The organism is Noviherbaspirillum cavernae, from assembly GCF_003590875.1.
Lineage (GTDB): Bacteria > Pseudomonadota > Gammaproteobacteria > Burkholderiales > Burkholderiaceae_D > Noviherbaspirillum > Noviherbaspirillum cavernae.
Window position 1 is genome coordinate 2,636,057 of the sequence record NZ_QYUN01000002.1, and the last position, 56,418, is coordinate 2,692,474.

A 56,418-nucleotide genomic window follows, 5' to 3' on the forward strand; every position below is an offset into this window, starting at 1 on the left:
AATATGCGAACATAGTGCCGCAGTGCAACCTTCGCCAACCCAGGACACTCCCATGATCGACATCCGCACGGCCACGCTCGCCGACTCCCGCCCCATCGCCGGTCTGATGAACGCACTCGGCTACCCCGACGCCGCCTCCTACATCGAACGGCGCATCGTGCAATTGACCGCACACCCCGACGAAGAACTGCTCGTCGCCACAAGGAACGGCGAAGTGGTCGGCGTGATCTCGATCCATTTCATCCCGCAACTTGCCCTTGCCGGAGATTACTGCCGCATCAGCTACTTCTGCGTCTCCGAAAATGCCCGCAGTGAAGGTGTCGGCGCCGCACTCGAAGCGCGCACCGTCGAACTGGCCCGCGAACGCGGCTGCGACAGCATCGAGGTGCACAGCAATTCACGGCGCGAAGATGCCCATCGCTTCTATTACCGGCAGGGATATGTCGAGTCGCCGAAGTATCTGATTAAGAAGCCGGGCTGAGGCCTTCTCTGCACCTGTTTCTCAAACTGACGAATAGCCGAATAAACACAGCCCCGACCTGCACCGCTCTGCCACCACCGGAAACGCCACATCGCAAGAAAAACGCAATGTGCCAATGTCGCTGATCCTGATCACTGGCATCCTTGCAATCGTCATGGGCATGGCACTCGCCCGTGACGACCTTGCCTTCGTCATATTCTCCACGGTGCTGCATCCGCAATTCAACTCCGCTGTGGCGCTGTCGATCGATCCGCTTACCGCGACAATATGCAGAACAGCAGTTTTGATTCAGGTTCACAATATTACGGCTGCCTTGCAATGCGGAAGGAACACTTTGATCACGCTCGCCAGCACAGGCATCACTTCCGCTTCAATGTGTTGTTGATCCACTGATGAAAGGCCGTGAAACATGAAAGCTGCCGAGCGTTTCCGTGCCAGGGGCACGCAGAAAATCAGGGACAAGGACGCGTCCGATGCACCGCTTGCGACGGGCGACAAGGAGCGGGATGAAAGGCAGGTGATGGAGCTCGCGAAGAAAATCGGCGAGTACCAGGACATTTTCTATGCCGAGCATCGGCGCAAGATTCTGATCGTGCTGCAAGGCATGGATACCAGCGGCAAGGACGGCACGATTCGCAAGGTGTTCGGCGAACTGGATCCGCTCGGCGTGCGCTGCGTTTCATTCAAGGTGCCGACGACGGTCGAGCGCGAGCATGATTTTCTGTGGCGGATTCACAAGGAAGTCCCGGGCCAGGGAGAAATGGCCATCTTCAATCGCAGTCATTATGAAGACGTGCTGGTACCGGCGGTGCATGGCTTGATCGGCGACAAGGAGCGCAAGCGCCGCTATGCGCAGATTCGCGATTTCGAACACATGCTCGCCGAGAATGGCACGGTGCTGCTCAAGTTTTTCCTGCACATCTCCAAGGCCGAACAGAAGAAACGGCTCGAAGCGCGCCTCGCCAATCCTGACAAGCACTGGAAAGTCGATCCGAACGATCTCGCGGAGCGCCAATACTGGAATGACTACCAGCAGATGTATGACAAAGCCATCCATGAAACCGATGCCGATCACGCCCCGTGGTACGTGATCCCTGCCGACAGCAAGGACCATCGCAATCTTGCAATCGGGTCAATTGTCGTTGAGACGATGAAAGAGATGAAGCTGGCATATCCGCCACCGAACGAGGCGTACTTCAAGGTGAAGGTGCCGGACTAAGCAGGTCCGCAAAAGTTTTTGACATGTCGTAGGGTGCGTTCCACGCACCGTCTCACCTGGCACGGGCCAATGTCGTCCAGTTGCGAGAGGCGAACGGTGCGTGGGACGCACCCTACGAATTGGCCAGCTAGCGGGGATGAATTCGATGTCAAAAAACTTTTGCATACCTGCTTAGGTGCTTCGGCGATGCACGCCGTGCGCAGCAATCGTCGGTCTCTCCTGGCCCGGCAGGTTGACGAAGTTCCCCAAATCGCTATACTCGACCGACGTCATCAACCTTGCGCGCCCCGAAAAAGTGATCAGGCCATTCTCTTCCCGGAATCGCTTCTGTTCTGCCTTGAACAGGGATCTGTTGCGCCTGTCGGTTTCGCATGACGGCGCGGCCATCAAGCGCGCTTCATCGCACCTTTTTCCTGCGCCGGATGTTCGCCGCGCGCAGACATCCACCAAAGACCTCGCCTGCCTCTCTTGAGCTCGGCGAGTGCCTGAAGGAGCGGCCGGCGGCCAGCCCTGACACCCACTCTCCGAGCTCTCCCGCTTCACATACCAACTGATTCGCCGATGCCTTGCCGCGTCTGGCGAATGCCATTCCATTGACAGTTCTGCCTCCACGCGCGAGGCAGCGGAGACCTATTGCCATGAAATTCAAACGTTACCTGACGCAGGACGATGCCACCGTATTGAGTAGACTTGCGGAGCAGCTGATGCGGGTGCGGGATGTGAGATTCAACAGCGGTGAAACGCTGATCGACATCATTTCGACGTCCATCCTCCTGCCCGAGAACACGCGGAAGAAAAACTTCGTCTCGCTCTATGCCGAAGTCGCTTATACAGGCATCGAACACGACGGTGAGCATGCGATGACGATCGTCTGCCCGCAGGATGCGAATCAGGCGCTGGCGCACGTTTCCATCCTTGCGCCGCTGGCACTGGCCTTGATCGGACGCGAGGTGGATAGCATGGTGGAAGTGGAACTGCCCTTCAGCCAGGTGCACGTTGTCAAGATACTGGGAGTCAGAAACGCGTCAGCGACATCCATTGCACCGGCGCTGCGCCACGGCTGACCTTGAGGAGTCGATGAACGCTTCATGCTTCTTGCAGGACGCAATCATGCACCGCACATGCGTCCTGCAAGCCGGCCGACCAATGCGGCGGCCTATCTGTTCTTGCCGCCGTTCCCGGGCTTGGCCGGAGGCTTGGAGCCGCCACCATGTTCCTGCTGAAACTGCTCGTGGTATTCCGCCGCGAGTTTGCGCAGCGAGCGGCCGATGCTGGCGTATTCGTATTCGTTGAGGTTCGCCAGCGATGCGCGGGCGGCGGGACGCAGCGTGCCAAAACCCCGGCCGGGCAAAAGCACCACGCCTGTTTCGTCGGCGACGCGGAACAGAATCTCGGTGGGATTCTTCGTCTTCATGACCCATTCGGAGAATTCGCGCCCGTACAGCTTCTCCGTGATGTCACCGAGATCGAGCAAGGTGTAGTAATCGACGAAGTTTTCGTCGCGCACGGACTCCACGCCGAGTTCGCGATACAGCGCGGTATCACGGTGGCGGATGATTTTCTTCAGCGCCGACTTGTACGCGCCTTGCTGATCCATCAGCGAAAACAGCGAGAACATCACCATCTGCACCTGTTGCGGAGTCGATAGACCGGCGGTATGGTTGAGCGCCACCGTGCGGCTGTCCGCGACCAGACGGTCGATGAATTTGAGGGCGCGGACATCGGGCGTCAGCGACGCGTAGCGTTCGTCAAGCTCCTTCTTCTCGCTTTCCGACAAGGCCGCGATCGTGCGGTCCATCACATTATCCGCGTGCGTCGCAACCACGCCGAGCCGCCAGCCGGTCGCGCCGAAATACTTGGAGAAGGAATACACCAGCATCGTGTTGTGCGGCAGCATGGCGAACAGTGACTGGAATCCGTCCGCGAATGTGCCGTAGACATCGTCCGTCAGCACCATCAGATCGGGACGCTTGGTCCGCACTATGTCGGCGATGCGCTGGAGGCCTTTGTCATCGATTTTCACCGAGGGCGGATTGCTGGGGTTGATCACGAAGAATGCCTTGATCTTCGGATCAAGCAGCTTGTCCAGTTCGGCATCGGGGTATTGCCAATTTGCGTTCGGATCGGCATTGATCAGCACCTCTTCCAGGCGATAGTCGTTCAGCTCCGGAATCTCGATATACGGCGTGAATGCCGGCATGCCGATGGCGATCCTGTCGCCCGGCGCGATCAGCTTGTTTTCGCGCATGGTGTTGAAGATGTAGGTCATTGCCGCCGTGCCGCCTTCGACGGCGAACAAATCCACATCGCTCATCGGGAGATTGCCGCCGACCATTTCCGTGACGATGTAGTGCCGCACGATTTGCTCGCTGCATTTCAGCATCCGTGGCGGTACCGGGTAATTGCATCCGAGAACGCCGGCAACCATTTCCAGAATGAATTCGTCTTCCGGCATGCCAAGCTGATCGCGCACGTATGACACGGCGCGCTCAAGGAACACCACGCCCGGCTTGTCGCGGTTGTGCGCGACAAAAATGTGGAAGCGCATGCCGATATCCCTGGCCTTCGGCAGGCCGCCGATCCCCTCCGGCATGTAGGAATAGGAGTATTCGGCCTCCGAAACGGCAAACAGTCCAAGCTGGAAGAAGGCCCGTCGCGCGAGCGTGGCCAGAAAATTCGGATTGCCGCGCCCGGCATTGAGCATGGCCATGTCGGGATGACCGGACGCGAGCTTGATGAGTTCATCCTTCAGCTCGAAAGGGCTCAGGTTGGCGTACTTGCTGTAATCGATATGTGGCACGGTCATTCTCCTGTATGAAAAGAGTGAATGGGAGGCGCGTGGCAGTGTTCAGGCGAAGGCAACGACCAGCGGCCCCAGCAGCGTGAGGAACACGTTCGCCAGCGCATAGGTGATCGCAAAGGGAACGGTCGGGATGGCGTTCTCGGCCTTGTCCAGCACTTCGCCGAAGGCCGGATTGGCACTGCGCGAGCCGGAGAGCGCGCCGGCAAACACGGCGACGTTGTCGTAGCGAAGTATGTAGCGGCCAATCAGCATGGTGATGATCAGCGGCACCACCGTCACGACCACACCCCAAAGGAAGATCGACAAGCCGCTGGTCTTGATCGTCTCGATCGCCTGCAGGCCGGACGACAAGCCGACAGCGGCCACGAATCCGGCCAGACCAAAATCGCGCAGCAACTGCGAAGCACCGGACGGCATATTCCCGATGGTCATGTGCCGCCCTCTGTACCAGCCGAACAGCAAGCCTGACAGCAGCGCACCGCCGCCGGCACCGAGCGTCAAGGGAATCGCTCCGATGCGCACCACCAGCAAGCCAATCAGCAAGCCCACCGCAAGGCCGAATCCGTGATACACGAAATCGGTCTTGTCACTGCTGATGACGACGTCGCCGATCTCCTTGGCGACGCGCTTGACGTCCTGTTCGGCCCCATACAAGGTCACGAGATCGCCAGACTGAACGACAGTGTGGGGCGTCATCGGGATGGGAGCGCCATCGCGCTTGATGGCCGGCACATAGATGCCGTGGCGAATACTGGCGGCGGTTGCAGTCCGGATATCACCGATGGTGCGATTGGTGTACGCCGGGTTCTTCAGCGCCACGTCGCGTGTCTGCATGATGAGATCCATCCCGCTGGATGACTGCAACTCCGTGCCCAGCCGCTCCGCAACGCGGACCACGCCGGCACGCCGCCCGACCAGCAACACGATATCGTCCGCCTGCAGCTGCAAGGTCGGCGCGACGTCCACCAGCGCATTGCCGCGTTTGATGCGTTCGATTGTGACGCCTGCATCAACGCTCGTCTGCTCCACCTCGGCCACCGTTTTTCCGGCGCTGCCGCCGACACGAAACAGCCGGCCGACGATTTCGGGTGCGGCGAGTTGCTGGCCCGGCCCGAGAACCGGCGCGCCCTTGAGCAATTCCGCTTCGGCCTTGATGGCATCGTCGCGAATGCTGCGGCCCATGAATCGCGGCAGCAAGTTCGCGCAGATGAGAATCGCACCGAAGGAACCGAAGACGTAGGTCACGGCATAGCCGATGGCGACATTGGCTTGCAAGCGCTGCACCTCATCGGCCGGCAATCCCATTTTCGCGATTGCGTCGCCGGCAGTTCCGATGATGGCGGATTGGGTCAGTCCCCCTGCGGCAAGACCGGCGGCGAGCCCCTTGTCCAGATGCCCCCATTTCGCCACGAGAATCACGGTCAGGAGGCCGGTGACGGCAAGCACTGCCGCGAGGATGATTTCCTTGATCGATTGCCGACCGAGCGAGCGGAAGAATCGCGGACCGCTATCGAAACCGACCGCATAGATGAACAAGGCGAAGAGTATCGATTTGACGCCGGGATCGATTGACACGCCGATCTGGCTGATGAGCACCGCGACGAGCAGGGAACCGGCAACACCGCCCAGCTGGAATTTTCCGAACTGGAATTTGCCGACCCAGTAACCCATGGCAAGCGAGAGGAACAACGCTGTTTCCGGAGACTGCTTTGCTATTCCATGAAGCCATTCCATGTGCTCACTCCGATGGGATGCAGCGGTCAGCGGTCATCTTCATGCATCGAACCGCTCGATGAGGTGTACGAGATGTGCACTGCGATATGCGATGTTCCCCTGGTGCTTGATTACGCCCGGCATGACGGACTGTGCATGCGTGCGCTTGCAATGCCGTGATGTTCGTGATGTTCGATACGGGATGTTCGGACTCTAGGACATGGCTCTCGTCGATTCATTGAGATAGTACAAAGGAAGACCCGTAAAGTTATTTACGCTGGTGCCGGACGACATGCGGCGAAGGTGCTGCGCGATGAACGGATCGAGGCAATGTGAACGACATTTGACTCGACATGCAATTGTTTCGCACCGGGATTTTCCTCCTGCTGTTTTGCGAAGGACATTGAACAAAATGCATAGATGCCCTTGCAAAAATTACAGGCGGTTTATACAAACACGCGACGCTTTCGCTGAATCATGAACTTTTCATGCGTCTTTCAGGATAGCGCCCGCATTGGCGAATATGCATGTGCAGCATTACCGCATGCAAGGTGGCACATCCTTTGCTGTTCTTGATCGATATGCATGTTCATAAACTGCAGAAACAGTTCTTCGGGCAATGCAAGGCGGGAGGCATGGTGTCCTGCATTTCGGCGCGATGAAGAATTCCCTTCACTTTCTTTCTTGTTTGGAAAATTTTTCAAAGGAGCTTCTCATGGAATCAACACTGCACTCTTCCACCCCAGGCAACGGTTCGGATGCCGCGAATGCCATCAAGGGCGCTTATCGCGAGGCAAAAGGCGCTGCGCGTCGGAGCGCCGCTGAAATGCGCAGCGATCTGTCGAACATCAAGCACGACCTCGACGCATTGATCGATCGCGCACCGAGCATGAGCGACGACGAGCTGACCAAGGCGCATGCGCAGATGATGCAGCAATTCAGTTCGGTCCGTTCCACGGCGAAGGGCCTTGCCAATGAAGCGTCGCGCCAGTTCAATCGCGGCATGGAAACAACCACCGAATACGTGAAAGGTCGTCCGATGCAATCGGTTGCGGTAGCGGTCGGCACCGGATTGTTGCTGGGCTTTCTGTTGCACCGTCATTGATCGTTGCCGGCAGGCGTATCGCCTGATTGTCCAACCGACTTCCTTTTATCTTTCATGAAAAAACGCACGATGTTTTGGGCCCTGAGAAAGTCCAGATTGCTCTCCGCGCTCGCGATGGATCGCATGACCGACTATATGGATCTGCTGCGGGTCGAAGTGAAGATTCGCGAACACGACATCGGCGTGAAGGTGGTCGGCTTCGCAGTCGCCGGACTGTTCGCGCTGCTCGCGACGATCTTCCTCGGACTGGCGGTCATCGTCACGTTCTGGGATTCGCCATACCGGGCGGCAGCGGCGTGGTCCGTCGTTCTGCTTTACGGCGTGATCGCGGCGATCTGCGTGGGGATCTGCATGAAGCATTTTCAGTCGCAATCAATCGCAACATCCTTGCGCGGCGAGCTGCAACGCGATATCGACATCATCAAGGAGAACATATGAGCCGTGCGCAATTTCTTGAAAGCGAAAGGGAGTCGATCCTGTCACGGATGCAGGCCAGCCGCGACGAGTATCGACGCATCATGACGGACGAACCCGGTGGTGCCTATGTCCCTGAACGCACCGTGAGCCGTGATCCGCGATTGCATGCTGCCGAGCTCACCGATTCCTCTTCCTCTTCCGGTTCGCGTCATGTGCAGCGCTTCTCCGCTTCACTCGCGGATCCGTCGCAGCGCGCCCATCCGTACAAGACCGCCGCCAACAATGCCGCGATGGCAGCAGTCGGTTGGGTGAAGGAGCATCCGCTTCTGTGTGCGGCAGCGGTGGCGGCGGTGGTCGTGATCGGTCCGCGCCGCGTCGCGCGCTCGACCGTCGCCGGAACCAGCGCGCTGCTTGCCTTGACGCTGCGCAATCCGCAGAACATTGACACCGTTACCCGACTCATATCCACTGCGGCGGCGTACGTGCAACGTGGCCGCAGCCGCTGAACGGCGTGCGCGGCGCGTGGCGCAATCACAATCATGTTGTCGATGCGCTTTGGCATGATCATTGCATTTGGTACAAGGCTACACGTCACTCCTCGACCAGAAAGGAAAAACCATGAAAAAACTGATCTCCATACTCGGCATCGTGATCGTCTCGGCAGGGCTCTCCGCATGCAACACCATGAAGGGAGTCGGCAAGGACGTGGAACGCGGCGGCGAAAAAATCCAGAGCGGCGCAAGCAGCACACAGAAGGGCAGCAGCACAAGCGGCTCATCGACCGGAACGACAACGACGACCACTCCGCCCGCCTCGACTTCACCCTCAACCGCGCCGAAATAATCCGGAAGCGCGCATCCTCATCCGCGTGCAGGAGGGGAAGTGCCGGGGCGAATGTCGTCACCCGGCACGCGCAGTCAGCGGCCCGACTGGAATGCGCCCGGTCCGTCCGCGACTTGCTGCGGCCACGTCAACACGGCTGCCGCGAGCTTGCGTCCGTCCTGCGGATTTTCCGCTACGTTGACCATGTGCCTGACCGTGTAACCGGCGGCGTCGGCGCGCACCTGGTAATTGCCTGCCTTGGGCAGATCAACCAATAGAATCGGCCCGTCGCAGGCGATCTGCAGTATCGGCGTGCCGCCCGCATCGTCGATTTCCACATTGACGTCCGCCAGATAGGAGCCATCGCGCGCCGCGAAGGTCAGCATCAAATCGTAATCGCGCGCCGCTCTCTTCATGTAGCCCACTTCCTCCACGCCGATGCCACCGCAGAGATAGGTGATGCCATCGGCTGATTTTGCCTGCAGCCTTGACGCCGGCGCAGGCGCGCTCGTTGCGGAACCCGAGGCCGGGCGCGGCATCGGCTGCACGTCTGCCGGTGGATGGGACAGGGTACCGGAGTCACCGGAGTCACCGGAGGTGGCCGGCGACGGCATGCCGGGCATCGATGGAGTGGCAAGCTCCGGCTTCAATGGATAGGCGGGCGGACCGGCATTATTCGGCGGCAATGTCGATGGAGCCGGATCGGGAAGCTGGGCAAGCCCCGGCGCAGTCAGCAGCGCGACCGCACTCGACAGGATCAAGCTTGACGTTTTCATGTGGATGCCTCCAATCGTTGAAAGCCGCAACGCCGTTCGCAACCGGGAGTACTGCAGTGCAACGCAAGGACGATTCCTCGCATGCGACTTCTGCCCTTCATTGTTCTGCCATGAGGTGCATCATTCATGCCGGAATGCGCAATACGCTTGCCTGCATGAATGCTTGCCGCTGTACCGGATATGAAACTTTTACATAGCCACGCAGTCTTCAGAACACATTTCGCCCAAGGCATCGTGACCGCCGGCTGGCATCGGAAATGCTTTGTTTGTGTATGCAAAGAAAGAGCGAAAACTGCTTCTTCTTCGCCCTGCTTCATCAAGGAAAGTGCGACGCACCACATCGCCGTGATCACCAACAGACTGCAATTGCCCGTCAGTATCCTGCCGCAGCCGGACGAGATCACCTGCGGGCCGACGTGCCTGCAAGCCGTCTACCGCTACTGGAAAAATGGCGATGCGCTCACCGACGTCATTGCGCGCACGGGGCGGCTCGAGCATGGCGGCACCTTCGCCGTATTCCTCGCGTGCGATGCATTGCGCCTTGGCTTTCAAACGACCATCTACACCTACAATCTGAACGTGTTCGATCCGAGCTGGTTCACGCGGCCCGGGATCGACATCGCGGAACGCCTGCGCCTGCAGCGCGAAATCAAGATGGATTACCGGCTGCAACACGCGACCACCGGCTACCTGGAGTTTCTCTCGCTGGGCGGCCGCCTGCGGCTGCTGGACTTGTCGCGCGGACTGGTGCATGGCTATCTGCGGCGCGGCGTGCCGATCATCACCGGATTGAGTTCCACCTTTCTGTACCGCGTGCCGCGCGAGTACGGTGCGGACGATACGCCAGACGACATACGCGGGCTGCCATCCGGACATTTCGTGATCATCGCGGGCTACGACCGCGAGCGGCGCAAGCTGCTGGTGGTCGATCCCTACCACAAGAATCCCTACGCCAGCACCCATGAATACTGGTTGAGCGGCGAGCGGGTAATCGGCGCCGTGCTGCTGGGTGTCGTCACGCACGACGCCAATCTGCTGATCATCCATCCATCCCGCCACCGGCGACAGGACGCGCCATGAACATCCTCTTTGTCGTGAGCCATGCGCAAGACTGGGCTTTCGACATTCCAGGCGTCACCGTCGTCCCCGCCAAAACCTATCTGATGGACCCCGCTTACGGCGAATGCAGGTCAACCAAGGTCTTCAATCTGTGCAGAAGCTACCGTCATCAAAACCTCGGCTACTACGTGTCCCTGCTGGCCGAAGCGCGCGGCCACGCGCCGTTGCCGGATGTAGAGGCAATCAAGAACCTGCAGGCGGACGAGCTGGTGCAGGACACCGGCGACAGGCTCGCGCAACTGATCGATTGTTCCTTCGCACAGCAGGATGCCGATGCAGCCAAACTCACGATCTGCTTCGGCCGCGATATCGCGCAGCAGCACGATCCGTTGTGCGAGCAGCTTTTCCGACTGCTGCGCGTACCGATCCTGCACGCACACTTCGAACGCGCCGGCGACCGCTGGCATCTTTGCAGCATGTATGCGGGTAATGTCGGCGACGTTCCGCCGCAGCACCATGCCTTTGTCGCGCGAGCGGCGATCGATTACCTGAAGGAAGAAAAGATTCGCACCGACAAGCCGGCAGCGGAAAGGCCCGCGCTGGCCATCCTGCTCGATCCGCAGCGTCCGGAGTCGCCATCCAATCCGGAGGCGATCAGGAAGTTTTGCGAAGCCGCCGGCGTGCTGGGCATGTCGGCACACATGATCGCGCCGGATGACGCGCGCCGCCTGCCCGAGTTCGACGCGCTGTTCATCCGCGACACCACCGACATCAATCACTACACCTACCGTCTGGCGCGCCAGGCAGCGGATGCCGGCATGGTGGTGATCGACGATCCGGATTCCATCCTGCGCTGCACGAACAAGATTTATCTGACGGAACTCCTGATGCGTCACCATATCCCCATTCCGAAAACCATGATCGTGCACAGGGACAACGTGGATCAGATCGTGCTCGCGCTCGGCTTGCCGTGCATCCTCAAGCAGCCCGACGGCGCGTTCTCGCTCGGTGTGGCAAAGGTCGAATCGGAGCAGGAGCTGTTGGTCAAGGTAGCCGACTTGCTGCAGGAGTCCGAACTGGTGCTGGCGCAGGAGTATCTGCCGACGGAATACGACTGGCGCGTTGCCGTGCTCGACCATCGCCCTCTTTTCGTCTGCAAATACTATATGGTCCCGGGTCACTGGCAGATCATCAAGCACGAACATCACCGCATGTCGGAAGGAAAAACCGAGGCGCTCTCGGTGGGCGAAGCGCCGGACGAGGTCGTGAAGCTCGCAGTCCAGGCCGCCAATCTGATCGGCGACGGATTCTACGGCGTGGATCTGAAGCAGGTGGGCAGCCAGTGCTGCGTGATCGAAATCAACGACAACCCGAACGTGGATGCCGGCAACGAAGACGGCGTGCTGGGCGATGCGCTGTACCGCGAAGTGATGGGTGTTTTCCGCAAGCGGATCGACGCACGCAAGGGGAGTACAGCGTCGTGAGCGACGACCCTGCAGCCTTGCATGCCTTCGGCGGCTACGGCATCGAACTGGAATACATGATCGTGGACAGCGCCAGTCTGTCCGTCGCGCCGATCGCGGACCGGCTGCTGCGCCAGGCGACCGGTGCCGACAGCAACGACGTCGATCGCGGCATGCTCGGGTGGTCGAATGAAATGGTGCTGCACCTCATCGAAATCAAGAACCTGCGCCCCGTCGCATCGCTGTCGATGCTGCCGGATGCTTTCGGGAACGAGATTCGCGCGATCAACCGGATACTGGAGGGATGGGGCGCGCGCCTGATGCCGGGCGCGATGCATCCGTGGATGGACCCGCGCACCGAAACGCGGCTCTGGCCGCATGACAATCACGCGATCTATCGGGCATATGACCGCATCTTCGACAGCAACCGTCATGGCTGGGCCAATCTGCAGAGCATGCACGTCAATCTGCCGTTTGCCGGCGATGCCGAGTTCGCGCGCCTGCATGCGGCGGTACGGCTGGCGCTGCCGATCCTGCCCGCGCTGGCGGCCAGTTCGCCGATCGCGGAGCAACGCGACGCGCGGTGCGCCGATTACAGGATGCATGTGTACTGCGGCAATTCGGACAGGATCCCTTCCATCTCCGGCATGGTGATCCCCGAAAACTCCGCCAGCCGCGCGGAATATGAAGCGTCGGTCCTCGCCCCGATGTACCGCGACGTCGCGCCGCACGATACGGACCATGTGCTGCGATACGAATGGCTGAATTCGCACGGCGCGATCGCACGCTTCGACCGCAATGCCATCGAGATCCGCGTCATCGACACGCAGGAATGTCCGCGCGCCGACATGGCGATCGCCGCCGCCGCCGGCTTTGTCGTGCGCACGCTGTACCACTCGGACGCCTTGCCGCTGGCGGCGCTGCAGGCAATCTCGACGCCGGCATTGGCTGCCATCCTGCACGCCTGCATACGCGACGCCGAGCAGGCCGTGGTCGACAATGCCGCCTATCTGGAATTGCTTGACTATCCGGCAACGAGCTGCACGGCGGGGGAATTGTGGCACCGCCTGGTGGAACGGATGCTGGACGAAGCGCCTGAGCATGCCGCGGCATGGGAAGCGTCGCTGCAAGTGATGCTGCAACAGGGGTCTCTTTCTCGGCGGATATTGCGGGCCGTGGATTCCGACTATTCAATGAATCATTTACAGCGGGTTTACCGCGAGCTGTGCGATTGCCTGCAGGAAGACCGGATGTTTGGCGTTTCATGCTGATGCAGGTGCAGACGCGGCATTGCGGCATGTACGGTGAAGCACTTTTTGCGGATTGCGGCAAATGACGTGATCGACGTGGCAAGCAATTTCCTCATCACCTGCGAACACGGCGGCAATCGGATTCCCTCCCCTTACCGGAAATTCTTTCGCGGCCATCAAGCGCTGCTGCGCACGCATCGCGGCCGCGACTTCGGCGCATTGCGCCTCGCGCGCGAGCTGTCGGATGCACTGGACGCGCCGCTGCTGTTGTCCACCGTCAGCCGCCTGCTGATCGACCTGAACCGCTCGCCGGGACATCGCGGGCTGCATGCGGAGGCAATGCGCGATGCGCCGCGCGCGATTCGGGAGGAAGTCTATCGGCAGTATTACCTGCCCTATCGCACCGAGGTGCAAAACCGGATCACGCAGACCATCGGCAGCGGTGCGCGCATCGTCCACCTCTCCTGCCACAGCTTCACGCCCGAGCTGGACGGCAAGCTGCGCAATGCCGATATCGGCCTGCTGTACGACCCGGCCAGAACTGCCGAAGCGCATCTGTGCCGCCGCTGGCAGGCGACGCTGAAAACGCACGCGCCGGAACTGAAGACGCGCATGAATTACCCCTACAAGGGCACGTCTGACGGCTTGACTGCATACCTGCGCAAATGCTTTGCACCGCAGGATTATCTCGGCATCGAACTGGAGATCAACCAGAAGCATGTCCTTGCACGCGGGCCGCACTGGAGCGAGGTGCGCAGCGCGGTGATCGCGGCGTTGCTGGAGCTTGTGCGGCCGGAACGATAAGCGGGCCGCATGGCAGGCCCGCTGGCGGCGCTGCGTCCTGACGGCATCCGCCCGGCATCATCGGAATTTTCATTCAGAATTTTCTACGACGACAGGCATGCAGCGCCAAAGCTTGCCGTCAAGCGAGTGCGGGATGCAGGTACCTGAGGAACCACCTTCGCGCAAGCCGCGCCACCACTTCCAGACTGCCGGGCTCGTCGAATGCGTGCGTTGCACCGGGAATGATTTCGAAACGTTTCTTGCAGCGCAGCGTGGCATAGGCGGCACGGTTCATCTCGACGATGCCTTCGTCCAGTCCGCCGACAATCAGCAGCGTCGGTGCGCTGACCTTGCCGAGGATGCCTTGCGCCGCAAGATCGGCACGTCCGCCGCGCGAGACGATCGCGCAGATGCCGCGCCGCATGCCGCCCAGTTGCAGGACGGCGGCCGCGCCCCTGCTGGCGCCATACAAGCCGAGCGGGAGATCGCGGGTCGCGGGGTATTGCCGCAGCCACTCGCATGCGGCGTCGAGCCTGGCGGCCAGCACGCCGGTATCTAGTTCACCCTTGAGCTCACCCTTGCGGCTTGCGGCTTCCTCTGCCGTCAACAGGTCCAGCCACATGGTCCCCAGTCTGGCGCTGCGCAGCACACTCGCCACATAGTCATTGGGCGGGCGGATGCGGTTGCCTGTACCGCCATTGGCAAACACGATGATTCCGAAGCGGTCCTCCGGCAGCCACAACATGCCTTCCATCTCGATCTGGCCGGCTGGAATTCTGACGCGTTCACCCTGCATTGCCAATGCCATTACTGTATCTCCGATGGATTGAGATCATGCCCGTTTCCAAGCCGCCGTCCATGAAGGATCGACATCACGAATGCCGCTATTGGAGGTCGGGAAGAAGTATCCGATGAGTGTCGCAAAGTCCATGCCATCGCGTGTTTCCAGCCGCCAATCACGGGCCATTGCGTCCGGCAAGCACTACGTCCGTCCCTCATCCGATGTTGCACGCGCATTGCACTGCACCGCCAACGTCTCTGACGCGGCAATGGCTTGGGCAACACTCAAGGTGACGGGCTTTGGTGGCGTACTGGGAGGACGCGGAAAGTCGCTGTACTTGTTGCAAGCGGCGAGCAAGGCAATCGATCCAAACAAGCTTGCCGCTATTGTTGCCGCTATTACCGATCGTGTGCAGCGAGTCGCAATTTTTTCAAACCACCCTTGATGGTCGCTCATGATCACATCCTTCACCGTGGTCGAATGGATCTTGCATTCAATGGTGGACATGCAAATTGCGTTCCCGCATGTTCCCGGTCGCATGCGTCTGCCGCGCTGCGGCGAGGTCCGCATGCGCGGCACCGCTGCGCAATTGACGGAAGTAATCGATGGTCCTGGTCAAGCCTTCATCGAGTGCCACCATGGGTTCCCAGTGCAGCGCGTTCCTGGCAAGCGTGATATCCGGCCGTCGCCGCGCGGGATCATCGCCGGGCAACGGCCTCAGGACGATGCTCGAATGTGACATGGAGAGCGCGATGATGTGTTCTGCCAGTTCCAGCATCGTGTGTTCGAGCGGGTTGCCGAGGTTGAGCGGGCCGGTGAAGCCGGGCGGTGTTTGCATCAGCAGCGTCAGCGCCTCGATCAGGTCATCGACGTAGCAGAAGGCGCGCGTCTGCGAGCCGTCGCCGTAGATCGTCAGCGGCTCATCGGCGAGCGCCTGCATGATGAAGTTCGATACCACGCGGCCATCGTCGGGATGCATGCGCGGGCCGTAGGTGTTGAAGATGCGTGCAATTTTCACCTGCAAGCCATGCTGGCGCCGATAGTCCATGAACAGAGTTTCGGCGCAGCGCTTGCCCTCGTCGTAGCAGGAGCGCAATCCGATCGGATTGACGTTGCCCCAGTAGTCTTCCGTCTGCGGATGGACGCCCGGATCGCCGTACACTTCGCTGGTGGACGCCTGCAGTATCTTCGCCTTCAACCTCTTCGCGAGACCCAGCATGTTGATCGCGCCATGCACGCTGGTCTTGGTGGTCTGCACCGGATCGTTCTGGTAATGCACCGGGGAAGCCGGGCAGGCGAGATTGTAGATTTCATCGACTTCGACGTAGAGCGGAAACGTCACATCGTGGCGCAGCAATTCGAAGCGCGGATGTGCGCGCAGATGCGCGATGTTGCGCTTGCTGCCGGTATAGAAGTTATCGACGCACAATACATCGTGGCCCTGCTCCAGCAGGTATTCGCACAGATGCGAACCGAGGAAGCCCGCGCCGCCGGTGACGAGGATGCGCTTGCAATCGCTTTCTTTCATGAACAGACTCCTGCTGCATGCGCCGAAGGAAGGCCGGATTGCGATGCATCCAGCAGCCGCACGGTGGCGGCATGCACCGATTCCACGCTGACATGGTGCGCGCACGGATGTCCGATCGGACACACCTGGTGCATGCACGGCCGGCAATCCGCCGCCGCGCCGACGAGCGTGTGCCGCTCATGGTCGAGCGGCGCCCAGCGGCGCGGGTCCGAGCCGCAGCACACGACGACGCTGGGCGTTGCGAGCGCCGCCGCGATGTGGGAGATGCCTGTGTCGTTGCACACCACCAATCGCGCCTGCGCGAGCAGCGCCGCCACAGCGCCGAGGCTGGTCTTGCCGCACAAGTCGATCGCGGGGGCGCGCATCGCACCGCGCACCGCTTGCACGATTTCATGCTCGTCCCCGGAACCGGTCAGCACGACCTGCAGGCCGGATTCCGCCAGGCGATCGGCGACGGCGGCAAAGCGCTGCGGCAGCCAGCGGCGCGACGGCAGGCGCGCACCGGGATGCACGCACACATAGGAGCCGGGAGCCGGCACCACAGTGCCGCAGCGGCACAGCGCCGCCTCATCCGTCGCCGACAGCGGAAACTCGAGCGACTCGCCCTGCGGCGGCACGCCGAGAAACGCCATCAGGCGCACGAAGCGCCGCACTTCATGCTCGCCGTCCAGCCATGGGATGAAGCTTTCGAAATCGGGGCAATACTGATCCATGCGGTAAAACCCGGCAACGCGTTTCGCGCCGAACAGCATGGCCAGCGGGTTGCTGAGATTGCCGCTGCCGTGCATCTGGATCACGAGGTCGAATTCGCGGCGCTGCGCTTCCTGCAGGAATGACGGCATGAGCGCGGGCTGCGCCTGTTGTTCGGGAAAGGCGGGAAATCCGGGAAATGCCAGCAAGTCGTCGAGATAGATGCCGAAGCGCTGCACAAAGGCGGCGGCCCACGGCATGCCGATCAGCGTGATATGCGAATGCGGCGCGGCAGCGCGCAATGCACGCAAGGCCGGCACGGCGCACAGCATGTCGCCCAGCTGCAGCGCGCGGAAGACTGCAATTTTCTGCGGTGGCGGCACACCGAATTTTCGTACCGGACGCTGGAGGATGCGCGCCGTGCTCACGGCTGCTTTTCCATCAGGAAGGGGCCGATTGCCAGCGCATCGAGCGGCGTGCTGCAGAAGGATTCGACCGCATCGCGCGGATTGCAGACGATCGGCTCGCCGCGCGTGTTGAACGAGGTATTGATCAGCACCGGCACGCCGGTGCGGTCGGCGAATGCGCGCAACAGATCATGGTAGACCGCGTTCTGTCTGCGGTTAATGGTCTGGATGCGCGCCGTGCCATCGACGTGACGCACCGCCGGAATGCGGTCAGCCTTGCCCGCCTGCACCTCGTACACGAACACCATGAACGGCGACACGCCGCCATTCACGAACCAGTGCGCGGCCTCTTCCTCCAGCACAACCGGCGCAACGGGACGGAAATCTTCGCGATCCTTGATCGCGTTGAGCCGCGCCTGCATCGTGGCATCGATCGGCGACGCAAGGATGGAGCGCGCGCCCAGCGCACGCGGACCGAATTCCATCCGCCCCTGGAACCAGCCGATCACCTTGTTCTGCGTCAGCAGATCGGCCACTTCCCCGGCCAGATCGCCAGCGCGCCGGTACGGCAGCTTCGTCTGTTTGAGAAAGACTTCGATTTCTCCATCGTCATAGGCGGGCCCGAGAAAGGCATGATCCATCCGCCAATGCGGCCTGGATGCGCCGCTGCGCTCGGCATCGATCCACAGCGCCGCCCCCAGCGACGTGCCGGAATCGCCCGACGCCGGCTGCACCCACACGCGTGAAAACGCGCTGCAATCGCGTATTCGCGCATTGAGCACGCAGTTCAGCGCAACGCCGCCCGCCATGCACAGGTTATAAGCGCGCGTCTGCTGGTGCAGCCAATCGACCATTTGCAGTACGGTCTCCTCCAGCACTTGCTGCAAGGAGGCGGCGATGTTCATGTGCGTTTGCGTGAATTCGCTGCCGCGCCTGCGCACCGGACCGAACAGCCGGCCCCAGTCGGCGGGGTTCACCTCATAACCGCCATCGCCGCGATAGCGCAGCACTTCGCGCAGCAGCGGCGCATAGACCGGCTTGCCGAACGACGCGAGCGCCATGACCTTGTATTCATCGGAGGAATGCAGGAAACCGAGATGCGCGGTGAGTGCTTCGTACAGCAGGCCGAGAGAATGCGGCAGATTGACCTGGCGGATGCGGCGGTAGCGGCGGTCTTGATAGATGCCGTAACTGGTGGTGGCACGCTCTCCTCGCCCGTCCATTGTCAGCACCGCACAGTCGTCGAAAGGCGATGCAAGGCATGCGCTCGCCTCATGCGCCAGATGATGCTCGACGAAATGCCATTGGAACGGCCCGTCGTGGCGCACGCCGCGAAAACGGTCCTTCAGATGATGCGGCGCGCCGCTGGCGAGCTGGCGCGGCGCGTTCACGATGGACGCAAGAAACAGCGGGTCCCACGGCGACAGCCACTCCGACGCGTGCGCGGACGGCTCCAGCGGCAGCGAGATGGTGGCACTGTCCTGGCAAGGACCAAGCAGCAGCGATGGATCGAATGAATAGGCGACATGATCGACGTCGGCCAGCATGATGCCGGCCTCGCGCAGACAGTAATCGATCGCGTGGAACGGAAGCTGCCATGTGCTGAACGGCAGCGGCCGCTTGCCGTGCTTGATGCGGGTGAAGCGCTCTTCTTCCGCGGCGGCAAGGACGACGCCGTCATGCACTAGCGTTGCGGAACAGTCGTGGTAAGCCGCATTGATGCCCAATGTAAACACATCGTTCTCCTGCACGATTGAACCCGGCCGTATCTGCCAGGGCAATGATCCTGCAGGCTCAAGCAAGTGATGTACCCGTGACGGCGAATGCCCGGAATGCAGCGGCGGCGCGCTTCGTCCGGGCAGAAACGTCACGCTCCCGGGACGATACGTAATAAATACAGCGGCTTGTAAATCGCACTGCCTTTTCCGGCGGCACCGGCATCACGATGCAGGACGCCGCTTGTAGTACAGATCCATCAAGGGCGTGGCGGAAATGCCGTGCAGCACGATCGACATCGCAAGCACGGTCAACACCAGCGGAATGAAGCGCTGCGACAGGTCCGGCTGCCATTCATGCTGCAGCGCGAACGCGAGGTAATACAGCGAACCGAGTCCGCGTATGCCGAACCACGCCAGCAAGCCGCGCTGCAACGGCGTCACGTGCGTGCCCGCCAGCACCGCGAATGCCGAAAGCGGCCGAATCACCAGCAGCAGCAAGACGGCAATCAGGACGCCTTCGAGCGACAGGCCGCTGCCGGAGATCATGATGCCGAGCAGCAGCACCATCACGAATTCGGCGATGTGTTCAAGCTGCTGATTGAAGTCGAGGACCACTTCCGCCATGTACGCCGGCGCCTTGTCCGGATCGGTGGCGATCGCCGCCGGATCGCCGAGCGGCATGGCACCGATGGCAACCGTTGCCGGTCCCTCCTCGCCGCTCGCCTTGTGCTCGATGCCGCGCATCGTCACCCCCGCCGCAAACACGGCGAGAAAGCCGATGCCGTGAATCAGGTGCGACACGCCGTAGGACAGCGCGATCAAGCCGAGCGCGAGAAACTCTTCCATGCCGAGTGCCTGATGATGGTGTTGGCGCAAATACAGCGCCAGACTGACGACCACCTTGCCCAGCAGCCAGCCGCAGGCCAGTCCGCTCGCGACGCCCCAAACCGCCCACGCCAGTGCCCATGGACCGGCATAGTTGCCGGTGGCGGCATCCTGCACGCCCAGCAAAAACAGGCCGAGCATGGCGAACGGATAGGCGGTGCCGTCGTTCAGACCGCCCTCGCCGCTCAGGCTGAAACGGATGCGGTCGCGGTCGCCGACGTCGCGGATTTGCACATCGGAGGCCAGCACGGGATCGGTTGGCGCCAGGATCGCCGCCAGCAAAAGGGCCGCGCCCAGCGGCAGATGCAGCATGAACATGCCGGCCGCGCTCAACAGCACGATGGTCACCAGCATGCCGCCGACACCGAGCCGCCACGGCAGCCTCCATAGCGGATCCGACAGTTCCACCCGCAGGCGCAGTCCGACCGAAAACAGCGATATCAGCAGTGCAATCTCCGCGATCAGCGTCAGGACATCGGCATTCTGCTTCAGGTCGAGCGCAACCAGCGCCGCGCCCGACGGGCCGAGCGCATAGCCGATTGCGAGATAGAACATGGCGGGGCTGAGAGGAAGACGCTGCAGTACGGAACCGAGCAGGCCCATCAGGATCAGCAATGCGCCGATGATCAGAAACCAGAGCGTGACGATATCGATATGCTTGCCTCCGGATGCGTGGCGACAGAGTGGCGGCACGCAGTCTGCATGCCGGGCATGTCATGCGGAATGCGGCGCACCTGACGCCGAGGCAAGGTTACCGGATGTCGATGCGTCTGCCTTGCTGCGTGCTGCGCGTCACAGGTATCGTGACCTCCAGCACGCCGTCGCGCATGGATGCCGATGCCGCATCCATGTCGGTGCCGGCCGGCAGCGATACTTCACGATAGAAGTGGCCGTAGGAGCGTTCCATCTCGCGGTAGGCACCGCTCTCGCGCCGGGTATCGTGATGCCGGTCGCCCTCGATGATCAGTTTGTCGTTCTGTATCTGCAATTGCACATCTTCACGCTTGACGCCGGGTAGGTCTGCCGAGATCACGAGCTCGCCGCCGCGCTGCGCAACCTCCAGCGACGGCATCCACTCGCCCGCCGTGCTCTGGCCGCTTGTCTCGCCCGCCACATCGCGCATGGCAGACATCGGCCGCCCGACGAATTTTTCGAAGACATGATCCATTTCTTCCGTCATGCGCCGCATCATCGCGACCGGGTCTTCCCAGCCATGCAGAAACTGCGGCAACCAGGATGCCGGTTGCGCGGCAGATGACGATTCATCCGCCTTCGCCTTTTTCTGCGGCGGCCGCGTCGCCTCGTCCTCCATCTTCATGGAAATCTCGACGGCTTCCGCATGCTCGTTGCCGGAAACCCCGCCCCCCGTTTCCGGTATGCCGGGGTCTTCGTTGCCATCCCAGCCTTCGGAACCGGCCGCATAGCCGGCGGCTGCCACTTGCTGGCCGTCGGAACCTTCCTCGCCGGAATAGCCGAAATGCCGGGCATGCAGATCATCCGCCGCGCCCGTTGTTACCTGTCCCGACTCGACGAGTTTCTTGAGGCGGGCCAGATCCTGCTCGGCACGCTGCCTCAGTTCCAGCTCCGGATTGCCCGGTTGCGAAGAAGTCGGTCGCTGTCCATCGTGTACATCGTCGTCGTTGCATTCCATGGCCAGTGTCACACGGGTCTTTCCTTGCGTCACAGACTGCATTTCCATTCTGCCCGTGTTTTTCGGGCCGCCGATGTTGCGCCAGGCAATGCATCGATCCGGAACTTGTTCGGTAATTTCGGCATCCCATTGCATGGTTTGCGCAGCGATCCTCGTACGCCAGTGCAAATGCGTCGCATCGACCTGCCGTACCGCGTCGACCCCTTGCATGAATTGCGGATATTGATCGAAGCGCGTCAGTTGCTGATACACGACGTGAATCGGGACATTCACCTCGATTGACTGCTGAACTCTTGCCATGGTGAAGCTCCTTCCCTGTTCCCTGCCACATGATTCACGGGAAAGCGACAGCAAGTTCCATACCATTTAACGGTTCCGTCAACGTGCATGACACAAGCCATGTACACAAGCCATGTCGCTCGACACCTCCCGGGAAACCTCGCCAGCCGTCGGCTCCAGAGTCGCTGAAACCAGGGTGATGCACGATCTCTGGAGACTCGTCTCGCAGTTCAAGGGGCGCATCTTTCTCGCGCTGCTCTTCCTGGTGCTGGCGAAGGTCGCGGTCGTCTCGGTGCCGTTGTCGCTCAAGCGCATCGTCGATGAGCTGTCGCGCCCCGAGCAGATCGCGGCGCTGCCCGTCGTGCTGCTGGTGGGTTATGCGTTGCTGCGCTTTGCCAGCACGCTGTTCAACGAGTTGCGCGACCTTGCCTTTTCGCGCGTAACGCAACACACCGTCGCGGCCTATGCCCAGAACACGTTCGCCCATCTGCATGCGCTAGGTTCGCGCTACCACGCACAGCGCCGCATCGGCGGATTGCTGCCCGACATCGACCGCGGCACCAGCGGCATTGCCTTCCTGCTCGGCGTCGGTTTGTTCACGCTGGTGCCGACGCTGCTGGAGATCGGCATGGTGGGCGCCATCATCAGCGCGCGCTACAGCTACTGGTACACCGCGTTGCTCGCGGTAACCTTCCTCATCTACTGCGGCTTCACACTGTTCTTTACCGCAAGGCGCACGATCCATCAGCGGCGCGTCAACCGCCTCGACTCCAGTGCAAAGAGCCTGCTTGCCGACAGCCTGATCAACTATGACAACGTCAAGTATTTCACCAACGAAAAACTGGAATCCAGCCGCTTCGGCGGCATCATGGATCACTGGATCGAAGCGGCCGTCGCCAACCAGAAGGCGCTGTTTCTGCTGCATGTCGGGCAAAGCGCCATCATCGCGCTGGGCGTGGCCTCGGTCATGCTGCTGGCCGGACAGGGTGTGCTCACGCAACAGATGACGGTGGGCGACCTGATCCTGATCAACGCCTACGTGATCCAGATCTGCCTGCCGCTCAATGCACTCGGTTTCGTCTACCGCGAAGCGAAGGATGCGCTGGTCAATGCCGAGAAGCTGTTCCAGCTGCTGCGTGAAAAGCCCGAGATCGACGACCCGCCGGGCCGTCCTGCATTGCATGCGACGCATGGCGAAGTGACATTCGAGAATGTCAATTTCGGCTACGAGGCGACGCGGCCGATCCTGCACAACGTCAACTTCCGCGTGCCGGCCGGCGGCACTGTCGCGGTGGTGGGCGGCAGCGGTTCCGGCAAATCGACGCTGGCGCGCCTGCTGCTGCGTTTCTACGATGTCGGCAGCGGACGCGTGCTGATCGACGGTCAGGATATTCGCAGCGTCAGCGCGAAGAGCCTGCGCGAAGCGATCGGCGTGGTGCCGCAGGACACGCTGCTGTTCAACGACACGATCGCCTACAACATCGGCTATGGCCGCAACGGCGCAACGATGGAACAGATCATCGCGGCAGCGAAGGCCGCGCATGTCCATCACTTCATCGACTCGTTGCCGCAAAAATACGAAACGCCGGTGGGGGAACGCGGTGTCAAGTTGTCGGGCGGCGAGAAGCAGCGCATCGCGATTGCCCGCGCCATACTCAAGAATCCGCCGATCCTGATTTTCGACGAAGCCACGTCCGCCCTCGACACGCAGTCGGAACGCGCGATCCAGGCGGAGCTGGATCAGCTGGCGCACAACCGTACCACGCTGGTCATCGCACACCGCCTGTCAACCGTGGTCGGCGCGCATGAAATCCTGGTCATGGAACGCGGACGCATCGTGGAGCGCGGCACGCACAGCCAGCTGCTGGCCCACGGCGGCATTTACGCGCGCCTCTGGCAACTGCAGGAGCGCACCGAAGCCACGGCACAGCCTGACGGCACGGTGCAATTGATGAAATGAAACGCCCGGGTGAAAGCGTTGCATGACAAACATGCGATGCAGAAAAAACCCAGCATGCCCGCAGGCAATTTCACGCGGGAACGGCTTTTGCTGAATGCGCATGCAGGCTGAACTTCTTTGCGCCTGATCCGCTCGTAATAACAGCAAACCGCGGCGCAGCATTCAGCGATCCGCTCAGACATTCCTTCAGGTAAGCATTCATGTCGAAAGTCCTTGCATTCAAGCGCAGCCGCAAACGCTCCGCGATCTGTCAGGAAGGCGCCACGCTCGAGAGCAGTGCCGTCGAGGCGGGCTGGCGCATCAACGCGCAACCGACCGCCGCGCGCACAAGCCGCTGGCAATCCGCATCGGAAGACGTCCAGGTGTCGGTCGTGGTGCCGACCTGCGGCAGGCCCGAACTGTTGAATCGTTGCGTCGCCAGCCTGGTTCTGCAAACCTTCGACCCCGAGCGCTTCGAAATCATCGTCGTCGACGATCGCCCGAGCCCGGACACCGAGGCCGTGGTGCGGCGCTGGGCGCAGCATGCGTCGCCGGACGGCCTCAGGGTGACCTACATTCCGTCGTCCGGCCCGCACGGACCGGCCGCCGCGCGCAACCGCGGGTGGCATGCGGCGCGCGGCGAGATCATCGCCTTCACCGACGACGACACGGTCGCCAGCCCCGACTGGATCGAGCACGGCCTGCGCGCATTCAAGAACGACGTGCATGCGGTGCGGGGCCGCATCACGATGCCGCTGAACGGCACGCCGACCGATTACGAACGCGATGCGCGCAATCTGGAGACGGCCGAATTCGTCACCGCCAACTGCTTCTGCCGCAAGCGCGTGCTGAAAGACCTGGGCGGTTTCGACGAGCGCTTCCGCTTCGCATGGCGCGAGGATTCCGACCTATATTTCCGCCTGCTCGATTACCGCGCGCGCATCGTGCATGCGCCCAATGCCGTCATCACGCATCCGATCCGTCCCGCCGACTGGGGCGTCAGCCTGTCGCAGACGAAGAAGATGCAATTCGATGCGCTGCTGTTCAAGAAGCATCCGGTGCGCTATCGCGAAAAAATCCGCGCCGCGCCGCGCTGGGACTACTACCTGATCGTCGCGGCCCTGCTGGTTTGTGTCGCTGCATTGGCGATGGCGCGCCACGACATCGCGGCAGTTGCGGGCGCGGTGTGGCTGTGCATGACGGCGCGTTTCTGCTTTCTGCGGCTGCGGCACACATCCAGATCGCCCGCTCATGTGGCCGAGATGATCGTCACGTCGGCCCTGATTCCACCGGCTGCGGTCTTCTGGCGCGCGGTTGGCGCGCTCCGCTTCCGCGCAGGCTTTCTTTGAGCGAGTACCCGACAAGGCACACGCTCGCGCCATGCAAAAAAGACTGAAAATCCTGACCTGGCACACACATGGCAGCTACCTCCACTACCTGAGCCGGGCGCCGCACGATTTCCATGTTCTCTCCAAACCGGACCGCCCGCCCGGTTATGGCGGAAAATGCGGCCACCTGCCGTGGGGCGAGAACGTGATCGACATGCCGGTCGCTGAAGTCAGGAATCATCAGTTCGATTGCATCCTGTTCCAGGATGACGCGCAATACCTGACGGATCAGCATGTCTACCTGAGCGAAGCGCAGCGCCGCCTGCCGAAAATCTATCTCGAACACGACACCCCGCGCGATCATCCGACCGCCATGCCGCATCCCGTCGATGACCCCGCGATCCTGCTGGTGCATGTCACGCACTTCAATGCCTTGATGTGGGACAACCGCCGTACGCCGGTACGCATCATCGAGCATGGCGTGAGCGTGCCCGACGGGGTGGACTATGACGGCGGCAAGGCACGCGGTCTGGTCGTGGTCAATCATCTGGCCAGGCGCGGCCGACGCCTGGGCAGCGACCTCTATCTACGTGCGCGGGAGCAGGTGCCGCTCGACCTGGTCGGCATGGGTGCGGATGAAATGCCCGGCGGCCTCGGTGAAATCCTGCATGCGCAGCTGCCCGCGTTCGCCGCCGCCTACCGTTTCTTCTTCCATCCGATCCGCTATACCAGCCTCGGCCTCGCCGTCATCGAGGCGATGATGGTGGGCGTGCCGGTAGTGGCGCTGGCGACCACCGAGATGCCGACTGTCATCGACAACGGCGTATCGGGCTACGCAAACACCAATCTCGACAAGCTGATCATCCACATGCAAGACCTGCTGGCCGATCCGGACGGGGCGCGCCTGCTGGGCGTCGCCGGACAGCGCATCGCGCGCGAACGCTTCCACATCGGCCGATTCGTTGAAGACTGGAATTCGGCCTTCAGAATGGTTGCGATGTAGCAGGATACTTTCAGCTGCGCCGGTACAGAAGCAATGCCGCGCCGCAGCGCGCACCGGCAACCTTTTCCTGCCGGCCGTCAATATTCAGGACCAGGTGTAGAACACCAGCCGCGCCAGTGCCGAATCGAAGTACAGCGTCTTCCACGGAATCGCAACCCGGGAAACGCGCCGCCCTTTGCGGCATGCCACCATCACATAGCGTACCTGTCGTGTGCGTACGTCGACAATCAAGTGTTCCACCCTCCCGATCGGCTCGCCTTCAGCCGTCACGACCGGACATTCGCGCAACATGTCCGTCGCACAGGATTCGCCAGAAGAAACACGGGCCAGACGCACCGGTTTCTCGTTTCTCGATTGCTGCGCCTTGTCAGCGCTGCCGACTGTACGTTGCATGTTCCCTTCCTTCATCGATCAAGATTGCGGCCGGGCCTGCGTCACGAGGTGCGCACCGGCGTCCCCATCGTTCCAGACCAACTGATACGGCGCGCACCTGCCGCGCCCAACGCGCCGCCCCCGATGCCGACTGCCAATGCCAGCGCCACGGCGGCAAACACGACCCATGCCGCCGCGCCCGCGCCCTGGACCGCTGTTTCCACCGCGGCACGTCCTTGCGGCGAGGCGCTCTCCGCCGAACCGGACAGGACCAGCGCCTGGTCCACGATTTTCTCTGCGCGTGCGCGATCCATTCCGGTGGCATCGGTCAATTGCGTAATTGCCTCTTCGCGCCGTCCCGCTTGTATCGCTTGCTGGAAGTTCTGCAATTCTTCGGCATCCATGATCCCGTTCTGGCCGCGCATCATCGCGCCCGTATCACCCTCCACTGCGCCGCGCGCGATCTGGCCCACGTTGGCAAACACGCCGCTGATCAGCGATCCGCCGGCCGAAGTCGCCAGCACGGCAAACAGGATGGTGGTCACAGCCCACGACACCGCGCCATGCAACACGCCATCGGATTTGCGCTTCAAACCGGACATGCGCGCTGCCACGTAACCGCCGGCGAAGGCCGCAATGAGCATGCTGACACCGGCCCACAGTAACGGCCCCGCTCCGACATTGTCGTCTTGCGTCATACCCGCGCTGGAAAGGCCGCTGGCGATGCCCAGTAAAGTCAGCGCCAGCTGAATCGAAATGCCGACGGCCACCCCTGCCAGCACGGCGCCCCAGCGTATGGCCGGAAACAGCGGCTGTCGCAGGTACTCGGCAGGCATTGCAGCGTCAACCCCGATTTCGCTGCTGGTGGATTGTGGGAAGGTCGCCATCTCCGTTGCTCCTGTAAAAGCGGAAGGAAGCAAACCTGCAAATTGTTGTCTCGTGGCGGAGGGCTTCCTCTCCTTCATAAACTGCAACAACCATGCCAAAAAATCCGCACGGACGGAGAGGATTGAGATTCATTCAAGTTATCAGGCTCGCGCAGGAACGCAAGGAATTGAAAAACAAAGTTACCAATTGCAGTCGCAAACGGTGCATGGCTGCGGTTTTCACCCCTCTTTCGCTCTCATCTCGTCCAGCGTTATCTTCATGCGCCGCAGAAACTCGTGGCGCACGTGCCACTGTTTTGCGGGAATGACCTTGATGCGACCCCGCACATTGACCGATGCGGCCTCGATCTTTTCCACGCCGGCGATATCGATGTCGTCAAGAATGAGCGATCCAAGCACGGTATCCTGCCGCATCTCGTCGCTGGTACGGCGCATGGCCGCGAACAGGGTTTCCATATCCTCGCTGCGCGGCACGTTCAGGTCGATGATGGCATAGGCGAAATCGCGGCTCTTGTTGGTCACCGTCGTGATCATGCCGTTGGGAATGAAGTGCACGCTGCCGTCATAATCGCGGATACGGATGTGGCGCAAGGTCACGCGCTCGACATATCCCGACTTGCCTGCCGCTTCGATGGTGTCGCCCTCGCTGACCTGATTCTCTATCAACAGGAACAGGCCGCTGAAAAAATCCTTCACCAGACTCTGCGCGCCGAAACCGACCGCGATGCCTGCCACCCCGGCGGTCGCAATGACGGGCGCGACCGATATCCCGAGTTCACTCATGGTCAGCATCGCCGCCATCGCGGTGATCACGACGTTCGAGGTATACCGGAACACGCTGGTCAAGGTTCCGATGCGCCTGGAATCGCGCAGTTCGGTCGTCCGCGTGACGATGTGATCACGAAACGCGGTCAGCAGCCTGCGCAGAAAACCCAGCGATATGCCGGCAAGCAGCCAGATGAGGAAGATACGGCCAAACGTGCGCCCCGTACCGAGCCATGGATTCAATGCATCGAAGTCGAACATCATGTCGTTGATTCTTCTTGTTGGAAACATGCTTCGGCGGTCCGCACACGCCAATGCAGCCCCATCAGCGCCGCGGGCCGCGACGTCAAGTGGGGCTGCATCTGCAACCGGAAAGGAAGCGGCCAACGTGTCGATGCGTGCCGATGCGTTGTGCCTTTATCAAGAAGACCGTTTACCTGGCGATACGTTCGACGATCGCGCCGTTTTGCAGCCTGACGCGTTCGCCCTTCTGCACGGCAGGCGGCGCATCCTGCGTGAGCGTCTGCGTGGAGCCGTTATCCATCACCACCACAACACGATAGGATTGTTCGCCGGCACTCATGTTCTTCGACACCTGGTTTCCTGCCAGCGCGCCGCCTGCCGCACCCGCAACAGTCGCGGCGGTTCGTCCGGTACCCGATCCGATCTGATTGCCGAGCAGGCCGCCGACCACAGCGCCGCCCACCATTCCCAGCGCCGAACCTTGCGCTTGACGCTGCACCACGTCAATCGATTGCACCACGCCATAGCCGCTGGCACTGCTGGTCGATGCAGCGCTGGCCGGAGAAGTGCTGTTGCCGTAGGTCGGCTGCGAGGTGCTGCCGCATGCGCCAAGAGCGAACACGACGGGGACGATGGCCAACGCTTTCATTTTTCCTGGGGACATATCGGGCTCCTCTGAGAATGGTCTTTACATACCGTCACCAAGGATGGCATGCAGGGAACATGCCAATGCATCTCGATCGAAGGCCTCGCCATATCCATACGCAAAGCCGAATGCTCTTGCGTAATTGTTTCTATCGCTCCCCCTGCATCCCGCGTTTTACATCCATATGTATTTATTACGCGAACGCTGTGCCGGGTCAGTCGATGCCCATGCCGCTGCCACGCTCGACGCGTCGCCATGACAAGGCATCGGCATGCCGAGAACCGCTTCGCGCAAGCGAAGCCTGAAGTCTGCGTTGAAAATGCGGCACATGGTGGGTACATCGCTTGCTTTGGGGGGATCCACATTCAACACTTTGGAATTCCCGTATCCATGCGAAAGATTGCCTTGATCAGCGAGCATGCCTCGCCGCTGGCCACGCTCGGCGGTACCGACAGCGGCGGACAGAATGTGTACGTCGCCCATCTTGCGCGGCAGCTGGCCCGTTCCGGCTACTTGATCGATGTGTTCACGCGTGCCGATTCGAAATCGCAGAATCAGGTTGTCCGTTGGTTGCCGAATGTACGCATCGTGCATGTGACTGCGGGCCCGCGTCATTTCATTCCCAAGGAAGCGATGCTGCCGCACATGGAGCAATTCAGCCGCTCCGTGCTGCGTTATGCGCATCGTCAAAAAATTCCGTATGACCTTGTTCACGCCAATTTCTTCATGTCCGGCATGGTCGCCCGACAATTGCAACAGGCCTTGGACATTCCCTTCGTCATCACCTTCCATGCGCTCGGTCTGGTGCGGCGTCTGTCCCAGGGACAGGCCGACGGTTTTCCCGATATCCGCTTCGCGATCGAAAAGCAGCTCATGCGGGATGCCGCCCGCATCATTGCCGAATGTCCGCAAGACCGGCTGGACATGGAGGCTCTGTATGACGCGCCGGGCGACAAGATCGATATCGTGCCGTGCGGTTTCGACCCCGAGGAATTCGCCCCGCTGGCGGTCGATGCGCGCCAGCAATTGGGATTCGGCCAGGAAGATTTCATCGTGCTGCAGCTTGGGCGCATGGTGCCGCGCAAGGGTGTGGACAACGTGATCCGCGCGACAGCGATATTGCAGCAGCGTTACGGAACGCCGGCGCAACTGGTAATCGTCGGCGGCAATACGGAATGCCCCGATCCGGTCATGACCCCGGAGCTGGGGCGGCTGATGGAACTGGCGCAATCGCTCGGCATCGCCGACAGCGTCAAGTTCACCGGGCAACGCGGACGCGACCAGTTGCGCTACTACTACAGCGCCGCCAACGTATTTTGCACCACGCCATGGTACGAACCGTTTGGCATCACGCCGGTAGAGGCGATGGCATGCGGCACACCGGTGGTCGGCACGGCAGTCGGTGGTATCAAGACAACGGTGGTCGATGGTGAAACCGGCTATCTCGTGCCGCCGAACGATCCCGATGCCCTGGCGGAACGACTGGCATGGCTGCAACGGCATCCGCATATGGCACAGCGCCTTGGCTGGGCCGGCATGCGCCGCGCGTACCGGCAATACACATGGCGCAACGTCGCGTCCCGCATTTCCGACGTCTATGAAGCGGCAATCGAAGCGGCAACGCCATACGGGACCGAAGCGCGCGTGGCGGCAGCCGGCGATGCGGGCTTGAGCGGTTGATCAATTGCGCATGCCCGCCCTTTTCACGTTCTCTTTCTCGTGGAGGCTGAAATGAACGCATCCGAAACAGCATCCGTTTCCGTCAAGTCCGAGGAACTGTCCGGCAAAGCCATTCTCGTCACCGGCGGCGCCAGCGGCCTGGGCGCCGCCCTGTGTGAGGTGCTGTCCGACGCAGGCGCCCGCGTGATGGTGGCCGATCTCGATCACGACCGTGCCGTGCGCGTGGCCGATCGCTTGCACGCGGACGCCATCGCGCTCGATGTGGGCGACCCCGCCGCTGCGGAGATGGCGGTCGAAGCAAGCGTGCGGCAATTCGGCAAGCTTGACGTGCTGATCAACAATGCCGGTGTGGACGTCACGTGCTCGCTGGAAGACCTGTCCATATCCGATTGGGAACGGGTGATCCGCACCAATCTGCACGGTCCCTTCCTGATGTCCAGGTTCGCCGCGCGGCGGATGCGACAGGCCGGCCATGGCCATATCGTCAACATCGCATCGACGGCGGCGAAGCGGGCATGGCCGAACGCGGCGGCCTACCATGCCAGCAAGTGGGGCCTGCTGGGCCTGTCGCACGCGCTGCATGCGGAATTGCGGCCTTTCAATATCAAGGTGACCGCCGTCATCGCGGGCGGCATGCGCACGCCCTTCCTGCTGGACAGGTTCCCCGACATCGATATCACCACCTTGCAGGAGCCGGCCAACGTCGCAAGAGCGGTGAAATCGGTGCTGACCTTGCCCGACGAAACGGTGATTTCGGAAATCATGGTGCTGCCGATGCGCGAAACCTCATGGCCGTAGGTTCCGTTGCCCGAACAAGTCATTGCAGCCGGCGTATTCACGCCACTTCGCAAGCCGCCATTCACAGCTCCGCACCATGCGCGCAATCTTCCTCGACAAGGACGGCACTCTGATCGAGAACGTCCCCCACAACGTCAATCCGGAGCTGATCGCCCTGACATGGCTTGCCGGACCGGCACTGCAGCTCTTTCAGCAGATGGGCTATGCGCTCTTCGTGGTCAGCAATCAGCCCGGCATCGCGCATGGCTGCTTCACCGAAGCGTCGCTGGAAACGGTGCGGCATCGTCTGGCCGAACTGCTGGCGCAATACGGCGTCAGCCTGAACGGCTTCTACTATTGCCCGCACAGCGCGGATGGCATGGTCGCGCCTTATGCCACGCAATGCGCCTGCCGCAAACCGGAACCGGGCATGCTGCGCCGCGCAGCGCAGGAGCATGGCATCGACCTTGCGCGTTCATGGATGATCGGCGACATCCTCGACGACGTGGAGGCAGGCATGCGCGCCGGCTGCCGTACTGCATTGATCGACAATGGCAATGAAACGCACTGGCATCTGTCCGCATTGCGCACACCGCATGTCATTGCGCCCGACCTGCATGCCGCCGCGCAGCGCATCGCGTTGCTGGATGAGGTCGCCGCAGGCCGGCGACGGGAGGCCGGCGGATCATGACGACAAGCGGCTGGCAGCGTGCGACGAACCTGCTCTGCGTTCGCCTCGACTACCTCGGCGACGTGCTGATGATGACGCCGGCGATACGCGCGCTGAAGCGCGCCCACCCCGACCGCCATGTCACCCTGCTGACCTCGTCCTGCGGCGCGGCGATTGCCTCCCTTGTTCCGGAAATCGACGACACGATCGAATACGCCGCGCCATGGATGAAGGGCAGCGAAGCGCACACGCCCGAGATCGACTTCGCCATGATCGCGTCGCTGCGCGCGCGCCACTTCGATGGTGCAGTCGTCTTCACGACCTACAGCCAGAGCGCGCTGCCGGCTGCGATGCTGTGCTACCACGCCGGCATCCCGTTGCGGCTCGCGCATTGCCGCGAGAATCCGTACTTCCTGCTGACCGACTGGGTCGCGGAAACGGAACCGCGCGAGCGTGTCAGACACGAGGTCCGCCGCCAGCTCGATCTCGTGGCAAGCATCGATTGCCGCACGGACGATGAGCGGCTGTCGCTGCGCGTGCCGGCTGTGGAATTGGCATGGGCGCGAAGCCGGCTGCACGCGCTCGGCATCGATGCGGCGCAGCCATGGATTCTTCTGCACCCGGGCGCGAGCGCGCCATCGCGACGCTACCCGCCCGAACTGTGGCGCGAGGCGGCGCAACAGCTGGCAAGGCGCACCGGCTATCCGCTGATCTTCACCGGCGCGGCGGATGAGGCGGCGCTGGTGGAACAGATCAGGCAAGGTGTCCCCGCTGCGCATTCGCTGGCAGGCATGCTCAACCTCGACAGGCTCGCAGCCTGCATCGCACTGGCTCGCCTTGCGATCGCCAACAACACCGGACCGGCGCATATCGCGGCGGCCGTCGGCACGCCGGTCGTCGATCTCTATGCATTGACCAATCCGCAGCACACACCATGGCAAGTCGCAAACCGCGTGCTGTTTCATGACGTGCCCTGCCGCTTTTGCTACAAGAGCGTCTGTCCGCAGGGGCATCAGCATTGCCTGACGAAAGTCGAGCCGCACACCGTAGCCGACGCCGCCATCGAGTTATTGCAAATGGAGGATGACCATATGCCGGAATCCGTCGGCGTCCTCGCAATCCAGCCCGATATGAATTCACTGCACGTCGTTGCCGGCGACCCGATCCAGTGGAAGTAGTTGACCCCGAGCAAACGGCAAGAATCGCTTTCCATTTCCTGGCACGGCGTTTGCGGTGGATCGATATGCACATGTCGGCAAAAGGAGAAAATCATGTCACGCAATGCAGATACCAGGACATCTTCCCGCACCACTCCGAAGACAGCCCCCAAAGGCGCCCACCATGCATCCGGACACGACGTTCTCGACCTTCTTTCCGAAGATCACAAGAACGTACGAAAAATGTTCGATCAGTTCGAAAAGATGAAGGAAAGCGAGAAGGCGGATGGAGAAATGAAGCAATCGCTGATTGAACACGCATGCGCGGAACTCACGATCCATGCCCAGGTGGAAGAGGAAATTTTCTACCCGGCCATGCGCAATGCGATCGACGATATGGCTATGCTGGACGAAGCAGAAGTCGAGCATGCTGCGGCCAAACAACTGATCACCGAACTATCGTCGATGCAGCCGGACGATGCGTTGTATGACGCCAAATTCACAGTGCTTGGCGAATACATAAAGCATCACATCGACGAAGAGGAAAAGGAGATGTTCAAGAAGGCGCGCAAATCGGATGCAGACTTGATGACGCTGGCCGATCAAGTACAGCATCGCAAGGATGAATTGCGCGAAGAGATGGGAATATCCCCGATGGATGAAGAGGGCGGAAAGAAGGCGTCCCGCATGACGAAAGGCAAGCAAGTGCATTGACCGGTTCGATGTTGCCGTCATGGTGCCGGTCCTGACCGGCGCCACGACACACTAAGAGCGTCTAACAAAATGAAACGAAGCGGTTCTGAGTAGGCGCGCCGCCGCAGACAGTACGACTGTACGGCAAGGGCGAAGCAGGGAATTCGCAAAGCATGCTTTGCGCCTGCGTAGCAGCCTTGGCTTGCCAGCCAAGGTGCGCCCTGCAAGGGGCGCAACACCCTCAGAATCATTTTGTTAGACGCTCTAAAGACATGAAATACAGAAAGGCTCTACGTGCCCCCAACTACCGGGAACAACAGCATCGATGACAATGCAGGCCATGCGGTGGATATTCTCGCGTTTATCGATGCCCGGAATATCCCGTTTCATCATTTCAAGACGTCATACCGCCTGGTGCCCGCACCGGGCGACGAAAGGCGCTATGCATACCTGCACGAAACCCTGAAGCGCACGCAAAAAGCCGGCATCGCCTGTGTCACCATCGAAGCGAAGCTGCATCTGGCCGCGCTGGTGCTGTGTGGCGCGGCACTGGTGCTGAACACCTTGCATTGGGCAGGCGAGCCTGATTGTCCGGGTACCCGAGATGCTGCGGCAGAACGCGCCGGATCGGGAAGGGACGCTCGGATGGCCACGCGAGCGGCGTGCGGTGCATCGGCTTGCGGCAGACCGCGCAGACGCTCGCGCAGGCATTGAACACGGCGACGCAATGAGCGCTGAAGGCAAGGCTTACGACGCTTGCTTACGACGCTTGCTTCTCCCGCTTGATCACGCTGATCTCTCCATCCGCCTCCAGATAGACGGCCTTGACCTCCTGGATGGAGTCCACGCCATGCTCCCGCAACTTCGTCCACAGCTCTTCGTCGCTGATCCATTCCCTGCGCAGATTGCGTTTCAGGATGCGGCCATCCTTGATCAGATGCATTGCCGGCGGTTCGGCAAAGCGGCGAACTCCATCGAAGCGAAAACTCAGCCAGTCAAGCAGGAGATTCCATGCGATCAGCGTCGACACCAGCACCATGCCGTCGCTGATAGAGGTGTACTCGCCTGCCATCGCGTTCTGCGCAGCATCGGCGACGATGAACAGAACCAGGAGGTCGGCGATACCTACCGCCCCCACGTCGCGCCGTACCACAAAGCGGAAAACGAGGAACAGGAACCAGTACATCGCGCTGCCGCGAATCACCAGCTCCAGCGCGGGTACGGTGAACCCGAATAGTCCCGCCCACTCGATCGAAAGAAGATTGTCCATGCTGGAGCCCCGTCAAGAACATGCGCCCCTTTCGAATCGCATCATCCATCACGGCGGATAGCAATGACGACGCAGGGATCAGCGCCCGCCCTCGCCGCGCGAACTCGCCCCCTTTGCTCCGCTCGTGCCGGCTGCACTGTTTGCACCGGCATTCGGAGAAATGCCGTTGCGCGGCGTCTGCCCCACCATGCTGTCCCAGTAGCGATCGACTTCGGCACTCCACGTCTGATCCGCCATGTCGGGCCAGTGCCGGCGGTCGAAACCGGGCGCCTTGCCGACCGTCGCACGATCCGCGCGCAGTACATAGGATTTGCCGTCGTCGCTCGGCGCCAGCGCCTTCCATGGCAGCGCATGGTATTTGCCGCCGGCTCCCATGACGCCGCCAAAGCTCACAACCAGATAGGCGATCTCTCCGCGGTCGCTGTCCAGCACGAGATCCCTGACCTCGCCCAGTTTCTTGTCCTGCGCATCCTTGACATCGGCGCCGATGATTTTGCTGGCGCGATAGACACGCTGATTCCGCTCCGGCTCGGGAGCCTGCTGCAGCGCCTGACGATCCGCTCGCGTGTCCTGCGAACGCGTCTGCGCCCCGACGGGCGTCCACGCCGGCATGACAAGCGCGAGCAGAAACAGCATCCGGCAGAACCTGGGCATTTGCGACTCCATGCTTGCAACGCACTGTGGGGAAGCGTGCAAACCTCGTGCCAATCGAATGCACTGTGGAATACGCGGCGCATCCATCCGCGCGCGCACCGCGTCGCGTTTTCTGCCGGGAAAAAGAAAGGCGGCTTGTCTGCACAGCGTGTCTTTCCGGTACGTTTCCTGCATGGGAAACCATAGTCCACAGCATCGCGCAATGCCGGAGCATGTGCGCTTGTCGCCGGATGCGGCATCGGTCGTGATTTGCATTCCTTGCCGCCTTCCTTGCAGAACTTGCAATGATGTAAAAACCGGTAGAAAGATGTAATCGTTACCAGTATCGCGATTGCTGGATTGAATGAATGGATCGCAGAACACTTTCCGCGCGCATCGGCCGCAGACGTTGGCCGACATGGAGCGGAGGACGCGGACGACAACAGCAATCATGCAACTGAAGGGAAATCCAGGGAAAGAAAATTTATCCGGATTCACACACTTTATTGTCAGGCATCAAGGCTGCGGACTGCGGCATGTGGCGTCCTTGAAGTCGCAAGTATGTGTCGCCGGCACAGCCTGTCCTCCGGCTTGAACCCGCCATCCGCCGCAGCAATGAATCCGGTGCAAGGCGCGAATGGGAGTACTCAGTACTGAGTAACATGATTCCATACAACCAGCAAACCAATCGTACGGTTGCCGTTCCGCCGGACGCGACGAACATGAACGGACGCATCACGGCGGAGCAGATTCTCGGCGAGCGTGAGCGGCAGTTGCGCCTGATCACCGATGCGGCACCGGTGATGATTGCGCAGATCGACGATGGTTACCGATTCATGTTCGTCAACAAGACCTATGCCGATTATCTTGGGCGCAGTCCGAGGGACATGGTCGGCAAGCGCATTTCGGAAGTCGTCGGCAAGCACATGTTCACCGCGATACGCCGCTATGTCGACAATGCGCTGGCAGGCAGGAGGCAAGAGCACGAGATCAAGATTCCATCCGAACAAGGCAGCGACCGTCACCTTCACATGATCTACGTGCCGGAGCGCAACGAGCACGGCGAGGTGCGCAGCGTGGTGACCACCATCAGCGACATCACTCATCTGCGCCACACGGAAGAACAGCTCCAGCAGCGCAAGCTGGAGTTCGCGACGCTGATCGAAAATTCATCCGACATCATCTCGCGCATCGACCCCGGCATGCGGCACATCTACGTCAACCCTGCTATCCAGGCATTGTCGGATGTGCCCCCGGCCGCCTATCTCGGCAAGACCATGGCCGAACTCGGCCTGCCGCCGATGGTGACGCACGCGTGGGATACGGCGGCACGCGCCGCGTTTGAAACGGGCGCCGAACAGAAACTCGTCTTCGATCACATGATCGACAACCAGATGCGCTATTTTTCCGGGCGCGTCATTCCAGAAATCGATCGCGACGGCAATATCGACTTCGTGATCGTCGTCGCCTACGACGTCACTGCGCGAGCGACGATGGAGAAGGAGCGCAACGAACTGCTCGCACGCGAACGCACCGCGCGCATACAGGCTGAAATCGCGGCGCGTGCGCGCGACGAGTTTCTTGCGATCGTCTCGCATGAGCTGCGCGCGCCCCTGAACGGCATCCAGAGCTGGGCGCACGTGCTCGAAAACCATGTCAAGGACCCCGCCTCCGCGCCGCTCGCGCAACGCGCGCTGCAAGGGATCAAGACCGGCGTCGCTCAGCAGGTGCGTCTGATCGAAGACCTGCTCGACGTCGCCCGCATGATGAGCGGCAAACTGCGGCTGGTGAAACTGCCTCTCGTGCTGCTGCCCGTGATCCAGGCCTCGGTCGAAAGCGTGCGTGCCGCTGCCTCGACAAAACACATCGGCATCAACTGCACGTACCGCATCAGCAGCGAGCAGATCGATGGAGATTCCGACCGCGTACAGCAGATTTTCTGGAACCTGCTATCCAACGCCGTGAAGTTCACTCCCGAGAACGGCAACATCTGGCTGACCGCAACGCAGACGGACAAGCAGATCTGCGTCACCATCCGGGATGACGGCGTCGGCGTGTCGCCGGATTTCCTGCCCTACCTGTTCAACCGATTCAGCCAGGAAGACACCTCGAGCACGCGCGACCATAGCGGCCTCGGACTCGGCCTGTTCCTCGTGAAGCACCTGATCGAACTGCATGGCGGCTCGGTCAGCGCCGAAAGCCCGGGCGAAGGCTGCGGGGCGACTTTCTCGGTGCGCTTCCCCGTGCGCGAGCTGATGGAAAAATACACGCCGGCGGTGCGCCTGGGTCAGGTCGGCGACGAGGAAATGCCCTTGCCTTCACTCAGCGGCCTGAGCATCCTGCTCGTCGACGATCAGGAAGAGGCGCGCGAATCGCTCAATATCGTGCTCAACAATGCAGGAGCGCGGGTGTTTGCAGCGAAATCGGCAAAGGAAGTGCTCGCATGGCTGCCCACCCTCAAGAAGGGCGAGTATCCGGATGTGCTGGTGTGCGATATCGCGATGCCCGGCGAGGATGGCTATACGGTATTGCGGAAGCTGCGGATGTGGAAGGACGCCGGCAACAGCATGCCGCTGCATCGCATGCCGGCGCTCGCGCTCACCGCGTTCGCCCAGCGCGAGGACCGCATACGCGCCTTGACTGCCGGCTTCCAGATGCACATGACGAAACCCGCCGCCCCCGAGGAATTGATCGTGGTGATCGACACCATGGTGCCGCGCGCCGATTGATGAAGCGATTGGCGACGCAATTGATGCAGCCGCGCATCAATGATAGGCATCGCTCCCCGGCACGGAAGACGCATCGTCCTTCTTCGGCAGCGCCTCGTACGGCCCGTATTCCTCCAGCCGGTTGTAGAGCGTCTTCAGGCTGATGCCGAGAATATCCGCTGCCCTCTTCTTGACCCCGCCGCACAATTCCAGCGTGGCGTAGATCAGCTTGCGATCGACATCGGCCAGCGAGGTCCCCACCGGAATCGCCAGCGTCATCCCGACCGGCGACTGGGTCGTGATCACGGGCGCCAGCGCCGACGCATCGATGGAATGGTCGGACAGGATGAATGCGCGCTGCATGTAATTGCGCAACTCGCGTACATTGCCCGGCCAGTGATAATTGGACAGGCATGCGAGCCCTTCCGGCGACAGCACCTTGCTGCTGCCGTGCGCGGCATTGAGCTCCTGCAGAAAATGCTCGGCAAGCAGTTCGATATCGCTGCCACGCTCGCGCAGCGGCGGAATCCTGAGCGGAAACACGTTCAACCGGTGATACAAGTCGAGTCGCAGCTTGCCCGCCGCAACCGCCGCTTCCGGATCGCGATTGCTCGCTGCGACCACGCGCACGTCGGTTTCGATCTCCTGCGTGCTGCCGATGCGCATGAAGGAGCCGGTCTCCAGCACGCGCAGCAGTTTCACCTGCAGCTCGATCGGCATCTCGGTGATTTCATCGAGGAACAGCGTGCCGCCGTTGGCGCGCTCGAAGTAGCCCTTGTGCTGGCGGTCCGCGCCGGTGAAGCTGCCCTTCTCGTGGCCGAAGATTTCGCTTTCGATGAGCTGCGGCGAAATCGCGCCGCAATTCATCGGCAGGAAGGGACGTTTCTGCCGCAGACTCAATTCGTGGATGGTCTGCGCCGCCAGCTCCTTGCCGGTGCCGCTTTCGCCAAGCAGCAGGACGGTGGCCTCGGTCGGCGCAACGCGTCCGATATGGTTGTAGAGTTTCTGCATGACCGGCGCAGCGCCCAGCATCTGGCCGAAATGGCCGAGCCGCCGCAGCTCGCTGCGCAGCACGCCGATCTCTTCCTTCAGATCGACAGTGCGCGGAATGCGCGACAGCAGCGCCTTGAGCCGCCGGAAGTTGATCGGTTTGGTGAGGTAATCCGCCGCGCCGAGGCGCAAGGCCTCGACTGCGGTCTCGACGCTGGCATGGCCGGTGATCAGAACGATTTCGGTGGTGGCGCGCGATTCGATGTCGTTGAACAGATCAATGCCGCTGCCGTCGGGCAGCTTCAAATCGATCAGCACCACGTCTGGACGGCGCAACATGATCTGCGCCTGTGCCTCGCGGATGTTGCCCGCAACCGCAGCGGAAAATCCTTCCGCGGTCGTGATCTCCACAAGCGCCTCTCGCGTGTTGGCATCGTCATCGACAATCAAGACATGTGGCATGTTTCGATACCTCGAATAAATGTTTGCAAGGAGCTGAACTCCATTCTTCGCCGTCACGGCCCGTTGGCGAATCTCCGGCCACGCAATGCGGCCGCAGGGGCAAGGCGCGGACGGCAGCACAAGCGGCCCATCCGACGGATGTCAGAGATCTATACCCGGGACAGAAAAAGGCCTGCGCCGCCGCACGGGAACGCAAGCCGGAAAAATTGCTGATGCATTCGGATTCATGTATTCCGCAACCATCTTCGGATGCAGACAACCACGCCGCACCCATCGCTACGGGATGCAACATGTCCCCGCCTTGCGGGAACATGCGCCGACAATCTCCGACCTTATTGCTTCACAAGCATTTTGTTATCGACACTCTTTACGCCATCGACCGCGTTGGCGATTTTCAGCGCCTTGTCGATTTGCGCCTGACTCTGGACCGATCCGCCCAGCATCACCTCGCCCTGCTTCGTTTCGACGCTGATGTCGCTGCCCTTGACATCGGTATCGGCCAGCAACGCAGTCTTCACCTTGGTGGTGATGATGCTGTCATCAATCGACGCCGCTGCCGATGCGGCGGGGGCGCTCGAAGGAGCCGTACCTGCGGGCGGCGTCGTCTGGCCTGCAATCGTTCCACCGGGCGATGCCTGTCCGCCGGTCGTGCTGCTCGGCGTGCCGGGCGCGCCGCCGGGACCGGCTTGATCCGGCGCCTTGCGGTCGCAACCGGCGATCGCCAGTCCCATCAACGCGGCAACCAGGACTGCCCTGGAGGTATTGGCCATTGCATTCATCGCGGCGCCTTTCACTTGTTGGTACCGCTGCCGCTGGTACCGGAGCTGCCGGACGTGCCGGATGAACCGGAGCTGGGGGAACTCATGGTGCCGCTAGAGGAGCCCGATGTGCCTGCGCCGCCGGACGCGCCGGAAGTCTGATCGGCCGGACGCCGTTCACAACCCGCAAATGCCAGGCTCAATACGGCAGTGACCAGAAGGATTTTTGATGCGCTCTTTACTTTTGCTGATTCCATGGTTGTTCCTTTCATTCAAATTGCGTATGCAGGAAGCGTTGTGCTCCTGGTTGACCATTACATTTGCGATAAGTTTCTTGATTCGAATGCAAACGCGGCAAGCAGCAAAAGGCAGTTTCCATGCCAGCGTCCATTCCGGCCATGCAACTTGAAGTGGAAAGCGCCGTTGCAATACGGCGCATCAAAGATGCTGACCGCATCGGAGCGGCGTAAAAATTACCGCCGCGACGTAACGCTTACATCTCGCTGCCGGCGGCATCGATTCATTCGGGAATTCTTTTCATCCGGTAAACACCGTACGGAAAAATATCCCGGTGAGATGCATGCGGAAAATAAACCCGCCGTCGCATGCCCAATCGAACAGCAATCTCCTGTATCGTTGGTTCAACGAGGCATGCAAGCGAGGTGTCATGCGAGCGCATTGCCGACTGCGCAATGCCTTCGGTGCAAGCATTCTTCAATGCAGTATCGGGATACATTTCCGCATTGACTGCAAGACGCTGAAATAGCGCAAGCATCACATCGCCCATCGATGTGACAATCCATGATCGCGTTGCATCCTCGCGGCGGACACCGTGATCCCGCACCCTTTGCAGATCGGCTGATCAAATGGCATTCGAAAAATCCATCAAGCGCTTCGATCTCATGTACGGCTCATCGCCTGCGATGGAGCGCTTGTTCCAGCAGATAGAGAAAGTCGCGGCCACCGACGCCACCGTGCTACTGGTCGGTGAAAGCGGCACCGGCAAGGAGCTGATCGCAAAAGCGATTCATCAAGCCAGCCCGCGCAATGCGGAAGCATTTGTCGCCGTCAATTGCGGCGCGATCCCCGCGCACTTGATCGAAGCCGCATTGTTCGGCCACGAGAAAGGCAGTTTCACCGGCGCGGCGCGACAGCACGTCGGCTATTTCGAGCATGCCTCGCGCGGGACGCTGTTTCTCGATGAAATCACCGAGATGCCGGTGGAGATGCAGGTGAAATTATTGCGCGTGCTGGAGTCCGGTGCGTTCCTGCGTGTCGGCGGCAGCGAGGAAGTGAAAGTCGATGTGCGTCTGGTCGCCGCCACCAATCGTGATCTGGAGGGTGCCGTCAAGCAGGGTCATCTGCGCGAAGACCTGATGTACAGGCTGGCCGTGTTTCCCGTACGCGTACCGCCCTTGCGCGAACGCGGCATCGATATCGAATTGCTTGCGCAATGTTTCCTGCATGAGCTCAATGCGCAGGAAAAGACCGACAAGGTGTTTTCACACAGTTCGCTTGAAGTAGTCCGTTCGTACTCTTGGCCCGGCAACGTGCGCGAACTGAAGAACGTTGTGCAGCGCGCCTTCATCATCGCCACCGATACCCTCAACATCGAGGAATGTCTCTCCGACATGAGCGCAAAGAAGCCCACGTTCCACGAAGGCTATCTGAATTTCTTCGTCGGCACGCCGCTCGCCGAGGCACAACGCGAAATCATCCTCGCGACGCTCAAGCACTACAGCGGCAACAAACGCCTCACCGCCGAGGCGCTCGGCATCAGCCTCAAGACCTTGTACAACCGGCTCAAGGATTACTAGGGCAAGAACAGGTAGAGCAGATTGCAATAGAACACGGGCACGAGAGTGCGAGCACGACATCCGGCTCGTCCTGTCATTCCGAGCGCATGTGAGGAATCTCCAGCGCCGGCTTCATCACGTGCATGAGATTGCTCACTCCGTTCGGAATGACAATCCCGCATTACGTGTTCAGCACTTCGCCGCCGTTCACATGCAACACCTGTCCGCTCACGTAAGACGCGTCGTCAGAAGCCAGATACACATACGCCGGTGCAATTTCATCCGGCTGACCGGGGCGGCCAAGCGGCACATTCTTGCCGAATTCACTCACATGATCTGCATCGAAACTCGACGGAATCAATGGCGTCCAGACCGGGCCGGGCGCGACGCCATTCACGTGAATTCCCTTCTCAGCCAATTGCAGCGAGAGTGAACGCGTGAACGCAACAATCGCTCCTTTTGTCGCCGAATAGTCGAGCAAGTGCGCGCTGCCGCGATACGCGGTCACCGAGGTGGTATTGATGATGCGTGCACCCTCCTTGAGATGCGGCAGCGCGGCGCGCACCATGTAGAACATGGAAAACAGGTTGATGCGGAATGTCTTTTCCAGTTGCCCATCGCTGATGTCCACGATGCTTTTCTGCGGATACTGTTGTGCCGCATTGTTCACCAGGATATCGAGCTTTCCCAGTGACGATACCGTATCGTCAATCAACCTCTTGCAGAATGCCGAGTCGCCGATGTCGCCCGCAAATATCAGGCATTCCCTGCCTTCCGCTTGAATGAGCCGTTGCGTGTCCTGCGCATCCTGATGTTCATCGAGGTAGGAGATCGCGATGTTCGCGCCCTCCTTGGCAAACGCCACCGCCGTGGCGCGCCCGATGCCGCTGTCGCCGCCGGTGATCAACGCCACCTTGCCTGTCAATTTGCCGCTGCCGCGATAGCGTTTTCCTTCCGCCTCCGGGCGCGGTCGCATCGCCGCTTCGGACCCGGGCTGCTTGTCCTGATGTTGCGGCGGCATGGTTTTGTCATCCTGCTTTCCCATGCAAACATGCTCCACAAAAAAAAGCGGCAGGCGCACCCGCCTGCCATCTCGTCAATGCCTGGACCTGCTCTTCCCAGCCTTCTTCATGGAAATCGCAACCGCTTGCTTGATCGCCTTCTTCTTGCTCTTCGGATGGCTCGTGCCGATTCTTCCTCGGCTTTCGTACTCATGCACAAGCGTCTTGATATTGGTCTTGATCGTCTCCTGACTTTTTCCGCTTCGTAATGGCATATCGATTCCTCCAATACATGTTGCGGCAACGTCGTGTCTTTTCAAAACTTCACGGATTTTCCCTACTGGAACAGTGCCGCAAAGATCAATCGCATACAGACGTACAGATAGCGAGCAGCATTCATGCCATGCGGCGCAGACAAATCTTGTGAAGATATAACAATGCACGACGCGTGCGCGAAGTCACTGTCGCACTGAGCGACAGTGTGGCGGAGACATCAACGAGAAGGGAAACTTGCTATGCGGCCAAGGCTTGCGTCCTGCCCAGCGCTTCCAGCAACAACGCCGGGTCGCCCGACGCGAGCTTTCTGGAATCGGACAGCGTTTGGCGGAAACCGCGCGCCCCCGGCATCCCGGCCATCAGGCCGAGCATGTGACGCGTGATGCTGTTCATTCGCAAGCCGCCGCCGACCTCGCTCTTGCCGAAGCGTTCGAGCTGCGTGCGGATATACGGCTGCATCGCGTGCAACACTTCGGCGCGCGATTTGACCGGCGCTTCATCGCCGTAATAGCGGGCATCGAAGGCCGCCATCATGTAGGGATTGTGGTACGCCTCGCGCCCGATCATCACGCCATCGACATGCTGCAGATGCGCATCGATCTCGGCAAGGGTCTTGATGCCGCCGTTGATGAGGATTTCGAGATGCGGAAAGTCGCGCTTGAGTTGATAGGCAAACTCCGGCTTGAGCGGAGGAATTTCGCGGTTTTCCTTCGGACTCAATCCTTGCAGGATCGCATTGCGCGCATGCACGATGAAGGTTGTACAACCGGCATCGGCAATGGTGCCGACAAAGTCGCGCACGAATTCGTAAGACTCCACCTTGTCGATGCCGATGCGGTGCTTGACAGTGACATCGATCGATACGGCATCGCGCATGGCTTTCACGCAATCCGCCACCAGCGCCGGTTCGGCCATCAGGCAGGCGCCGAACGCGCCCTTCTGCACACGCTCCGACGGGCAGCCGCAATTGAGGTTGATCTCGTCATAGCCCCATTGCGCGCCGAGCTTTGCGCTCTTCGCCAGATCAGCCGGCTCGCTACCGCCGAGTTGCAGCGCGACCGGATGTTCTTCACCATTGAAATCCAGATGCCGCGCAACATCGCCGTACAGCAGCGCGCCTGTCGTCACCATCTCGGTGTACAACCAGGTATGGCGTGTGATGTGTCGGTGAAACATGCGGCAATGCCGATCCGTCCAATCCATCATTGGTGCAACGGAAAGTCGGCGGGAAGGCAGTTTGACGGAGTTCAAGGCAGTTACCCAGGAAAAAGCCGTATTTTACCGGGACTGCCCGCCTTCCGTTTTGCACGGAAATGCGGCTGCATCACGATGGCAAACGTACTACCATGAAGACCTACCCATTCCTATCCATTTTGACAAAACGAGGGGACATGCATGGCGAACACGCTCAACACCGAACACTTCTGGATGCCATTCACCGCCAACCGCCAGTTCAAGGCCAGACCGCGCATGCTGGTGGCGGCGTCCGGCATGCATTACACGACGGACGACGGACGCCAGATTCTCGACGGCACCGCGGGATTGTGGTGCGTCAATGCAGGCCACGGCCATCCGAAAATCACCGCGGCAATCCAGCACCAGGCCGCCACGATGGATTACGCGCCGCTATTCCAGATGGGCCATCCGAAAGTGTTTGAAGCCGCCAGCGCGCTGGTGTCGATTGCGCCGGAAGGATTGAATCGCGTCTTCTTCTGCAATGATGGCTCGGAAGCGGTCGATACCGCGCTGAAGATCGCGCTGGCCTACCACCGCGTGCGCGGCGACGGCTTGCGGACGCGCTTGATCGGACGCGAGCGCGGCTATCACGGCGTCGGCTTCGGCGGCATCGCAGTCGGTGGCATCGCGGGCAATCGCAAGCAATTCGGCCCGACGCTGGCCGGCGTCGATCATCTGCGCCATCCGCTGGATATCGCGCGCAATGCATTCTCGAAAGGACTGCCGGAACACGGAGCGGAAATGGCCGACGAGCTGGAGCAACGCATGCTCGCGCTGCACGATCCGGCAACTGTCGCAGCCGTCATCGTCGAACCGATCCAGGGTTCGGCCGGCGTGATCCTTCCGCCCAAGGGCTATCTGCAAAAGCTGCGCTCGATCTGCGACAAGTACGGCATCCTGCTGATTTTCGATGAAGTCATCACCGGCTTCGGCCGGCTCGGCACGGCGTTCGCCGCCGATTTCTTCGGCGTCGTGCCCGACATGATCACCTGCGCCAAGGGCCTGACCAATGCCGCCGTGCCGATGGGCGCGGTCATCGTGCGCCAGGACATCCACGACGCCTTCATGGATGCCTCACCGGAGGGCGCGATCGAGTTTTTCCATGGCTATACCTACACCGGCCATCCGCTCGCGTCAGCTGCAATGGTCGCGACGATGGATGTCTACAAGGAGGAAGGTCTGTTCGACCGTGCCGCCAGCATGGCGCCCCATTTCGAGAACGCCGCACATAGCCTGAAGGGTTTGCCCTGCGTAAAAGATGTGCGCAACCTCGGCCTCGTCTGCGGCATCGAACTGGAGGGCGTGCCCGGCAAACCGACCGCGCGTGCCTTCGATGTGTTCCTCAAGTGTTTCTGGGAAAAGAACGTGCTGATCCGCACCACCGGCGACATCATCGCGCTCTCGCCGCCCCTGATCATCGATGAACAGCAAATCAACCAACTCTTCAAGGCCATCGCCGACATCCTGAAGTCACAGAAAGCGGTGCCGGAACTGCAGGCAGCTGCTGTGTAAGAGATCGTTTCGACGTCAGTAAAAGCAAAAGGCCGCCAGATCCTTCATCGTCCGGCGGCTTTTTTTGATGTGAATGTATGTGCGTCAGACCGACGACTTCACGCCACCGCCGCGCACCGTCGAGCGCATCGCCGACAACTCGTTGAATACCAGCGCTCCCATTACGATCGCACCGCCAATCAGCGTCGCCTGCGCAGGCACTTCGCCAGCGCCAAGCCACGCCCAGATGGGCCCGAGCAGCACTTCCAGCAAGGCAAGCAGGGACACTTCCGGTGCCGACAGCGCCTTCGTCGCCTTGACCATCATCATGCACGGCAGGCCGAGCTGAAAGAAGCCGAGTACGGCGAGGATCGCGACATCGTGCCACGATGCCTGAACCGGCCACGCCAGCGGCAGCATCAGCCCCGCCGAGAAAATGCTTCCCAATAACACCGCAGGAACAAGATCGACGCCATGCCCGGCCTTCTTGATCGCGATCAGATTGATCGCCGCTGCCACCGGCACTGCGGCAGCAATCAACATGCCGAGCAAATGCCGTTCGCCCACGCCGCTCATGCCGTGCACGAACATCCACGCAATCCCGATCGTCGCTGCCACGATCGCACCCCATGTGCGCGCCGGAATCGCCTGCTTCAGGATCAGCCATGCAAGAAACGCGGTGAGCAAGGGCGATACGCTCATCACGACCAGCGTGTTCGCCACCGTGGTTTTCGTCAGCGCAATCATGAAGCAGCAGAACATCACGCACCACATCATGCCCGACAGCACGCCGAGCCGTCCGCCGGAACGAACGGTCCTCATCGCTTGCGGCACGCCCTGCTGCCAGACGAGCACGGCTGCGACAAACAGCGCAGAAAAGAAACTGCGCCAGAACGTGACTTCAAAACCGCGCGCCGCGTCGAGATGCCGCGTCAATACGCCGGCAATGCTCCACAAGGTCGCGGCACAGACCATCATGAGAATTGCCCGCCGGTGCGTGTTCAGAAATGCCATGACATGCATTGCCTTCGCATAAAAAATCGGCCCGGTTACCACCAGGGTAACCGGGCCATTATTGCTGTCGCAATCTCTTGCACCCCGTCTTCCGGGCGTTCGATCAAGCCGTTACGCTGCTTCGCGCGAAGCCTTCTTGCGCTCGTGCTCCTTCAGGTGGCGCTTGCGCAGGCGAATGCTTTTCGGCGTGATTTCCACCAGCTCGTCATCCTCGATGAATTCGACCGCATACTCCAGCGACAACTGGATCGGCGGCACCAGACGCACCGCCTCATCGGTACCCGATGCGCGCACGTTGGTCAGCTGCTTGCCCTTGATGGGGTTCACGACCAGATCGTTGTCGCGCGAATGGATGCCGATGATCATGCCTTCATAGACCGGATCGTTATGGACGACGAACATGCGGCCGCGATCCTGCAGCTTCCACAATGCATACGCCACCGCCGCGCCGTCATCCTGCGAAATCAGCACGCCGTTGCGACGGCCCGCCATCTCGCCCTTGGAGACATCCACCGGTGCGTATTCGTCAAAAATATGGCTCATCAAGCCGGTGCCGCGCGTCAAGGTCATGAATTCCGACTGGAATCCGATCAGCCCGCGTGCCGGGATGCGATATTCCAGACGCACACGTCCCTTGCCGTCCGGTTGCATATCCTGCAAATCGCCGCGACGACGGCCCAGTTCTTCCATCACGCCGCCCTGATGTGCGTCTTCGATGTCCACGGTGAGCAATTCGAACGGCTCGTGACGCACGCCATCGATCATCTTGAACACGACACGCGGCCGCGACACGGCCAATTCATAGCCTTCGCGACGCATGTTTTCCAGCAGAATCGTCAGGTGCAACTCGCCGCGGCCGGACACTTCAAACGTGGTGTCGTCGCCGGTATCGGTCACACGCAGCGCCACGTTGGATTTCAGTTCGCGGTCGAGACGGTCGCGCAGTTGGCGGCTGGTCACGAACTTGCCTTCGCGACCCGCGAGCGGCGAATTGTTGACCATGAAGTTCATGTTCAGCGTCGGCTCGTCGACCTTCAGCATCGGCAACGCATCTGGTTGATCCGGAGCGCAGACGGTGGTGCCAATGTTCAGGTCTTCGATACCGTTGATCAGCACGATGTCGCCGGCAGTGGCTTCGTCAACCAGCACGCGCTCGAGGCCTTTGAATTTCAGCACTTGATTGACACGCGCCTTTTGCGGCGTACCCTCGGGGCCATTCATGATCACCACGTCTTGCAATGCCTTGACGCGGCCGCGGGTGATACGACCAATACCGATCTTGCCGACATAGGAGGAATAATCCAGCGACGTGATCTGCAATTGCAGCGGACCATCGGGATCATCATCGCGCACCGGCACGTGCTGCAGCACGGCGTCGAACAGCGGCGTCATGTCGCCCTCACGCACTTCCGAATCCAGGCTGGCATAGCCGTTCAACGCAGAGGCGAAGACCACCGGGAAATCCAGCTGCTCGTCGGTTGCACCCAGCTTGTCGAATAGTTCGAACGTGGCATTGATCACCCAGTCAGGACGCGCGCCCGGACGATCGATCTTGTTGACAACAACGATAGGCTTCAGTCCCAGTGCCAGCGCCTTGCGGGTGACGAAACGCGTCTGCGGCATCGGACCTTCAACGGCATCGACCAGCAGCAACACGCTGTCGACCATCGACAACACACGCTCCACTTCACCGCCGAAGTCGGCGTGGCCCGGAGTATCGACGATGTTGACGTGAGTACCCTTGTATTCGATCGCGCAGTTCTTCGCCAGAATCGTGATACCGCGTTCTTTTTCAATATCGTTCGAATCCATCACGCGATTATCAACTTGCTGGTTGTCGCGGAAGGTGCCGGATTGGCGCAACAATTGGTCGACAAGCGTGGTCTTGCCGTGGTCAACGTGGGCGATGATGGCGATGTTGCGCAGAGCGCGTTTGGTGTTTGACATGGTCGTGGAAACAGGGGGCGGAAAACCCAAAATTATAGCATGCTGCGCCACACGAATCTTTAAAAGACCTGATATTTCAAGGAGTTGCTGCTTCCATGAAATTTTTCGAAAAGTTGCTTTCCGCTAATTTATACTCGGGATCCTCTGCACTTTGCAAAACTGTCATTCCATATGATGCGAAAGATTCTTTTCGTCAGCCTGGCGGCACTCCTCGCAGCCTGCGCACAAGTCAGCACGACAGCGCCGGGCACCGTCGGCGTCAACAGGCCGCAATACATGGCATTTTCGTCGGACAGCTTCAATCGTTCCATGGCAAGCTCCTACAGCCAGATGATGCAGGACGCCTCGAAGAAGAACACCTTGAATCAAGATCCGGCATTGACAAGGAGAGTCAATGCAATTGCCGGCCGTCTGACCCCGCATACGCAGATATTCCGACCCGACGCGCCGAAATGGAAATGGGAAGTGAATGTCATCACATCCGACCAGCTCAATGCCTTTTGCGCGGCGGGCGGAAAGATCGCGTTCTACAGCGGGATCATTGAAAAACTGAAGCTCACCGACGATGAAATCGCCGCCATCATGGGGCACGAAATTGCGCATGCATTGCGCGAGCACGGCCGCGAGCGCGCATCTCAGCAAATGGGTACACAACTCGGATTGGTGGTGGCGAGCATCGCGATCGGCGCAAATCAGAGTCAGATGGGACTGGCGGGCGACATGTCGAAATACCTCTATTTGCTGCCCAACAGCCGCGAGCACGAGACCGAGGCCGACCGGATGGGTGTCGAATTGGCGGCACGCGCAGGCTACGATCCGCGCGCCGCAATTTCAGTATGGCGCAAGATGCAGGGAATGGGCGAAAGTCAGCCGCCTCAATTCGCGAGTACCCACCCATCGCATCAAACGCGCATCGCCGATCTGGAAAGATACAGCGCGATGGTGATGTCGCTTTACGAAGCCGCCTCGAAAAAACAGCGTCAATCAACCGCTCAGGCGCAATGAATGCGCCTTACGAGCCGGCCGTTGCAATCAGCCGCTCAGGCGCAAGCACACCATATTCCATTAGCTGCGCCGTGCCGAGCAAAACGTCATCCGCAGCACGATAGACGCGCACACGCCCTGCGGTTTCCGGCAATGCAAGGTTCTCCTTGCCCAGCGCAAGCCGTTGTCCATGAAGGAAGCGCCTTGCCAATTCTTCAGGCAGTGTCACCGCAGGAAAGGATGAGAGCAAGGCATCAACCGGCGCCAGCGCGTTGACACGCTCAGTTTCCGGCATGCTGCCAAGCACATCCAGCGTTACCGCGCGATCAAGTGAGAGCTTCCCGACAGCAGTGCGCCGGAGCGCCTGAAGGTGCGCACCGCACCCCAGGGCCTCGCCGATATCCTCACCCAATACGCGAATATAAGTACCTTTGCTGCAGGTGACGCTCAAAGTAAGGAAGGGCGCGCGGTAGTCAACGATATCGAGCGCATGAATGCTCACGCGCCGCGCTTCACGCTCCAGCGTGATGCCGGCGCGCGCGTATTCGTACAACGGCTTGCCGTCACGCTTCAAGGCGGAATGCATCGGCGGGATCTGCTCTATCTCGCCGCGAAATTGCGGCAATACGGCTTCGATCTGCTCACGCGTGACACCAACCTCACGCTCGTGCAATACAGGGCCTTCGGTATCGCCAGTGCTCGTGACAATGCCCAGATGGACAACCGCTTCATAAGTCTTGTCTGCGTCCAGCAAGTCCTGTGCGAATTTGGTCGCCTCGCCAAAGCACAAAGGCAGCAAGCCGGTTGCAAACGGATCGAGCGTACCGGTATGCCCGGCCTTTTGCGCATTCAACAAGCGCTTTGCCTTGATCAGAACATCGTTGCTGGAATGCCCGGCGGACTTGTCGAGCAGAAGTACGCCATGGATCGGCAGGCGAATCTTTTTGGGCGAAGGTTGCGCCATGTTTTCGTAAAAAATCCGTCGGGAACTGCCGCGCGGATGCGGCAGGCAGAGGGCTTCAGTCTTCCGAATCCCTGGCGCGCGTCGCGTTCGCCTCATCGATCAGCCGCGACAGTTCCATGCCGCGCGCAGTCGAGACATCGTGAACAAAGTGCACTTCGGGAATGGTATGGATGGTCAATCGCCTGCCGAGTTGGCCGCGAATGAAGCCTGCCGCTTTGCGCAAGCCGGTCACCGTGTTTTGCACCGCTTCGGGATTGTCGACCAGCATGGTGAAAAACACCTTTGCGTGAGCATAATCCGGCGTGACCTGCACTTCTGTAATCGTGATCATCCCGACGCGCGGGTCCTTCAGTTCGTACGCGATGATTTCCGCCAGATCGCGCTGAATCTGATCGGCAACGCGTACGCCGCGGCCCGGAATGGATTTGCTGTGTTTAGCCATGCTGTGAGAATCGGTCTCTGCTTGATTGTATCGGCGGACCGCGATAACGCAATCCGCCGCATACACTGTTACAGAGTACGTGCAACTTCCTGAACTTCAAAGACTTCCAGTTGATCACCTTCCTTGATGTCGTTGAAGTTCTTCAGCGACAAGCCGCATTCAAAGCCGGCCCTCACTTCCTTCACGTCATCCTTGAAGCGCTTGAGCGAGTCAAGTTCGCCTGTCCACGTGACGACATTATCACGCAACAAACGCACCGACGAACCGCGTTTGACCAAACCGTCCAGCACGTAGCAGCCTGCGATCGCGCCAACCTTGCTGACATGGAATACCTGGCGAATTTCCACCAGGCCCAATGCCTGCTCGCGCTTCTCCGGTGCCAGCATGCCCGACATTGCCGCCTTGATCTCGTCCACCGCATCGTAAATGATGTTGTAGTAACGAATGTCGATACCGCTGGTTTCGGCCAGTTTGCGCGCTGAAGCATCGGCACGCGTGTTGAAGCCGATGATGACCGCCTTGGAAGCCACGGCAAGGTTGACATCGTTTTCGCTGATGCCGCCGACTGCCGCATGCACGATCTGCACCCGAACTTCGTTGGTGGACAGTTTCTGCATGGCGTGAACCAGCGCTTCCTGTGAACCTTGTACGTCTGACTTGACGATCAATGGCAGGTTTTTCACTTCACCTTCTGCCATCTGGTCAAACATGTTCTCCAACTTGGCCGCTTGCTGCTTTGCCAGCTTGACGTCGCGGAACTTGCCTTGACGGAACAACGCAATTTCACGCGCCTTGCGCTCGTCGGTCATCACCATCACTTCTTCGCCAGCCGCCGGCACTTCGGTCAAGCCCTGAATCTCGACCGGGATCGAGGGGCCCGCTTCGGCAATATTCTTGCCATTCTCGTCCAGCATCGCGCGCACACGGCCGTACGAAGAACCAGCTAACACAATGTCGCCGCGCTTCAAGGTGCCGGATTGCACAAGGACGGTCGCAACCGGACCACGTCCCTTGTCGAGCTTGGCCTCAATAACCAGGCCTTTGGCAAAGGCATCCACAGGAGCCTTCAATTCCAGGACTTCCGCTTGCAGCAGCACGTTTTCCAGCAACTCATCAATGCCCTGACCGGTTTTCGCCGAGACAGGAATGAAAGGCGACTCGCCGCCGTACTCTTCCGGCACCACCTGCTCCGCGATCAGTTCCTGCTTGACGCGCTCGGGATTGGCACCCTGCTTGTCAATCTTGTTGATAGCAACAACGATCGGTACGCCTGCAGCCTTTGCGTGGGCAATGGCTTCCTTGGTCTGCGGCATCACGCCATCGTCAGCCGCCACGACCAGAACGACGATGTCGGTCGCCTTGGCACCGCGGGCACGCATCGCGGTAAACGCCTCGTGACCAGGAGTATCAAGAAAAGTGATGATGCCGCGCGGCGTCTCGACGTGATATGCGCCGATATGCTGCGTGATTCCACCCGCTTCACCGGCTGCCACCTTCGCGCGGCGGACCGAGTCGAGCAGCGACGTCTTGCCATGGTCAACGTGGCCCATCACCGTCACCACCGGGGCGCGAGGCAACGCCTCGGCATCCGCATGAGCGCCAGTCTCTTCAAGCAGCGCTTCCGGATCGTCCAGCTTGGCCGCGAACGCCTTGTGCCCCATTTCCTCGACCAGAATCATGGCTGTTTCCTGATCCAGCACCTGATTGATCGTCACCATCTGGCCCAGTTTCATCATGTGCTTGATGAGCTCGGAAGCCTTCACGGACATCTTGTGAGCCAGTTCGGCAACGGTCAGCGTTTCAGGCACGTACACGTCCTTGACAATCGCTTCGGTCGGCGCCTGGAAATTGCTCTCGCGCTGTTCGTCGCCATGCGAGGAGCGCCGCCCTTTCGACCCGCTGCGCCAGCCGTCGCGCCCCGTGCTTGCACCGGCGGTATTGCCGCGTGTCTTGATGCCGCCACGTTTTTTCGCAGCATCATCCTGCCACGTGGACGACACGTTGGCGGACTTGATCGCCTTCTTGTCGCCGACCGCAGGCTTCTTGTCGTCCTTCTTTTCACCAACCTTCTTGTCGGCGGGCTTGTGCAATGTGCCCTCCGCGCCCTTTGCCGCAGGTGCAGCCGGCTCAGGCGCCTTCATTACCTTGCGCGGCGCATTCATCATGGCCTTGATCTGCGCAACCTCATCGGCAACCATCTTGCGCGCACGCTCCGTCGCAGCCGCCCGCTCGGCAGCTTCCTTCGCTTCCTGTTGTGCAGCCTTCTTCTTGGCTTCTTCCGCAGCGAGGCGGCTTTGCTCGTCGGCTGCGGATCGTTCCACCGCCATTGCCTGCTTCGCGTTATCTTCGGCTACTCGCTGCTCTTCCAGTTCCGCTTCGCGCATTGCCTTCGCCTGCGCTTCTTTCTCAGCCTCCAGCTTGGCCAAACGCTCCTGTTTCTCGCGCAGATCCGCTTCCTGGCGGGCGATCAATTCGGCCTGACGCCGCGCCTCTTCTGCGCGACGTGCCGTCTCGGCTTCGTCAACGACGGGAGCGACGACCGGCTTCGATGTTGGCTCTTCAACGACAGCAGGCTCATCGCGCTTGATGAACGTACGTTTCTTGCGCACTTCCACCTGGATCGTGCGCGACTTGCCGGTCGAATCGGCTTGCTTGATTTCGCTTGTTTCCTTGCGAGTCAAGGTGATTTTTTTCTTCTCGCCTTCCGGCGTCGCGCCATGCGAACGACGCAGATGACTCAAAAGCTTGTCCTTGTCGTCTTTGGACAGCGGATCGGACGCCGAACTTTTCTCGACGCCCGCTGCTCGCAATTGAGTCAGCAGCAAGTCCGCAGGCATCTTCAGTTCGGTGGCAAATTGGGCTACGTTGGTACTCGCCATTCAGTCCTCTTTTCTATGTGACGGGGCAGATGATATTGGTGCGTTCCGGATCATTTGGCTTCAACGAGATCCCACGCCTTGGCCTGCAATGCTTTGGCACGATCGTCGTACTTGGCATCGATCAGCCTCATCTCATCATCAGTCACATCTTCAAATTCATTGTCAATCAATTGACGTGCGCGCTCCGACGGCAATGCCAGAATCGCGCCAAATTCGTCATAGGCCAGACCGGCAAAGGCCTCAACTGTCTTGATGCCAGCCAATCCCAGCTTGCCGGCGGTAACGCGGTCAATCCCTTCCAGGTTGGCGAGCCCGTCTTCCATTCCCTCCAGCCCCTCTTCCGAGGCGATTGCTTCGGTTACCAACGCATCGCGGGCGCGGTTGCGCAATTCGTTGACCGTATCCTCATCAAATGCCTCGATTTCCAGCATTTCATTGATTGGCACGTAGGCAATTTCTTCGAGCGTGGCAAAACCCTCTTCCACCAGAATGTCAGCAACCTCCTGGTCAACATCGAGTTTTTCCATGAAAAGCACACGAATTGCTGCCGTCTCCGCAGCAGACTTGTCCGCAGACTCCTCGGCGGTCATGATGTTGATCTGCCAGCCGGTCAACTCCGATGCCAGACGCACATTCTGACCGCCGCGACCGATTGCGATCGCGAGATTTTCCTCGTCCACCACAACATCCATCGCGTGCTTTTCTTCATCGACCACGATCGAAGACACGTTCGCCGGAGCCAGCGCACCAATGACAAACTGCGCCGGGTCTTCCGACCAAAGCACGATATCGACGCGCTCGCCGCCGAGTTCGCCGGTCACGGCCTGAACGCGCGAACCACGCATGCCGACACACGTGCCGATCGGGTCGATGCGCTTGTCGCTGGTGAATACCGCAATCTTTGCCCGCACCCCGGAATCGCGCGCGGCAGATTTGATCTCCAACAGGCCCTGTTCAATTTCCGGCACTTCGAGTTCGAACAACTTCATGATGAACTGCGGTGCAGTGCGCGACAAAATCACCTGAGGTCCGCGCGCATTGCGGTCGATACGCAAAATGAAGGCGCGAACGCGATCGCCGATGCGCAGATTTTCCTTCGGAATCATCTGGTCGCGCGGCAGGCGCGCTTCAATCTTGCCGGACTCCACAATGGCATCACCGCGCTCCATGCGCTTGATGGTGCCCGTCACGAGCGAGTCGCCACGCTCCAGGAAATCGGCAAGAATCTGTTCACGCTCCGCGTCGCGAATCCGCTGCAGCACTACCTGTTTGGTATCCTGGGCAAATCGCCGTCCGAAATCCACCGACTCGATCGGCTCTTCAATGTAATCGTCGACCTCGATATCCGCAATCTGCTCTCTCGCTTCGAACAGCAGCACTTCCTGATCGGGCAATTGCAGACCCGCCTCGTCGGGCACGACATGCCAGCGGCGGAAGGATTCAAACTCGCCATTATCGCGATCGATGGAAACGCGGATGTCCACGTCGCCCTCGTAGCGTTTCTTGGTCGCTTGCGCGAGCGCATGCTCGAGCGCCCCGAAGACGATATCCTTATCGACATTTTTCTCACGTGCTAG

At 60.5% G+C, this 56,418-nt stretch carries 56 protein-coding genes (1 of these 56 running past the window's edge); 26 read left to right on the forward strand and 30 right to left on the reverse strand.

Going from position 1 to position 56,418, the window contains the following annotated elements:
- Positions 1-52 precede the first annotated feature (52 nt).
- The 3 genes from D3870_RS12360 (at position 53) to D3870_RS12370 (ending at position 1,700) form a co-directional block, all read left to right on the forward strand.
- Complete coding sequence (locus D3870_RS12360; protein ID WP_119739503.1) at positions 53-481, forward strand: GNAT family N-acetyltransferase; 429 nt, start codon at positions 53-55, stop codon at positions 479-481.
- A gap of 115 nt (positions 482-596) precedes the next feature.
- The gene (locus D3870_RS12365) at positions 597-866 is read left to right on the forward strand and encodes a hypothetical protein (protein ID WP_119739505.1); all 270 of its coding nucleotides are present in this window, start codon (positions 597-599) and stop codon (positions 864-866) included.
- A 24-nt stretch (positions 867-890) separates the two neighbouring features.
- Positions 891-1,700: a PPK2 family polyphosphate kinase gene (locus D3870_RS12370; RefSeq protein WP_119739507.1), complete on the forward strand. Its 810-nt coding sequence runs from the start codon at positions 891-893 to the stop codon at positions 1,698-1,700.
- Positions 1,701-1,871: 171 nt separating this feature from the next.
- Here D3870_RS12370 and D3870_RS12375 read toward each other — a convergent pair whose 3' ends face one another.
- On the reverse strand, positions 1,872-2,090 hold the full coding sequence (locus D3870_RS12375) for a hypothetical protein (protein ID WP_147375786.1): 219 nt from the start codon (positions 2,088-2,090) through the stop codon (positions 1,872-1,874).
- A 248-nt stretch (positions 2,091-2,338) separates the two neighbouring features.
- Between D3870_RS12375 and D3870_RS12380 the strand changes: the two genes are divergently transcribed.
- Positions 2,339-2,764 carry a GreA/GreB family elongation factor gene (locus D3870_RS12380; protein ID WP_119739510.1) on the forward strand — a complete coding sequence of 142 codons (426 nt, stop codon included), beginning with the start codon at positions 2,339-2,341 and terminating at the stop codon, positions 2,762-2,764.
- A gap of 92 nt (positions 2,765-2,856) precedes the next feature.
- Here the strand turns inward: D3870_RS12380 and D3870_RS12385 are convergent, their stop codons facing one another.
- The gene (locus D3870_RS12385) at positions 2,857-4,506 is read right to left on the reverse strand and encodes a bifunctional aspartate transaminase/aspartate 4-decarboxylase (RefSeq protein ID WP_199710630.1); all 1,650 of its coding nucleotides are present in this window, start codon (positions 4,504-4,506) and stop codon (positions 2,857-2,859) included.
- Positions 4,507-4,548: 42 nt separating this feature from the next.
- On the reverse strand, positions 4,549-6,237 hold the full coding sequence (gene aspT, locus D3870_RS12390) for an aspartate-alanine antiporter (protein ID WP_119739512.1): 1,689 nt from the start codon (positions 6,235-6,237) through the stop codon (positions 4,549-4,551).
- Between the two features lie 694 nt (positions 6,238-6,931).
- Here aspT and D3870_RS12395 point away from each other — a divergent pair.
- The 4 genes from D3870_RS12395 to D3870_RS12410 all read left to right on the forward strand — a co-directional run bounded on the left by D3870_RS12395 (position 6,932) and on the right by D3870_RS12410 (position 8,581).
- Entirely contained in the window at positions 6,932-7,321 is a 390-nt protein-coding gene (locus tag D3870_RS12395; RefSeq protein ID WP_119739514.1) for a glycine zipper domain-containing protein, read from the forward strand.
- Positions 7,322-7,390: 69 nt separating this feature from the next.
- The gene (locus D3870_RS12400) at positions 7,391-7,759 is read left to right on the forward strand and encodes a phage holin family protein (RefSeq protein ID WP_158590448.1); all 369 of its coding nucleotides are present in this window, start codon (positions 7,391-7,393) and stop codon (positions 7,757-7,759) included.
- The gene (locus tag D3870_RS12405) at positions 7,756-8,244 is read left to right on the forward strand and encodes a hypothetical protein (RefSeq protein ID WP_119739518.1); all 489 of its coding nucleotides are present in this window, start codon (positions 7,756-7,758) and stop codon (positions 8,242-8,244) included. The genes D3870_RS12400 and D3870_RS12405 overlap by 4 nt, the downstream gene beginning before the upstream one ends.
- A 112-nt stretch (positions 8,245-8,356) precedes the next feature.
- Positions 8,357-8,581, forward strand: a complete 225-nt coding sequence (locus D3870_RS12410; RefSeq protein WP_119742025.1) for an entericidin A/B family lipoprotein — start codon at positions 8,357-8,359, stop codon at positions 8,579-8,581.
- 74 nt (positions 8,582-8,655) lie between these two features.
- On the opposite strand, the gene D3870_RS12415 is transcribed toward D3870_RS12410, so the two are convergent.
- Positions 8,656-9,336, reverse strand: coding sequence for a hypothetical protein (locus D3870_RS12415; RefSeq protein ID WP_119739520.1), 681 nt, complete (start codon positions 9,334-9,336; stop codon positions 8,656-8,658).
- Positions 9,337-9,681: 345 nt separating this feature from the next.
- On the opposite strand from D3870_RS12415, the gene D3870_RS12420 reads away from it, so the two are divergent.
- Genes D3870_RS12420 through D3870_RS12435 form a run of 4 tightly spaced genes read left to right on the forward strand, consistent with a single transcriptional unit; the run spans position 9,682 to position 13,912 of the window.
- Positions 9,682-10,416 carry a cysteine peptidase family C39 domain-containing protein gene (locus D3870_RS12420; RefSeq protein ID WP_119742027.1) on the forward strand — a complete coding sequence of 245 codons (735 nt, stop codon included), beginning with the start codon at positions 9,682-9,684 and terminating at the stop codon, positions 10,414-10,416.
- Positions 10,413-11,879: a RimK family protein gene (locus tag D3870_RS12425; RefSeq protein ID WP_119739522.1), complete on the forward strand. Its 1,467-nt coding sequence runs from the start codon at positions 10,413-10,415 to the stop codon at positions 11,877-11,879. Before D3870_RS12420 ends, D3870_RS12425 begins: the two co-directional genes overlap by 4 nt.
- Positions 11,876-13,129, forward strand: coding sequence for a carboxylate-amine ligase (locus tag D3870_RS12430; protein ID WP_119739524.1), 1,254 nt, complete (start codon positions 11,876-11,878; stop codon positions 13,127-13,129). Before D3870_RS12425 ends, D3870_RS12430 begins: the two co-directional genes overlap by 4 nt.
- Positions 13,130-13,162: 33 nt before the next feature.
- Positions 13,163-13,912, forward strand: coding sequence for an N-formylglutamate amidohydrolase (locus tag D3870_RS12435; protein ID WP_242489959.1), 750 nt, complete (start codon positions 13,163-13,165; stop codon positions 13,910-13,912).
- A gap of 118 nt (positions 13,913-14,030) precedes the next feature.
- Here the strand turns inward: D3870_RS12435 and D3870_RS12440 are convergent, their stop codons facing one another.
- Positions 14,031-14,699: a dienelactone hydrolase family protein gene (locus tag D3870_RS12440; RefSeq protein ID WP_119739526.1), complete on the reverse strand. Its 669-nt coding sequence runs from the start codon at positions 14,697-14,699 to the stop codon at positions 14,031-14,033.
- Positions 14,700-14,802: 103 nt separating this feature from the next.
- On the opposite strand from D3870_RS12440, the gene D3870_RS22090 reads away from it, so the two are divergent.
- A complete protein-coding gene (locus tag D3870_RS22090) occupies positions 14,803-15,117 on the forward strand; it encodes a hypothetical protein (protein ID WP_147375787.1) in 315 nt (104 codons plus the stop codon).
- A 48-nt stretch (positions 15,118-15,165) separates the two neighbouring features.
- Here the strand turns inward: D3870_RS22090 and D3870_RS12445 are convergent, their stop codons facing one another.
- The 5 genes from D3870_RS12445 to D3870_RS12465 form a co-directional block, all read right to left on the reverse strand.
- Complete coding sequence (locus D3870_RS12445) at positions 15,166-16,200, reverse strand: UDP-glucuronic acid decarboxylase family protein (protein ID WP_119739527.1); 1,035 nt, start codon at positions 16,198-16,200, stop codon at positions 15,166-15,168.
- Positions 16,197-17,318, reverse strand: a complete 1,122-nt coding sequence (locus D3870_RS12450) for a glycosyltransferase family 9 protein (RefSeq protein WP_242489960.1) — start codon at positions 17,316-17,318, stop codon at positions 16,197-16,199. Before D3870_RS12450 ends, D3870_RS12445 begins: the two co-directional genes overlap by 4 nt.
- Positions 17,315-19,033, reverse strand: coding sequence for a carbamoyltransferase family protein (locus D3870_RS12455; protein WP_119742033.1), 1,719 nt, complete (start codon positions 19,031-19,033; stop codon positions 17,315-17,317). Before D3870_RS12455 ends, D3870_RS12450 begins: the two co-directional genes overlap by 4 nt.
- A gap of 204 nt (positions 19,034-19,237) precedes the next feature.
- A complete protein-coding gene (locus D3870_RS12460) occupies positions 19,238-20,503 on the reverse strand; it encodes a cation:proton antiporter (RefSeq protein ID WP_242490071.1) in 1,266 nt (421 codons plus the stop codon).
- Between the two features lie 148 nt (positions 20,504-20,651).
- Positions 20,652-21,851 (reverse strand): Hsp20 family protein, encoded by a 1,200-nt coding sequence (locus D3870_RS12465; protein WP_158590449.1) that lies wholly within the window; start codon positions 21,849-21,851, stop codon positions 20,652-20,654.
- Between the two features lie 112 nt (positions 21,852-21,963).
- Here D3870_RS12465 and D3870_RS12470 point away from each other — a divergent pair, with 112 nt between their 5' ends.
- On the forward strand, positions 21,964-23,790 hold the full coding sequence (locus D3870_RS12470; protein WP_242489961.1) for an ABCB family ABC transporter ATP-binding protein/permease: 1,827 nt from the start codon (positions 21,964-21,966) through the stop codon (positions 23,788-23,790).
- A 70-nt stretch (positions 23,791-23,860) separates the two neighbouring features.
- On the opposite strand, the gene D3870_RS23065 is transcribed toward D3870_RS12470, so the two are convergent.
- Complete coding sequence (locus D3870_RS23065) at positions 23,861-23,992, reverse strand: hypothetical protein (protein ID WP_277986359.1); 132 nt, start codon at positions 23,990-23,992, stop codon at positions 23,861-23,863.
- Between D3870_RS23065 and D3870_RS12475 the strand changes: the two genes are divergently transcribed.
- Positions 23,991-25,118, forward strand: coding sequence for a glycosyltransferase family 2 protein (locus tag D3870_RS12475; RefSeq protein ID WP_119739531.1), 1,128 nt, complete (start codon positions 23,991-23,993; stop codon positions 25,116-25,118). The genes D3870_RS23065 and D3870_RS12475 overlap by 2 nt on opposite strands.
- Positions 25,119-25,149: 31 nt before the next feature.
- Complete coding sequence (locus D3870_RS12480; RefSeq protein WP_119739533.1) at positions 25,150-26,100, forward strand: glycosyltransferase; 951 nt, start codon at positions 25,150-25,152, stop codon at positions 26,098-26,100.
- 84 nt (positions 26,101-26,184) lie between these two features.
- Here the strand turns inward: D3870_RS12480 and D3870_RS12485 are convergent, their stop codons facing one another.
- The 4 genes from D3870_RS12485 to D3870_RS12500 all read right to left on the reverse strand — a co-directional run bounded on the left by D3870_RS12485 (position 26,185) and on the right by D3870_RS12500 (position 29,031).
- Positions 26,185-26,493, reverse strand: a complete 309-nt coding sequence (locus D3870_RS12485; RefSeq protein ID WP_158590450.1) for a PRC-barrel domain-containing protein — start codon at positions 26,491-26,493, stop codon at positions 26,185-26,187.
- Positions 26,494-26,534: 41 nt separating this feature from the next.
- On the reverse strand, positions 26,535-27,359 hold the full coding sequence (locus D3870_RS12490; protein WP_119739537.1) for a hypothetical protein: 825 nt from the start codon (positions 27,357-27,359) through the stop codon (positions 26,535-26,537).
- Between the two features lie 219 nt (positions 27,360-27,578).
- Positions 27,579-28,415 carry a mechanosensitive ion channel family protein gene (locus D3870_RS12495; protein ID WP_242489962.1) on the reverse strand — a complete coding sequence of 279 codons (837 nt, stop codon included), beginning with the start codon at positions 28,413-28,415 and terminating at the stop codon, positions 27,579-27,581.
- 142 nt (positions 28,416-28,557) lie between these two features.
- Entirely contained in the window at positions 28,558-29,031 is a 474-nt protein-coding gene (locus D3870_RS12500) for a glycine zipper 2TM domain-containing protein (protein WP_119739539.1), read from the reverse strand.
- Between the two features lie 372 nt (positions 29,032-29,403).
- On the opposite strand from D3870_RS12500, the gene D3870_RS12505 reads away from it, so the two are divergent.
- The 6 genes from D3870_RS12505 (at position 29,404) to D3870_RS12530 (ending at position 34,704) form a co-directional block, all read left to right on the forward strand.
- Positions 29,404-30,693 carry a glycosyltransferase family 4 protein gene (locus D3870_RS12505; protein WP_119739541.1) on the forward strand — a complete coding sequence of 430 codons (1,290 nt, stop codon included), beginning with the start codon at positions 29,404-29,406 and terminating at the stop codon, positions 30,691-30,693.
- 51 nt (positions 30,694-30,744) lie between these two features.
- Positions 30,745-31,491 (forward strand): SDR family oxidoreductase, encoded by a 747-nt coding sequence (locus D3870_RS12510; RefSeq protein WP_119739543.1) that lies wholly within the window; start codon positions 30,745-30,747, stop codon positions 31,489-31,491.
- Between the two features lie 76 nt (positions 31,492-31,567).
- A complete protein-coding gene (locus D3870_RS12515; protein ID WP_119739545.1) occupies positions 31,568-32,161 on the forward strand; it encodes a D-glycero-alpha-D-manno-heptose-1,7-bisphosphate 7-phosphatase in 594 nt (197 codons plus the stop codon).
- Positions 32,158-33,318 (forward strand): lipopolysaccharide heptosyltransferase II, encoded by a 1,161-nt coding sequence (gene waaF / locus D3870_RS12520; protein ID WP_119739546.1) that lies wholly within the window; start codon positions 32,158-32,160, stop codon positions 33,316-33,318. The genes D3870_RS12515 and waaF overlap by 4 nt, the downstream gene beginning before the upstream one ends.
- 93 nt (positions 33,319-33,411) lie before the next feature.
- Entirely contained in the window at positions 33,412-34,011 is a 600-nt protein-coding gene (locus D3870_RS12525) for a hemerythrin domain-containing protein (RefSeq protein WP_119739548.1), read from the forward strand.
- Positions 34,012-34,284: 273 nt separating this feature from the next.
- Positions 34,285-34,704: a Ku protein gene (locus D3870_RS12530; protein WP_119739550.1), complete on the forward strand. Its 420-nt coding sequence runs from the start codon at positions 34,285-34,287 to the stop codon at positions 34,702-34,704.
- Positions 34,705-34,750: 46 nt separating this feature from the next.
- Here the strand turns inward: D3870_RS12530 and D3870_RS12535 are convergent, their stop codons facing one another.
- Both D3870_RS12535 and D3870_RS22345 read right to left on the reverse strand, forming a co-directional pair.
- Positions 34,751-35,260, reverse strand: coding sequence for a DUF421 domain-containing protein (locus D3870_RS12535; RefSeq protein ID WP_119739552.1), 510 nt, complete (start codon positions 35,258-35,260; stop codon positions 34,751-34,753).
- Positions 35,261-35,338: 78 nt separating this feature from the next.
- Complete coding sequence (locus D3870_RS22345) at positions 35,339-35,914, reverse strand: PRC-barrel domain-containing protein (RefSeq protein WP_158590451.1); 576 nt, start codon at positions 35,912-35,914, stop codon at positions 35,339-35,341.
- A gap of 641 nt (positions 35,915-36,555) precedes the next feature.
- Between D3870_RS22345 and D3870_RS12545 the strand changes: the two genes are divergently transcribed.
- The gene (locus tag D3870_RS12545; RefSeq protein ID WP_119739567.1) at positions 36,556-38,622 is read left to right on the forward strand and encodes a PAS domain-containing hybrid sensor histidine kinase/response regulator; all 2,067 of its coding nucleotides are present in this window, start codon (positions 36,556-36,558) and stop codon (positions 38,620-38,622) included.
- A 36-nt stretch (positions 38,623-38,658) separates the two neighbouring features.
- Here D3870_RS12545 and D3870_RS12550 read toward each other — a convergent pair whose 3' ends face one another.
- The 4 genes from D3870_RS12550 to D3870_RS12565 all read right to left on the reverse strand — a co-directional run bounded on the left by D3870_RS12550 (position 38,659) and on the right by D3870_RS12565 (position 41,598).
- Positions 38,659-40,053, reverse strand: coding sequence for a sigma-54-dependent transcriptional regulator (locus D3870_RS12550; RefSeq protein ID WP_119739569.1), 1,395 nt, complete (start codon positions 40,051-40,053; stop codon positions 38,659-38,661).
- 332 nt (positions 40,054-40,385) lie between these two features.
- Entirely contained in the window at positions 40,386-40,832 is a 447-nt protein-coding gene (locus D3870_RS12555; RefSeq protein ID WP_199710632.1) for a BON domain-containing protein, read from the reverse strand.
- A gap of 11 nt (positions 40,833-40,843) precedes the next feature.
- Entirely contained in the window at positions 40,844-41,068 is a 225-nt protein-coding gene (locus D3870_RS12560) for a hypothetical protein (protein ID WP_119739571.1), read from the reverse strand.
- 263 nt (positions 41,069-41,331) lie between these two features.
- Complete coding sequence (locus D3870_RS12565; RefSeq protein WP_119739573.1) at positions 41,332-41,598, reverse strand: hypothetical protein; 267 nt, start codon at positions 41,596-41,598, stop codon at positions 41,332-41,334.
- Between the two features lie 79 nt (positions 41,599-41,677).
- Between D3870_RS12565 and D3870_RS12570 the strand changes: the two genes are divergently transcribed.
- A complete protein-coding gene (locus D3870_RS12570; protein ID WP_119739575.1) occupies positions 41,678-42,628 on the forward strand; it encodes a sigma-54 interaction domain-containing protein in 951 nt (316 codons plus the stop codon).
- Between the two features lie 160 nt (positions 42,629-42,788).
- On the opposite strand, the gene D3870_RS12575 is transcribed toward D3870_RS12570, so the two are convergent.
- From D3870_RS12575 to dusA, 3 genes are all read right to left on the reverse strand, one after another.
- On the reverse strand, positions 42,789-43,652 hold the full coding sequence (locus D3870_RS12575) for an SDR family oxidoreductase (protein ID WP_119742043.1): 864 nt from the start codon (positions 43,650-43,652) through the stop codon (positions 42,789-42,791).
- 51 nt (positions 43,653-43,703) lie between these two features.
- Positions 43,704-43,883 carry a hypothetical protein gene (locus D3870_RS12580; protein WP_119739577.1) on the reverse strand — a complete coding sequence of 60 codons (180 nt, stop codon included), beginning with the start codon at positions 43,881-43,883 and terminating at the stop codon, positions 43,704-43,706.
- A gap of 238 nt (positions 43,884-44,121) precedes the next feature.
- Positions 44,122-45,120, reverse strand: coding sequence for a tRNA dihydrouridine(20/20a) synthase DusA (dusA, locus tag D3870_RS12585; RefSeq protein ID WP_277986371.1), 999 nt, complete (start codon positions 45,118-45,120; stop codon positions 44,122-44,124).
- Between the two features lie 159 nt (positions 45,121-45,279).
- On the opposite strand from dusA, the gene aptA reads away from it, so the two are divergent.
- Complete coding sequence (gene aptA, locus D3870_RS12590) at positions 45,280-46,632, forward strand: omega-aminotransferase AptA (RefSeq protein ID WP_119739580.1); 1,353 nt, start codon at positions 45,280-45,282, stop codon at positions 46,630-46,632.
- Between the two features lie 84 nt (positions 46,633-46,716).
- On the opposite strand, the gene D3870_RS12595 is transcribed toward aptA, so the two are convergent.
- Both D3870_RS12595 and typA read right to left on the reverse strand, forming a co-directional pair.
- Positions 46,717-47,625 (reverse strand): DMT family transporter, encoded by a 909-nt coding sequence (locus tag D3870_RS12595; RefSeq protein WP_119742045.1) that lies wholly within the window; start codon positions 47,623-47,625, stop codon positions 46,717-46,719.
- A 111-nt stretch (positions 47,626-47,736) separates the two neighbouring features.
- Positions 47,737-49,572, reverse strand: coding sequence for a translational GTPase TypA (typA, locus tag D3870_RS12600; protein ID WP_119739581.1), 1,836 nt, complete (start codon positions 49,570-49,572; stop codon positions 47,737-47,739).
- 174 nt (positions 49,573-49,746) lie between these two features.
- Between typA and D3870_RS12605 the strand changes: the two genes are divergently transcribed.
- The gene (locus tag D3870_RS12605) at positions 49,747-50,577 is read left to right on the forward strand and encodes a M48 family metallopeptidase (RefSeq protein ID WP_119742047.1); all 831 of its coding nucleotides are present in this window, start codon (positions 49,747-49,749) and stop codon (positions 50,575-50,577) included.
- A gap of 7 nt (positions 50,578-50,584) precedes the next feature.
- Here D3870_RS12605 and truB read toward each other — a convergent pair whose 3' ends face one another.
- The 4 genes from truB to nusA all read right to left on the reverse strand — a co-directional run.
- Positions 50,585-51,520 carry a tRNA pseudouridine(55) synthase TruB gene (gene truB, locus D3870_RS12610; protein WP_119739583.1) on the reverse strand — a complete coding sequence of 312 codons (936 nt, stop codon included), beginning with the start codon at positions 51,518-51,520 and terminating at the stop codon, positions 50,585-50,587.
- A 55-nt stretch (positions 51,521-51,575) separates the two neighbouring features.
- A complete protein-coding gene (gene rbfA, locus D3870_RS12615) occupies positions 51,576-51,962 on the reverse strand; it encodes a 30S ribosome-binding factor RbfA (RefSeq protein ID WP_119739585.1) in 387 nt (128 codons plus the stop codon).
- A gap of 68 nt (positions 51,963-52,030) precedes the next feature.
- Positions 52,031-54,841: a translation initiation factor IF-2 gene (gene infB, locus D3870_RS12620; protein ID WP_119739587.1), complete on the reverse strand. Its 2,811-nt coding sequence runs from the start codon at positions 54,839-54,841 to the stop codon at positions 52,031-52,033.
- 50 nt (positions 54,842-54,891) lie between these two features.
- Positions 54,892-56,418, reverse strand: partial view of a transcription termination factor NusA gene (gene nusA, locus D3870_RS12625; RefSeq protein ID WP_119739588.1) — the 3' portion only. 33 nt of this gene lie beyond the right edge of the window; 1,527 of the gene's 1,560 nt are visible here — the last part of the coding sequence; its start codon lies beyond the right edge, outside the window — the gene reads right to left on this strand; it ends in the stop codon at positions 54,892-54,894.

Excerpts from the sequence above, each read along its gene's own strand:
- D3870_RS12515 (WP_119739545.1), top strand. The coding sequence starts at position 31,568 with ATGCGCGCAATCTTCCTCGACAAGGACGGCACTCTGATCGAGAACGTC.
- D3870_RS12370 (WP_119739507.1), top strand. The coding sequence starts at position 891 with ATGAAAGCTGCCGAGCGTTTCCGTGCCAGGGGCACGCAGAAAATCAGG.
- D3870_RS12560 (WP_119739571.1), bottom strand. The coding sequence starts at position 41,068 with ATGGAATCAGCAAAAGTAAAGAGCGCATCAAAAATCCTTCTGGTCACT.
- D3870_RS12500 (WP_119739539.1), bottom strand. The coding sequence starts at position 29,031 with ATGTCCCCAGGAAAAATGAAAGCGTTGGCCATCGTCCCCGTCGTGTTC.
- D3870_RS12405 (WP_119739518.1), top strand. The coding sequence starts at position 7,756 with ATGAGCCGTGCGCAATTTCTTGAAAGCGAAAGGGAGTCGATCCTGTCA.
- D3870_RS12360 (WP_119739503.1), top strand. The coding sequence starts at position 53 with ATGATCGACATCCGCACGGCCACGCTCGCCGACTCCCGCCCCATCGCC.
- D3870_RS12395 (WP_119739514.1), top strand. The coding sequence starts at position 6,932 with ATGGAATCAACACTGCACTCTTCCACCCCAGGCAACGGTTCGGATGCC.
- D3870_RS12555 (WP_199710632.1), bottom strand. The coding sequence starts at position 40,832 with ATGAATGCAATGGCCAATACCTCCAGGGCAGTCCTGGTTGCCGCGTTG.
- D3870_RS12415 (WP_119739520.1), bottom strand. The coding sequence starts at position 9,336 with ATGAAAACGTCAAGCTTGATCCTGTCGAGTGCGGTCGCGCTGCTGACT.
- aspT (WP_119739512.1), bottom strand. The coding sequence starts at position 6,237 with ATGGAATGGCTTCATGGAATAGCAAAGCAGTCTCCGGAAACAGCGTTG.
- typA (WP_119739581.1), bottom strand. The coding sequence starts at position 49,572 with ATGTCAAACACCAAACGCGCTCTGCGCAACATCGCCATCATCGCCCAC.
- D3870_RS12495 (WP_242489962.1), bottom strand. The coding sequence starts at position 28,415 with ATGTTTCCAACAAGAAGAATCAACGACATGATGTTCGACTTCGATGCA.
- D3870_RS12400 (WP_158590448.1), top strand. The coding sequence starts at position 7,391 with ATGTTTTGGGCCCTGAGAAAGTCCAGATTGCTCTCCGCGCTCGCGATG.
- D3870_RS12605 (WP_119742047.1), top strand. The coding sequence starts at position 49,747 with ATGCGAAAGATTCTTTTCGTCAGCCTGGCGGCACTCCTCGCAGCCTGC.
- D3870_RS12380 (WP_119739510.1), top strand. The coding sequence starts at position 2,339 with ATGAAATTCAAACGTTACCTGACGCAGGACGATGCCACCGTATTGAGT.
- D3870_RS12475 (WP_119739531.1), top strand. The coding sequence starts at position 23,991 with ATGTCGAAAGTCCTTGCATTCAAGCGCAGCCGCAAACGCTCCGCGATC.
- waaF (WP_119739546.1), top strand. The coding sequence starts at position 32,158 with ATGACGACAAGCGGCTGGCAGCGTGCGACGAACCTGCTCTGCGTTCGC.
- D3870_RS12365 (WP_119739505.1), top strand. The coding sequence starts at position 597 with ATGTCGCTGATCCTGATCACTGGCATCCTTGCAATCGTCATGGGCATG.
- truB (WP_119739583.1), bottom strand. The coding sequence starts at position 51,520 with ATGGCGCAACCTTCGCCCAAAAAGATTCGCCTGCCGATCCATGGCGTA.
- D3870_RS12580 (WP_119739577.1), bottom strand. The coding sequence starts at position 43,883 with ATGCCATTACGAAGCGGAAAAAGTCAGGAGACGATCAAGACCAATATC.
- D3870_RS12550 (WP_119739569.1), bottom strand. The coding sequence starts at position 40,053 with ATGCCACATGTCTTGATTGTCGATGACGATGCCAACACGCGAGAGGCG.
- D3870_RS22345 (WP_158590451.1), bottom strand. The coding sequence starts at position 35,914 with ATGCCCAGGTTCTGCCGGATGCTGTTTCTGCTCGCGCTTGTCATGCCG.
- D3870_RS12570 (WP_119739575.1), top strand. The coding sequence starts at position 41,678 with ATGGCATTCGAAAAATCCATCAAGCGCTTCGATCTCATGTACGGCTCA.
- D3870_RS23065 (WP_277986359.1), bottom strand. The coding sequence starts at position 23,992 with ATGAATGCTTACCTGAAGGAATGTCTGAGCGGATCGCTGAATGCTGCG.
- D3870_RS12525 (WP_119739548.1), top strand. The coding sequence starts at position 33,412 with ATGTCACGCAATGCAGATACCAGGACATCTTCCCGCACCACTCCGAAG.
- D3870_RS12425 (WP_119739522.1), top strand. The coding sequence starts at position 10,413 with ATGAACATCCTCTTTGTCGTGAGCCATGCGCAAGACTGGGCTTTCGAC.
- D3870_RS12505 (WP_119739541.1), top strand. The coding sequence starts at position 29,404 with ATGCGAAAGATTGCCTTGATCAGCGAGCATGCCTCGCCGCTGGCCACG.
- D3870_RS12575 (WP_119742043.1), bottom strand. The coding sequence starts at position 43,652 with ATGGGAAAGCAGGATGACAAAACCATGCCGCCGCAACATCAGGACAAG.
- D3870_RS12535 (WP_119739552.1), bottom strand. The coding sequence starts at position 35,260 with ATGGACAATCTTCTTTCGATCGAGTGGGCGGGACTATTCGGGTTCACC.
- D3870_RS12460 (WP_242490071.1), bottom strand. The coding sequence starts at position 20,503 with ATGGGCCTGCTCGGTTCCGTACTGCAGCGTCTTCCTCTCAGCCCCGCC.
- D3870_RS12545 (WP_119739567.1), top strand. The coding sequence starts at position 36,556 with ATGATTCCATACAACCAGCAAACCAATCGTACGGTTGCCGTTCCGCCG.
- D3870_RS12595 (WP_119742045.1), bottom strand. The coding sequence starts at position 47,625 with ATGGCATTTCTGAACACGCACCGGCGGGCAATTCTCATGATGGTCTGT.
- D3870_RS12410 (WP_119742025.1), top strand. The coding sequence starts at position 8,357 with ATGAAAAAACTGATCTCCATACTCGGCATCGTGATCGTCTCGGCAGGG.
- D3870_RS12510 (WP_119739543.1), top strand. The coding sequence starts at position 30,745 with ATGAACGCATCCGAAACAGCATCCGTTTCCGTCAAGTCCGAGGAACTG.
- D3870_RS12465 (WP_158590449.1), bottom strand. The coding sequence starts at position 21,851 with ATGGCAAGAGTTCAGCAGTCAATCGAGGTGAATGTCCCGATTCACGTC.
- D3870_RS12445 (WP_119739527.1), bottom strand. The coding sequence starts at position 16,200 with ATGAAAGAAAGCGATTGCAAGCGCATCCTCGTCACCGGCGGCGCGGGC.
- D3870_RS12385 (WP_199710630.1), bottom strand. The coding sequence starts at position 4,506 with ATGACCGTGCCACATATCGATTACAGCAAGTACGCCAACCTGAGCCCT.
- D3870_RS22090 (WP_147375787.1), top strand. The coding sequence starts at position 14,803 with ATGAGTGTCGCAAAGTCCATGCCATCGCGTGTTTCCAGCCGCCAATCA.
- D3870_RS12490 (WP_119739537.1), bottom strand. The coding sequence starts at position 27,359 with ATGGCGACCTTCCCACAATCCACCAGCAGCGAAATCGGGGTTGACGCT.
- aptA (WP_119739580.1), top strand. The coding sequence starts at position 45,280 with ATGGCGAACACGCTCAACACCGAACACTTCTGGATGCCATTCACCGCC.
- rbfA (WP_119739585.1), bottom strand. The coding sequence starts at position 51,962 with ATGGCTAAACACAGCAAATCCATTCCGGGCCGCGGCGTACGCGTTGCC.
- D3870_RS12470 (WP_242489961.1), top strand. The coding sequence starts at position 21,964 with ATGTCGCTCGACACCTCCCGGGAAACCTCGCCAGCCGTCGGCTCCAGA.
- D3870_RS12565 (WP_119739573.1), bottom strand. The coding sequence starts at position 41,598 with ATGGGCGATGTGATGCTTGCGCTATTTCAGCGTCTTGCAGTCAATGCG.
- D3870_RS12485 (WP_158590450.1), bottom strand. The coding sequence starts at position 26,493 with ATGCAACGTACAGTCGGCAGCGCTGACAAGGCGCAGCAATCGAGAAAC.
- D3870_RS12440 (WP_119739526.1), bottom strand. The coding sequence starts at position 14,699 with ATGGCATTGGCAATGCAGGGTGAACGCGTCAGAATTCCAGCCGGCCAG.
- D3870_RS12480 (WP_119739533.1), top strand. The coding sequence starts at position 25,150 with ATGCAAAAAAGACTGAAAATCCTGACCTGGCACACACATGGCAGCTAC.
- infB (WP_119739587.1), bottom strand. The coding sequence starts at position 54,841 with ATGGCGAGTACCAACGTAGCCCAATTTGCCACCGAACTGAAGATGCCT.